The sequence below is a fragment of the Massilia niastensis DSM 21313 genome (assembly GCF_000382345.1).
In the GTDB taxonomy this organism is placed as follows: Bacteria; Pseudomonadota; Gammaproteobacteria; order Burkholderiales; family Burkholderiaceae_D; genus Telluria; species Telluria niastensis.
On the sequence record NZ_KB908115.1, the window covers coordinates 1 to 57,671 of the forward strand.

The 57,671-nt window shown below is 66.2% G+C and carries 47 protein-coding genes and 1 tRNA gene (1 of these 48 running past the window's edge); 20 read left to right on the plus strand and 28 right to left on the minus strand.

All coding sequences use genetic code 11. From position 1 onward, the window contains the following. Positions 1–228: 228 nt before the first annotated feature. The 3 genes from H162_RS34235 to H162_RS0120485 form a co-directional block, all read right to left on the minus strand. Positions 229–636 carry a hypothetical protein gene (locus H162_RS34235; protein WP_156885721.1) on the minus strand — a complete coding sequence of 136 codons (408 nt, stop codon included), beginning with the start codon at positions 634–636 and terminating at the stop codon, positions 229–231. A 31-nt stretch (positions 637–667) separates the two neighbouring features. Next, positions 668–2,881: an RIFT barrel domain-containing protein gene (locus H162_RS0120480; protein ID WP_084677073.1), complete on the minus strand. Its 2,214-nt coding sequence runs from the start codon at positions 2,879–2,881 to the stop codon at positions 668–670. 273 nt (positions 2,882–3,154) lie between these two features. Next, positions 3,155–4,060, minus strand: coding sequence for a c-type cytochrome (locus H162_RS0120485; protein WP_020655367.1), 906 nt, complete (start codon positions 4,058–4,060; stop codon positions 3,155–3,157). Between the two features lie 197 nt (positions 4,061–4,257). Here H162_RS0120485 and H162_RS0120490 point away from each other — a divergent pair. The 9 genes from H162_RS0120490 to H162_RS0120530 all read left to right on the plus strand — a co-directional run bounded on the left by H162_RS0120490 (position 4,258) and on the right by H162_RS0120530 (position 15,483). After that, a tRNA-Arg gene (locus H162_RS0120490) sits at positions 4,258–4,333 on the plus strand. Between the two features lie 249 nt (positions 4,334–4,582). Then, entirely contained in the window at positions 4,583–5,710 is a 1,128-nt protein-coding gene (locus tag H162_RS31420; RefSeq protein ID WP_211223729.1) for an RNA/DNA-binding domain-containing protein, read from the plus strand. 263 nt (positions 5,711–5,973) lie between these two features. Continuing rightward, the gene (locus tag H162_RS33370) at positions 5,974–6,348 is read left to right on the plus strand and encodes a UDP-N-acetylglucosamine 2-epimerase (protein ID WP_267872157.1); all 375 of its coding nucleotides are present in this window, start codon (positions 5,974–5,976) and stop codon (positions 6,346–6,348) included. 304 nt (positions 6,349–6,652) lie between these two features. Next, positions 6,653–7,942 carry a nucleotide sugar dehydrogenase gene (locus H162_RS0120505; protein ID WP_026354887.1) on the plus strand — a complete coding sequence of 430 codons (1,290 nt, stop codon included), beginning with the start codon at positions 6,653–6,655 and terminating at the stop codon, positions 7,940–7,942. Between the two features lie 81 nt (positions 7,943–8,023). After that, positions 8,024–9,052 carry an SDR family oxidoreductase gene (locus tag H162_RS0120510; protein WP_020655371.1) on the plus strand — a complete coding sequence of 343 codons (1,029 nt, stop codon included), beginning with the start codon at positions 8,024–8,026 and terminating at the stop codon, positions 9,050–9,052. A 51-nt stretch (positions 9,053–9,103) separates the two neighbouring features. Beyond that, complete coding sequence (locus H162_RS0120515; RefSeq protein WP_026354888.1) at positions 9,104–10,507, plus strand: TIGR03013 family XrtA/PEP-CTERM system glycosyltransferase; 1,404 nt, start codon at positions 9,104–9,106, stop codon at positions 10,505–10,507. Positions 10,508–10,604: 97 nt separating this feature from the next. After that, positions 10,605–12,689 carry an XrtA/PEP-CTERM system histidine kinase PrsK gene (gene prsK, locus H162_RS0120520; RefSeq protein ID WP_020655373.1) on the plus strand — a complete coding sequence of 695 codons (2,085 nt, stop codon included), beginning with the start codon at positions 10,605–10,607 and terminating at the stop codon, positions 12,687–12,689. An 8-nt stretch (positions 12,690–12,697) separates the two neighbouring features. Next, the gene (gene prsR, locus H162_RS0120525; protein WP_020655374.1) at positions 12,698–14,059 is read left to right on the plus strand and encodes a PEP-CTERM-box response regulator transcription factor; all 1,362 of its coding nucleotides are present in this window, start codon (positions 12,698–12,700) and stop codon (positions 14,057–14,059) included. Positions 14,060–14,061: 2 nt separating this feature from the next. Beyond that, positions 14,062–15,483 carry a right-handed parallel beta-helix repeat-containing protein gene (locus H162_RS0120530; protein ID WP_156885724.1) on the plus strand — a complete coding sequence of 474 codons (1,422 nt, stop codon included), beginning with the start codon at positions 14,062–14,064 and terminating at the stop codon, positions 15,481–15,483. A 4-nt stretch (positions 15,484–15,487) separates the two neighbouring features. Here H162_RS0120530 and H162_RS0120535 read toward each other — a convergent pair whose 3' ends face one another. Genes H162_RS0120535 through H162_RS0120555 form a run of 5 tightly spaced genes read right to left on the minus strand, consistent with a single transcriptional unit; the run spans position 15,488 to position 19,674 of the window. Continuing rightward, positions 15,488–16,363 carry a hydrolase 1, exosortase A system-associated gene (locus H162_RS0120535; protein WP_020655376.1) on the minus strand — a complete coding sequence of 292 codons (876 nt, stop codon included), beginning with the start codon at positions 16,361–16,363 and terminating at the stop codon, positions 15,488–15,490. Beyond that, positions 16,353–17,192: a hydrolase 2, exosortase A system-associated gene (locus H162_RS0120540; RefSeq protein ID WP_020655377.1), complete on the minus strand. Its 840-nt coding sequence runs from the start codon at positions 17,190–17,192 to the stop codon at positions 16,353–16,355. The genes H162_RS0120535 and H162_RS0120540 overlap by 11 nt, the downstream gene beginning before the upstream one ends. After that, a complete protein-coding gene (locus H162_RS0120545; RefSeq protein WP_020655378.1) occupies positions 17,192–17,437 on the minus strand; it encodes an acyl carrier protein in 246 nt (81 codons plus the stop codon). The genes H162_RS0120540 and H162_RS0120545 overlap by 1 nt, the downstream gene beginning before the upstream one ends. A 15-nt stretch (positions 17,438–17,452) precedes the next feature. After that, entirely contained in the window at positions 17,453–18,490 is a 1,038-nt protein-coding gene (locus tag H162_RS0120550; RefSeq protein WP_020655379.1) for a GNAT family N-acetyltransferase, read from the minus strand. Next, positions 18,487–19,674 (minus strand): DegT/DnrJ/EryC1/StrS family aminotransferase, encoded by a 1,188-nt coding sequence (locus H162_RS0120555; protein WP_020655380.1) that lies wholly within the window; start codon positions 19,672–19,674, stop codon positions 18,487–18,489. The genes H162_RS0120550 and H162_RS0120555 overlap by 4 nt, the downstream gene beginning before the upstream one ends. 139 nt (positions 19,675–19,813) lie before the next feature. Here H162_RS0120555 and H162_RS0120560 point away from each other — a divergent pair, with 139 nt between their 5' ends. Both H162_RS0120560 and H162_RS0120565 read left to right on the plus strand, forming a co-directional pair. After that, positions 19,814–21,400 carry an acyl-CoA ligase (AMP-forming), exosortase A system-associated gene (locus tag H162_RS0120560; RefSeq protein ID WP_020655381.1) on the plus strand — a complete coding sequence of 529 codons (1,587 nt, stop codon included), beginning with the start codon at positions 19,814–19,816 and terminating at the stop codon, positions 21,398–21,400. After that, a complete protein-coding gene (locus H162_RS0120565; RefSeq protein ID WP_020655382.1) occupies positions 21,397–22,632 on the plus strand; it encodes a pyridoxal-dependent decarboxylase, exosortase A system-associated in 1,236 nt (411 codons plus the stop codon). Before H162_RS0120560 ends, H162_RS0120565 begins: the two co-directional genes overlap by 4 nt. A 16-nt stretch (positions 22,633–22,648) precedes the next feature. On the opposite strand, the gene H162_RS0120570 is transcribed toward H162_RS0120565, so the two are convergent. Then, a complete protein-coding gene (locus H162_RS0120570; protein WP_020655383.1) occupies positions 22,649–23,797 on the minus strand; it encodes a pectate lyase in 1,149 nt (382 codons plus the stop codon). 150 nt (positions 23,798–23,947) lie between these two features. After that, entirely contained in the window at positions 23,948–25,114 is a 1,167-nt protein-coding gene (locus tag H162_RS31425) for a carboxylate--amine ligase (RefSeq protein WP_020655384.1), read from the minus strand. A gap of 401 nt (positions 25,115–25,515) precedes the next feature. Here H162_RS31425 and H162_RS0120580 point away from each other — a divergent pair, with 401 nt between their 5' ends. From H162_RS0120580 to H162_RS0120590, 3 genes are read left to right on the plus strand one after another with little or no spacing between them, the layout of a single operon-like run. Then, the gene (locus H162_RS0120580) at positions 25,516–26,460 is read left to right on the plus strand and encodes a hypothetical protein (RefSeq protein ID WP_156885722.1); all 945 of its coding nucleotides are present in this window, start codon (positions 25,516–25,518) and stop codon (positions 26,458–26,460) included. Next, positions 26,457–27,557 (plus strand): polysaccharide deacetylase family protein, encoded by a 1,101-nt coding sequence (locus H162_RS0120585; protein ID WP_020655386.1) that lies wholly within the window; start codon positions 26,457–26,459, stop codon positions 27,555–27,557. The genes H162_RS0120580 and H162_RS0120585 overlap by 4 nt, the downstream gene beginning before the upstream one ends. 51 nt (positions 27,558–27,608) lie before the next feature. Next, positions 27,609–28,688, plus strand: coding sequence for a sugar-transfer associated ATP-grasp domain-containing protein (locus H162_RS0120590; RefSeq protein ID WP_020655387.1), 1,080 nt, complete (start codon positions 27,609–27,611; stop codon positions 28,686–28,688). Positions 28,689–28,722: 34 nt separating this feature from the next. On the opposite strand, the gene H162_RS0120595 is transcribed toward H162_RS0120590, so the two are convergent. The 16 genes from H162_RS0120595 to H162_RS0120675 all read right to left on the minus strand — a co-directional run bounded on the left by H162_RS0120595 (position 28,723) and on the right by H162_RS0120675 (position 49,449). Next, positions 28,723–30,240 carry a lipopolysaccharide biosynthesis protein gene (locus H162_RS0120595; protein WP_020655388.1) on the minus strand — a complete coding sequence of 506 codons (1,518 nt, stop codon included), beginning with the start codon at positions 30,238–30,240 and terminating at the stop codon, positions 28,723–28,725. Next, positions 30,237–31,421: a glycosyltransferase family protein gene (locus H162_RS0120600; protein WP_020655389.1), complete on the minus strand. Its 1,185-nt coding sequence runs from the start codon at positions 31,419–31,421 to the stop codon at positions 30,237–30,239. Before H162_RS0120600 ends, H162_RS0120595 begins: the two co-directional genes overlap by 4 nt. 136 nt (positions 31,422–31,557) lie before the next feature. Continuing rightward, positions 31,558–32,547: a polysaccharide deacetylase family protein gene (locus H162_RS0120605; RefSeq protein WP_084677076.1), complete on the minus strand. Its 990-nt coding sequence runs from the start codon at positions 32,545–32,547 to the stop codon at positions 31,558–31,560. Further along, positions 32,544–33,893 carry a putative O-glycosylation ligase, exosortase A system-associated gene (locus tag H162_RS0120610; protein ID WP_020655391.1) on the minus strand — a complete coding sequence of 450 codons (1,350 nt, stop codon included), beginning with the start codon at positions 33,891–33,893 and terminating at the stop codon, positions 32,544–32,546. Before H162_RS0120610 ends, H162_RS0120605 begins: the two co-directional genes overlap by 4 nt. A gap of 151 nt (positions 33,894–34,044) precedes the next feature. Continuing rightward, complete coding sequence (locus H162_RS0120620) at positions 34,045–35,229, minus strand: glycosyltransferase family 4 protein (RefSeq protein ID WP_020655393.1); 1,185 nt, start codon at positions 35,227–35,229, stop codon at positions 34,045–34,047. Continuing rightward, a complete protein-coding gene (locus H162_RS0120625) occupies positions 35,226–36,440 on the minus strand; it encodes a TIGR04063 family PEP-CTERM/XrtA system glycosyltransferase (RefSeq protein WP_020655394.1) in 1,215 nt (404 codons plus the stop codon). Before H162_RS0120625 ends, H162_RS0120620 begins: the two co-directional genes overlap by 4 nt. Positions 36,441–36,465: 25 nt before the next feature. Beyond that, positions 36,466–38,370 carry an XrtA/PEP-CTERM system amidotransferase gene (locus tag H162_RS0120630; protein WP_026354890.1) on the minus strand — a complete coding sequence of 635 codons (1,905 nt, stop codon included), beginning with the start codon at positions 38,368–38,370 and terminating at the stop codon, positions 36,466–36,468. Further along, on the minus strand, positions 38,358–39,548 hold the full coding sequence (locus tag H162_RS0120635; protein ID WP_020655396.1) for a TIGR03088 family PEP-CTERM/XrtA system glycosyltransferase: 1,191 nt from the start codon (positions 39,546–39,548) through the stop codon (positions 38,358–38,360). Before H162_RS0120635 ends, H162_RS0120630 begins: the two co-directional genes overlap by 13 nt. A 2-nt stretch (positions 39,549–39,550) precedes the next feature. Further along, positions 39,551–41,092: an exosortase A gene (gene xrtA, locus H162_RS0120640; protein WP_020655397.1), complete on the minus strand. Its 1,542-nt coding sequence runs from the start codon at positions 41,090–41,092 to the stop codon at positions 39,551–39,553. Beyond that, the gene (locus H162_RS0120645) at positions 41,083–42,276 is read right to left on the minus strand and encodes a TIGR03087 family PEP-CTERM/XrtA system glycosyltransferase (RefSeq protein WP_020655398.1); all 1,194 of its coding nucleotides are present in this window, start codon (positions 42,274–42,276) and stop codon (positions 41,083–41,085) included. Before H162_RS0120645 ends, xrtA begins: the two co-directional genes overlap by 10 nt. Positions 42,277–42,280: 4 nt before the next feature. Then, positions 42,281–43,378, minus strand: coding sequence for a FemAB family XrtA/PEP-CTERM system-associated protein (locus tag H162_RS0120650; RefSeq protein WP_020655399.1), 1,098 nt, complete (start codon positions 43,376–43,378; stop codon positions 42,281–42,283). A 2-nt stretch (positions 43,379–43,380) separates the two neighbouring features. Continuing rightward, positions 43,381–44,259, minus strand: a complete 879-nt coding sequence (locus H162_RS0120655; RefSeq protein ID WP_020655400.1) for an XrtA system polysaccharide deacetylase — start codon at positions 44,257–44,259, stop codon at positions 43,381–43,383. After that, positions 44,256–45,287 (minus strand): XrtA/PEP-CTERM system-associated ATPase, encoded by a 1,032-nt coding sequence (locus tag H162_RS0120660; protein ID WP_020655401.1) that lies wholly within the window; start codon positions 45,285–45,287, stop codon positions 44,256–44,258. Before H162_RS0120660 ends, H162_RS0120655 begins: the two co-directional genes overlap by 4 nt. A gap of 15 nt (positions 45,288–45,302) precedes the next feature. After that, the gene (locus H162_RS0120665) at positions 45,303–46,928 is read right to left on the minus strand and encodes a TIGR03016 family PEP-CTERM system-associated outer membrane protein (RefSeq protein ID WP_020655402.1); all 1,626 of its coding nucleotides are present in this window, start codon (positions 46,926–46,928) and stop codon (positions 45,303–45,305) included. Next, positions 46,921–47,901: an XrtA-associated tyrosine autokinase gene (locus H162_RS0120670; protein ID WP_020655403.1), complete on the minus strand. Its 981-nt coding sequence runs from the start codon at positions 47,899–47,901 to the stop codon at positions 46,921–46,923. Before H162_RS0120670 ends, H162_RS0120665 begins: the two co-directional genes overlap by 8 nt. Before the next feature lie 18 nt (positions 47,902–47,919). Then, positions 47,920–49,449 carry an XrtA system polysaccharide chain length determinant gene (locus H162_RS0120675; protein ID WP_020655404.1) on the minus strand — a complete coding sequence of 510 codons (1,530 nt, stop codon included), beginning with the start codon at positions 49,447–49,449 and terminating at the stop codon, positions 47,920–47,922. 494 nt (positions 49,450–49,943) lie between these two features. Here H162_RS0120675 and H162_RS0120680 point away from each other — a divergent pair, with 494 nt between their 5' ends. The 6 genes from H162_RS0120680 (at position 49,944) to H162_RS0120705 (ending at position 55,893) form a co-directional block, all read left to right on the plus strand. After that, positions 49,944–50,663, plus strand: a complete 720-nt coding sequence (locus H162_RS0120680; RefSeq protein WP_020655405.1) for a S1 family peptidase — start codon at positions 49,944–49,946, stop codon at positions 50,661–50,663. A gap of 159 nt (positions 50,664–50,822) precedes the next feature. After that, positions 50,823–51,440 (plus strand): XrtA/PEP-CTERM system exopolysaccharide export protein, encoded by a 618-nt coding sequence (locus H162_RS0120685; RefSeq protein ID WP_229452165.1) that lies wholly within the window; start codon positions 50,823–50,825, stop codon positions 51,438–51,440. Between the two features lie 135 nt (positions 51,441–51,575). Next, entirely contained in the window at positions 51,576–52,301 is a 726-nt protein-coding gene (locus tag H162_RS31430) for a GAF domain-containing protein (RefSeq protein WP_020655407.1), read from the plus strand. A 2-nt stretch (positions 52,302–52,303) separates the two neighbouring features. Continuing rightward, positions 52,304–53,914 carry an FAD-binding oxidoreductase gene (locus H162_RS0120695; protein ID WP_020655408.1) on the plus strand — a complete coding sequence of 537 codons (1,611 nt, stop codon included), beginning with the start codon at positions 52,304–52,306 and terminating at the stop codon, positions 53,912–53,914. A 335-nt stretch (positions 53,915–54,249) separates the two neighbouring features. Continuing rightward, positions 54,250–55,092, plus strand: coding sequence for a PEP-CTERM sorting domain-containing protein (locus H162_RS0120700; RefSeq protein WP_156885723.1), 843 nt, complete (start codon positions 54,250–54,252; stop codon positions 55,090–55,092). Between the two features lie 159 nt (positions 55,093–55,251). Beyond that, entirely contained in the window at positions 55,252–55,893 is a 642-nt protein-coding gene (locus tag H162_RS0120705; RefSeq protein ID WP_020655410.1) for a DUF2878 family protein, read from the plus strand. An 18-nt stretch (positions 55,894–55,911) separates the two neighbouring features. On the opposite strand, the gene H162_RS0120710 is transcribed toward H162_RS0120705, so the two are convergent. Next, a complete protein-coding gene (locus tag H162_RS0120710) occupies positions 55,912–56,670 on the minus strand; it encodes a GNAT family N-acetyltransferase (RefSeq protein WP_229452161.1) in 759 nt (252 codons plus the stop codon). Between the two features lie 149 nt (positions 56,671–56,819). Then, positions 56,820–57,671, minus strand: the final stretch of a protein-coding gene (gene prsT / locus H162_RS0120715) for an XrtA/PEP-CTERM system TPR-repeat protein PrsT (RefSeq protein ID WP_020655412.1). The gene runs 1,923 nt beyond the window's last position; the window shows 852 of its 2,775 coding nt (coding positions 1,924–2,775); the start codon falls outside the window, past its right edge; it ends in the stop codon at positions 56,820–56,822.

The following is a 57,671-nucleotide window of genomic DNA, read 5'->3' on the forward strand; positions in this document are numbered from 1 at the left end:
ATGGTGAAAGTGTTCTGACGCATGTTTAACCCTTTTAGTAATCGTAAAAAATGTTGCCGAGGACATTTCCTCAGTTCACATTTCCAAGGTTAAAGCATGCTGATCGGAAAAGGCGTAACCAATTGTAACAGACGGGCTTTCGCTGAAGATGATGAAAGATGCGTGAGAGATGCGTGCCGATGCAGCTTTGCCTCTAAAAAGATGCTCAAAAACAAGGCAAAATGGCCCTCAAACTTGTGACTGGTGGAAAAAAGAATGGCCCGAATTTGTGACTTCTGGAAAAAAAATAGCCGGAAATCCGTGAATTTCTGAAATATGCAGGCCGGAAATCCATGACTTACGGAAAATTTGAATCGCAGCAAGAGCTACTGTCGGTCGATGCAGGATGGCTTTCTGTATGGATAGAGCTGATGCAATATCATTACGAGCCAGGAAGGATTGCGGGCCGTAAATTAATTCGTCGGAGAAGCACAAAAACGCCAATCGACGACAAATGATAGTACCTAGAGGAAAGAAAATCGTGGATATGGCGTCCTGATGTGGCAGGGCGCCTGCCAGGACAGCCCAATGAAAAACACCCTGCAAGCTTGCGCCTGCAGGGTGCTGGACCACCATCTCATCAAGGCCGGTCAACATCTACCGGCCTTCTGACGATATCGGTCAATGATTAGCGCGGAACGATCGCGAACTGCGGCGACGCAGCGTAGTTCGGCTTGACGCTGCGCGCCATGAACACCTTCCACGCATTCGCACCCGCGGTGCCGCCAGCGTTGGCGGCATACGCCAGGGCCGGCTGCATGTTCGACGGGTAGCCCGTCACATTGCTGGAGTAACCGGTCATTTCGCCAAGCTTCAGCTTCAGCGCGGTCGCCATCTGGGTGCCGCCGCACGGCATGGCCAGCAGCTCGGCGGTATGGTTGGCCTTGTATACCTGGGCCATCGTCGCATACACCGCGCTGGTCTTCGAGTCGCGAATCTTCATCGAGTACTGCGCTCCGTCGACCCAGCAGGCGCCGCTGGCGGTCATGCGCTGGATCGGGAACTTCGATTTCCAGGCGAGCAGCGACTTGGCTTCCGCGAAGCCCAGCTCGGCGGCGTGGCCCACTGCCGAGGTGAAGAAGTCATCCTGCCACGGGCCCACGCCCAGGCCATCCTGGTAGACGATCGCATAGCCGTGCGCCAGGGCGCCCAGGGGATTGGCCGCCGTGTTGTTCGTGTAGTTCGTGTTGTACCAGTCGAGGTTGCTCTTCACGATACTCGCGAAGTGGCTCTTCAGGCGATCCTTGTCCGGCGTGATATAGGCCGCCTCGCTCAGCGTGCGCAGGCTCCATGCCTGGCCGCGCACCTGGTCCGACTGCACCAGGCCCTTGGCCTGCTTGCGGTAGCCCGGATTCGACGAGAACGCGCTGTACATGGCCCAGAACTGCAGCTCTTCCAGGTAGTAGTGGTCGCCGGTCACGAGGTAGGGGAAATACGCGAACGCCGGCTGGTGCGAGGTGTCATGGGTATTCGGGGTCTTGCAGACACCGCTTGCCGGGCACTTCGGGAACGCTTCGTACTTGCCGGTCGCCGGATTCCTGGTATCGGTCGACTGGCCCAGGATGGTCATGTACGGGTAGTCCATCAGGCTGATCGGCTGGCCGGTGTTGCGGTCACGGTAGTGCGAGGACCAGCTGCCTGCCAGGTCGGCGCTGCCCAGGGTCATCGCCTTGAGGCGCTTGTCCATGGTCAGCAGATAAGTTGCAGTCCAGCCAGGCATCAGGCCGAGATCGTTGCGTCCACCGGTGCCGGGCATGTAGGGAACCGCCAGGCCGGTATTCATCGGTGCGGTCTTGGCCGCGGTCCAGCGGGTTTGCCAGCTTGCCAGGTGCGATTCCGTGAACGCGATGGTCTGGTCGTAGTTCGGGACCGCCTGGGTGCCGATCAGGTATTTCGTGTTGTGCTTGACGTGGACGGCCGGTTCGGCGCCGCCGTACCAGAACAGCTTGCGCCAGCGGGCGTGGTGGTAGTGCTGCAGGCCGGCCTGGGTGTACACGGCCTTGCCGCCGACCAGCACTTGCGCATCGTAGGTCATGGTGCCCGGCGCCTCTTCGTACGCCCAGTTGTTCTCGACGGTGACGTCGACGCGGGCCTGCTTGGTGCGGTCGTACCAGCGGATCGCAAAGCGGGCCGCCAGGTGCGGATGGGCGACGCCTGCGCTGGTGGTCAGGGGAGCCGAGACATGCCATTCGTTGGCAACCGGGCCCGACAGCCATTTGGTGAATTTGCCGCTCTTCAGCAGCGCATCGGCGCTGGCCGTATAGCGCACGCCGTTGATGGTCGCGTTCACGGAGGCAGTGAAGCCGCTGTTGATGGCGACGGAGGGGGACACTTCGGCGCCGGTGGCGGCGCTGCCCTGCACCAGGCTCAGGGTCTGGGTCGCGCTCTTCAGCGAGGGCGCGATACCCGACACGACAGCGTGACGTACGGAACCATCCGGGTGCGTTGCCTTGATGTCGAGCTGGAGCGGCACAGTGCTGCCGTCGTCCAGGCGGCCGCTCAGGGTCGTGCCAGCCGGCAGGTGGCCGGCTGCGAACACCTGGCCAAAGGTGAACGGCACATTGCTCTGGGCAACAGCCGGCGTGGTGTTTTCAAGGCGGATATCGGTAATCGTACTGGTCGAGACCACAGCTGGAGCGAGCGTCGTGGTCGGAGCCACCGTGCCCGGCGTCGTCGCCGGGGTGGTAGCGGCTGCCGCACGGCTGGAGTAAACCGAAGCCAGCAGACGGGTTCCATCGGTGGCGGTTTGCTGGCCGTCCAGAGGCGTGGAGCTGCCTCCGCAAGCAACCAGTGCCGCACCGCAGAAGGCGGCAGTAAGGGAGCGGAACAGGAGAGTGTGCATTGGGAGTTTCATAGTCTGGGTCTCTTCAGGAGTTGCCTTGAGTCAATTAGTGTCCTCAAAGGAACCTGAAGGTTACACAGATTTGTGAAAAATTCCCAGCGGAATTAAATTTCCTATGCGAATTTCGGCGAAATTTCCACACAAAGTTTCTCAGTTTTTAACGAATATTATTCACTTATAAACCGAGTTTCTTTTATTTTTGTATTTTTGGAATTCTTGTTAGAAAAAAAATAGCCGCCCAGAGGGCGGCTGCTTTTTTGGGGATTTAACAATCTATCGCAAGGCGCTTACCATGAAGTCAACCGCAGCCTTGATCTCGGCATCGGGGGCCGTCGAGCCGCCCTTGGGCGGCATGAAGCCCGTCTTGCCCTGGAAGCCCTTGAGCGCATGCTCATACAGCACGGCATTGCCCTGCTTGACGCGATCGGCCCATGCGGTCTTGTCGCCCAGCTTCGGGGCGCCGGCGAGGCCGGAACCGTGGCAGGCAACGCATGCGCTGTTATATATAGTCTTGCCGGCGTCGGCCGACACGGCGGCCGCCGCAGGAGCGGCAGCCACGGTGGCGGCAGGAGCGGCAAGCGCGGCGGCGACAGGCGCTGCTGCGGCAGTCGGCGTTGCCGCGGCCGCGGCTGCCGGGGTGGCGGCGGCAGCAGAGGCGGCAGCAGCGGGGGCGGGCGCGGCCGGTTCCTTGAAGCTCGCGCCGCTCTTGTTCGACATGAAGACGACTGCGCGCGCCACTTCGACATCGTCCAGGTCGGGGTTGCCGCCCTTGGCCGGCATGGCGCGGATGCCTTCGATCGCGTGCTTGATCAGCGTATCGTAGCCCTGGGCCAGGCGTGCACCCCAGGCGCCGTTGTCGCCGGTCTTGGGCGCGCCGGCCGCGCCGCTGTCGTGGCAGGCGGCGCAGACCGCCGCGTACACGGCATTCCCGGCCTGCAGTACTTTCGGGGCATTGGCATCGACCAGGGTGAAACCTTCTTCGGCGACCGGACGCACCCGGGCGGCGACGGCTTCGGCGTTCTGGCTGTCGGTCCCCGCACCCACGAGCGGCTCGTTGGTCACGTAAGAGACAAGCAGGATGATGCCGATGACGATGACAAGGAAGAAGCCCGTCACGGCGGCGACCAACTGCTTCGGCGTCCGGATCATCGATTGGTGTTCGTTATGTGCGTCGCTCATGATTTCCTTAATTCAATTAAAAAAACCTGCCACCTCCAGCGCTTGCCTGATTTTCATGCCTTATTGCAAACGCCGCCAAACGGCCGATTATAGTCTCAAAGCTGCCTTGCTGTAACGAAAATCCGGATGCAACACGGCAGTGGCCATGGACGCGCGGGCGGAAAGACTGTATCCTTCGGACACTCGTCTTTCCTTATGCGGCTGTAGCTCAGTGGATAGAGTATTGGCCTCCGAAGCCAAGGGTCGTGGGTTCGATCCCCGCCAGCCGCGCCATCAATTCAAGCACCTACCTCAGGTATCGATCCCTGCACTAGCATGCAGGGTTACGCTTGGGTTACTTTCTGCACAAATCCCCTCTTCAAAGACAAGCTAGTCAAGTTCTTGACTGTTGATCTCGCACGCCCTAACGAGAGGCTTCCAGCGGTGGACCTATGCCAGGTGTAATGAGCCCAGGCAAGGCATCTTCGGCTCCAACGAATTGTTCTACAATCCAAAACGCCGGGGCGCAGCTTCAGAAATGTAATGCCGCCGATGACGAAAGCGAGTTTTTTGAACAGCTCTCGAGTGTCCAAAGCTTTAGCGATTCATATGACAACACCCTCACTTCCATCCTGCGAGTCCCTCACCGTCGAGTTCAAGAGCGACCGCAAGCGCTTTCCGGATAACGACTTGGTGGAAGCGATAACGTGCCTCGCCAACGCGGAGGGTGGCGAGTTATGGCTGGGCGTGGAGGACGACGGAACGCCGACAGGCCTGCATGCTGAACACCTGAAATTGGCTGGGTTAGCCGGGTTAGTGGCGGCGCGCACGTCGCCTTCGCTGGCTGTCACGGTCATGCCGATTGCGTTAGCCGGCGTGACCGTGGCGCGCATCGTTGTCCCCAAGGCGCAGGGCGAAGTTGCGACTAGTGGCGGCGTGTATTTGCGCCGACGCTTGAGGGCCGATGGCCAGCCGGAATGCGTGGCGATGTTGCAACACCACCGTGCCAGCCACGCTACCAGCTTCGGTTTGATGGATGCTTCCGCCCGAGTGGTGGCTGGAGCCAAGCTGACTGACCTGGACCCTTTAGAGCGCGAGCGTTTGCGCCAAAGCGTGCAGCAATACGGTGGTGACCGCGTGCTGCTGGAACTGGACGACGAGGCGCTCGATGGCGCACTGGGTCTTACCGCGCGTCAGCCAGATGGTACCCGGGCGCCCACGCTGACGGGCCTTCTGCTGGTCGGACGTGAACCAGCACTCCGAGAACTGGTATCCACGCATGAATTCGCGTTTCAGGTGCTTGCGCGCGAGGCGGTGACATTCAACGAATTCCGTCATTTCCCTTTGCTTAAGGCTCTAGACTGGCTGGAGACGAATTTTCGCCCTTATAACCCTGAACGTGAAATCCAGGTAGGGTTGTTTCGCGTACCTGTGCCCAAGGTGGACATGGGAGCTTTTCGAGAGGCGGTGGCCAATGCGCTGGTACACCGTGACTACCATCGGCTAGGCGCAGTGCATGTGAGGCTGGCCGATGATGGGCTTACGATCAGCAATCCCGGCGGCTTGGTTGACGGCGTGACGTTGGCAAACCTGCTGACCACGGAGCCACGCCCGCGGAACCGAACGTTGGCTGACGCGATGAAGCGCATTGGCTTTCAGGTGAATCAATAACTTAGCGGTAGCCTGAGGAAGTTGATGGACTTGGAAATTGGATCAAGTCGAAAGGCCGCTCATCCCGATCGTTTGAGCGCCATGAATGAGTTTTGTCTGACTCTGAATACTGCCATCTAAGCAGCCATGCTGCGAGCGTATGCAGTCTTCCTTCGATGGCCGCCGGCATACATGCCCGGAATGTCTGATTTGCGTGCCCTGCGTTATCCCCGCCAGAGGCATTCAAAAAATTCTTAAGGCTGGGCCGGGTTTACGAATCCCTCCTGGTTGCCCCGTACCGGCGCGAAAACTTCGGCGACGACTTCCGCCATATCTGCGACGTGCTGGTGCTGCTGGCGCGGCGCGCGGACCTGCAGCTCTTCTATCCGGTGCCTCGCAACCCGAACGTGCAGAAATCGGTGGTCGAGCGCCTGGGCAGCCGCCATGTCCACTCGGTCAGGCCGCTGGACTACCTGGGCTTCGTGCGCCTGATGCAGGACGCGCATAGTGCGCCGCCCATGACAACGAGCTGTTCTCGGTCGACTCGCTGGCCGACGACCATGAAGCCGCAGTGCACCCGTGCCGCCCCTGAGTCAGCAGCTATTGCGACCTCGCGCACGATTGATTTTAAAACAAGCTTGTTTCTCAGAAAGTGCTAATATGGCATCACGTTATCGATGAGCCTGGAGGTACTCCATAGCCAGCGGTAATGGGTACAGTCAGGCGGCGGTTTTGCCGTGTAGCTCGCTATTTTGCTGAGTCGCACAAGTTGCTGGAAATCAGTCACATACGCGCAACGCGACAGTGACACGAGGGTTGCTTTCGTAAGAAAATAGTAACAATTTTCCTCTATTGTTGTTACTCTTCGACAAAGCGCTATTCAGGTTGAGCACGGCAGAGCCTCCATGCTATATTGATTATTAGCATAATTGCAAAATTCAATTCTTTAACGGAATCCGATAAATGAAAGCAGATGAGGTCGTCGCAGTAGTAGGACTGGGATATGTCGGCTTGCCGCTGGCAGTTGAATTCGGCAAAAAAGTGCGGACAATCGGCTTCGACCTGTCGTCCGCAAAGATCGAGAACTACAAGAAGTTCGTCGACCCCACCGGCGAGGTGTCGACCGAGCAGCTGCAGGCCTCGCGCCATCTCGAAGTCACCACCGATCCCGCGGCGCTGGCCCAGGCCGACTACATCGTGGTTGCCGTCCCGACCCCGGTCGACATCGCTCACAACCCTGATTTCACCCCGCTCGTCGGCGCCAGCAAATCGGTCGGCGCCCACATGAAGCGCGGCGCCATCGTGATCTACGAATCCACCGTCTATCCGGGCGCGACCGAGGAGGTCTGCATCCCGATCCTGGAGAAGCAGTCGGGCCTGAAGTGGAAGGAAGACTTCCACGTCGGCTTCTCGCCGGAGCGCATCAACCCGGGCGACAAGGAACACACCCTCACCACGATCCTGAAGGTCGTCTCCGGCGACGACGAGGTCTCGCTCGAACGCATCGCCCAGTTGTATGAATCGGTGGTGACCGCCGGCGTGCACCGCGCCTCCAGCATCAAGGTGGCGGAAGCGGCCAAGGTGATCGAGAACACCCAGCGCGACCTGAACATCGCCCTGATGAACGAACTGGCGATCATCTTCGACAAGATCGGCATCGACACCCTCGAGGTCCTGAAAGCCGCCGGCACCAAGTGGAACTTCCTGCCGTTCCGCCCGGGCCTGGTGGGCGGCCACTGCATCGGCGTCGACCCGTACTACCTGACCCACAAGGCCGAGATGATCGGCTACCACCCGCAGGTGATCCTGGCGGGCCGCCGCATCAACGACGGCATGGCCAAGTTCGTGGCCGAGAAAACCGTCAAGTCGATGATCTCCTCGGGCTTCCACGTCAAGGGCTCGAAGGTCAACGTGATCGGCCTGACGTTCAAGGAAAACTGCCCCGACCTGCGCAACTCGAAGGTCGCGGACATCGTGCACGAACTGGCCAGCTATGGCGTCGACGTGCATGTCTACGATCCGGTCGCCGACGGCGAGGAAGCCCAGCACGAGTACGGCATCACGCTCGAAAGCTGGGACAGCCTGCCGAAGGCCGACGCCGTGATCGTCGCAGTGCCGCACAAGGAAGTGCTGGCGCTGTCGCTGACCGACTTCCAGAGCAAGCTCAATGAAGGCGGCTGCTTCATCGACGTCAAGGCGCAATTCGATCCAAAGGCATTGCACGAAGCCGGATACTGCGTCTGGCGCCTGTAGCCGTCGTACAGCCGGCCGGCCTCCGTCAAGGCGGCCGCCGCACCGGCTTTGTCGTTTGCGTTATTCAGAAAGTGTCAGAACGTGAATAAGTTCCAGGAAGTTCAGCAGCATCTTGTCCAGAACAGCTATCACTGGGTAGTCACCGGTGCGGCCGGTTTCATCGGGTCGAACCTGGTCGAAGCCCTGCTCAAGCTGAACCAGCGTGTCACCGGCCTCGACAACTTCGCGACCGGCTACCGCCACAACCTGGACCAGGTGCGGGAATCCGTCACGCAGGCCGCCTGGGAGAAATTCAGCTTCATCGAAGGCGACATCTGCCAGCGCGGCGACTGCGCGCGCGCCTGCGAGGGCGCCGACTTCGTGCTGCACCAGGCGGCGCTCGGCTCGGTGTCGCGCTCGATCGACGATCCGATCGCGACCAACGCCACCAACGTCGACGGTTTCCTGAACATGCTGGTGGCCGCGCGCGACGCCGGCGTGAGGCGCTTCATCTATGCCGCTTCGAGCTCGACCTATGGCGACCATCCGGACCTGCCGAAGGTCGAGGACCGGATCGGCAATCCGCTCTCGCCCTACGCCGTCACCAAGTACGTCAACGAGCTGTACGCCAATGTATTCGCCCGCACCTACGGCCTGGAATCGATCGGGCTGCGCTACTTCAACGTGTTCGGTCCGCGCCAGGATCCGAACGGCGCCTACGCCGCCGTGATCCCGCAGTGGGTGGCGGCGCTGATCCGCAACGAGCCGCTGCGCATCAACGGCGACGGCGAGACGAGCCGCGATTTCTGCTACATCGGGAACGTGGTGCAGGCCAACCTGCTGGCCGCGCTGTCCGGCGAGCCGGCTGTCAACCAGGTATACAACATCGCGCTCGGTGAGCGCACCACCCTCAACCAGTTGTACCAGATGATGCGCTCCCTGCTGCAGGACCGTTTTCCGCACGTGGCAGGGCACCGGCCGCAGTACGTCGACTTCCGCCGGGGCGACGTACGCCACTCACAGGCCGACATCGCCAAGGCGGCAACCCTGCTGGGCTACCAGCCCACGCACCGGATTGGCGAAGGCATGCAGCAGGCAATGGACTGGTACGTCCGCAACCTGTCGCCGTAATCGGAACATCAATGCACAACCAGATAAGAATAAAGATACTCGGAGGCTATCGTGTTTAGGATCTCTAACCACTATGTGTCGAAGATCGTGTTTGTACTGCTGTTCGTCGAGGTGCTGGTACTGCTGGGCGCCGCCTATGTCGGCGCCGCTGTGCGCATGCTCGAGTACGGGGATGCCGTAGCCGCCGAGCACCTCGACCATTTCTTCACGTCCGCCGCCGCGTTCGCGATCGCCGTCATCTTCAGCATGAGCGCGATGGGGATGTACCAGCTCGATTACGACGAAGGCCTGCGCCATCCGTTCTTCATGAAGCTGATGCCGTCCTTCGTGATGGGCTTCATGATCCTGGCGCTGGTGTTCTACGTGGCGCCGGAACTGTACTTCGGGCGCGGCACCCTGCTGCTGGTGTTCGCGCTGGCGGGCATCGGCATCTTCCTGGCGCGCATGGCGTTCTTCAAGACCTCGGAAGCGCGCTTCCTGAAGTCGCGCATCATGTTCCTCGGCGGCGGCCCGCTGGCCAGGGAATGCTGCGACCTGGCCACCCGCAAGTCGCGCTACCACAAGTACGACATCGCCGGCTTCGTCCCGAACCCGAGCGAGGAGCTGTGCGTGCCGTCGGCGAACCTGCTCAAGATGCGCGACGGCGATTCGCTGGTCAAGCTGGTGCGCCAGTACCAGGTCGAGGAGATCGTGGTGTCGGTGCAGAACCGCCGCGGCGGCTTCCCGATCAAGGAACTGCTCGACTGCAAGCTGCAGGGCATCAAGGTCACCGACGCCGCCACCTTCTTCGAGCGCGAGACCTGCCAGATCCGGGTCGACTCGCTGCAGCCGTCCTGGCTGGTGTTCGGCGGCGGCTTCGACCAGAGCTTCGTGCGCACCTTCATGAAGCGCTCCTTCGACCTGGTGTGCAGCGTGCTGATCCTGGCGATGACCTTCCCGCTGATGCTGCTGGCGGCGCTGGCCGTGTGGATGGAAGACCGCGGTCCCGTGTTCTACTCGCAGGAGCGGGTCGGCAAGGACGGCAGGACCTTCCGTGTCCACAAGTTCCGCTCGATGCGCGCCGACGCCGAAAAGAACGGCAAGCCGCAATGGGCGGCCCAGAACGATCCGCGTGTCACGCGCGTGGGCAACTTCATGCGCAAGACCCGCATCGACGAACTGCCGCAGATCCTGAACGTGCTGCATGGCGAGATGTCCTTCGTCGGCCCGCGTCCGGAGCGCCCTTACTTCGTCGAGCAGCTGATCGAAGTGGTCCCTTATTACAACGTGCGTCACAGCGTCAAGCCGGGCATCACCGGCTGGGCCCAGGTGCGCTACGGCTACGGCTCCTCGGCCGAAGACGCGCTGCAGAAACTGCAGTACGACCTGTACTACGTGAAGAACAACAGCCTGTTCCTCGACGTCCTGATCCTGATCCAGACCCTGAAGGTCGTGCTGTTCCGCAGCGGCCGCTGAGTCTCGCTTCCGGCGGCTGGCGCCGCCGGAACCACAAGATTTTCTTCTGGCGGCAGCGCCGCCAGGCAACTGAACGTATCACCCCGAACCTGCCCAGATGGATCCGCAATCCCTGACCAGCATCGCCGTATATAGCCATGCCCTGGCGGCCGTCTGCTTCTTCGTGCTGGGCGTGCCGATGCTGGCGGGACGGCGCCGCCGTCCGCACGGCGCCGCGCTGGCCACCGCCAGCCTGCTGAGCGGCCTGTGGTCGCTGGCGCTGGCCCTGGCGGCGCATGGCGGCCAACTGTGGTCGCTGTCGTCCGACGTGCTCGAGATCCTGCGCAATGGGAGCTGGATGCTGTTCCTGGCCCTGCTGCTGGGGCGCTGGCGCGAGCCGGACAGCCGCTTGCCGTTCCGCCTGTCGTCTTCCGCCGCCGCCGGGGGGCTGGGCTATGCCGCGCTGCTGGCCCTGGCGCTGCTGGGCTACTGGGACCTGGCGCACTCGGGCCTCGGCCTGGTCCCGGTCACGGGGCGCGTCGGGCTGGCGATCACCGGCATGCTGCTGGTCGAGCAGGTCTACCGCAACCGCTCGCTGCAGGAGCGCTGGGCGGTGAAGTTCGCCTGCATCGGCATCGGCGCGATGTTCGCCTACGACTTCTACCTGTACAGCCACGCGATGCTGTTCCGCGGCGTCGATCCCGACATCTGGGCCGCGCGCGGCATCGTCAACGCGATCGGCGTGCCGCTGCTGGTGGTGGCGCTCGGCCGCAGCAAGCTGTGGGAATCGCCGCTGGCGGTGTCGCGGCGCGCGATGTTCCACTCGGCGGCGCTGTTCGGCTCGGCCATCTACCTGCTGGCGATGGGCTCGGCCGGCTACTACCTGCGCTTCTTCGGCGGCAGCTGGGGCGTGGTGATGCAGGTGGCCTTCCTGTTCGGCGCCCTGATCCTGCTGGCCGGGGTGCTGTTTTCCGGCACCTTCCGCGCACGCCTGAAGGTCTTCATCAGCAAGCACTTCTACAGCTATAACTACGACTACCGCGAGGAATGGCTGCGCTTTACGCGCACCCTGTCGGAACCGGGACCGCGCCTGGGCGAACGGGTCATCGAAGCCGTCGCCGCCCTGGTCGAGAGCCCGGGCGGGGCGCTGTGGCAGCGCCGCGAGTCGGGCCGCTACGAGCCGGTCGCGTCCTGGCAGATGCCGGCGGTCGCCGCGTCCGAGCCGGTGAACTCCCCGTTGTGCCAGTTCCTCGAATCGAGCCAGTGGGTGATCGACGTGCAGGAATACGCGCGCACGCCGGACAAGTACGACGCCCTGGAGCTGCCCGCGTGGCTGGACAGCTACCAGCGCGCCTGGCTGATCGTGCCGCTGATCCTGCATGCGAAGCTGTCCGGCTTCGTGGTGCTGCAGACCTCGCGCAGCCCGATCAAGCTGAACTGGGAAGTGATCGACCTGCTCGAGATCGCCGGCAGCCAGGCCGCCAGCCAGCTGGCGCAGCAGAGCGCCGCCAACGCGCTGATGGTGGCGCGCCAGTTCGAGTCGTTCAACCGCATGTCGACCTTCGTGGTGCACGACCTGAAGAACCTGGTCGCCCAGCTGTCGCTGCTCAATGCGAACGCCGCGCGCCACAAGGACAATCCCGAGTTCCAGGCCGACATGCTGGAAACCCTCGACCTGTCGGTGCAGAAGATGAAGCTGCTCCTGCAAAAGCTCAGCCGCACCGGCAGCCAGGAAAGGCCGCTGCCGCTGCCGGTCGACCAGGTGGTGCGCCAGGCGCTGGCGCTGAAGGCGGCGTTCGAGCCGCATCCGCAGCTGATCGTCGAAGCGTCGGACATGTGCGTGCTGGCCGAGCGCGAGCGCCTCGAGCGCGTGGTCGGTCACCTGATCCAGAACGCGATCGAGGCCACGCCGCGCAGCGGCAGCGTCAGCATCCGGGTCGGGCGCCACGAAGGCCGGGTGCTGGTCGAGATCACCGACACCGGCGAAGGCATGAGCGAGGAATTCATCCGCGAGCGCCTGTTCAAGCCGTTCGAATCGACCAAGTCGGCCGGCATGGGCATCGGCGTGTTCGAGAGCCGCGAATACATCAATGAACTGGGCGGCAGCCTGGAGGTGAGCAGCAGGCCGGGACACGGCACCACCTTCCGCGTCATACTGCCGCTCCACCGAGAAGACACCCAGGCGGCCCAGCGGGCCGCATAAGGAATACCGTGACACAGAACAAACCGAAACTCCTGATCATCGAAGACGACCCGGGCCTGCAGAAACAGCTGCGCTGGAGCCTGGACGCCTACGAAGTGGTCGTCGCGGGCGACCGCGAGGCCGCGCTGGCCCAGCTGCGCCGCCACGAGCCGGCGGTGGTGACCATGGACCTGGGCCTGCCGCCCGATCCGGACGGCTCGACCGAGGGCCTGGCGACCCTGCAGCAGATCCTGGCGCTGGCGCCGGACACGCGCGTGATCGTCCTGACCGGCAACCAGGACCATGCCAACGCGGTCAAGGCGATCGGCATGGGCGCCTACGATTTCCACCAGAAGCCCTGCGACTCCGAAGTGCTGAACCTGGTGATCGAGCGCGCCTTCTTCCTGCACAAGCTGCAGCAGGAAAACCGCCGCATGCAGCAGGCCCAGGCCGACTCGCCGATGACCGGCGTGATCTCGCGCGACCCCGGCATGCTCAAGGTCTGCCGCAACATCGAGAAGGTCGCGCCGACCTCGGCCTCGGTGATGGTGCTGGGCGAATCCGGCACCGGCAAGGAAGTGCTGGCGCGCGCGCTGCACCAGCTGTCGCCGCGCTCGAAGGAGCGCTTCATGGCGATCAACTGCGCCGCGATCCCCGAGAACCTGCTGGAAAGCGAATTGTTCGGCTACGAGAGGGGCGCCTTCACCGGCGCCGCCAAGCAGACCAAGGGCAAGGTCGAACTGGCCCACGGCGGCACCTTCTTCCTCGACGAGGTGGGCGACCTGCCGATGGCGCTGCAGGCCAAGCTGCTGCGCTTCCTGCAGGAGCGCGTGATCGAGCGCATCGGCGGCCACGAGGAGATTCCGGTGGACGTGCGCATCGTGTGCGCGACCCACCAGAAGCTCAAGGAACTGTGCGCCCAGGGCCGCTTCCGCGAAGACTTGTACTACCGCCTGTCGGAAATCGTGGTCACCATCCCGCCGCTGCGCCAGCGCGAGGGCGACGCGGCGCTGCTGGCGCACCACTTCAAGAACAAGTTCTGCGCCCAGGAATCGCGCTCCTCGCTGCACTTCGCGCCCGACGCGATCGCCGCGATCGAGGCGCATCCATGGCCGGGCAACGTGCGCGAGATGGAGAACTGCATCAAGCGCGCCGTCATCATGGCCGACGGTAACACCATCGTCGCCGACGACCTCGGGCTGCCGGGCGAAGGCGCGGTCGAGGAACCGATCAACCTGCGCCAGGTGCGCGACGAGGCCGAGTACAAGGCGATCGTCAAGGCGCTGGCGCGCGTGGACGGGAATATCGTCAAGGCTTCCGAGCTGCTGGGCATCAGCCGCCCGACCCTGTACGACCTGATGGGACGGCACGGCATCAAGGCCGCGGGTTGAGCGTGCGGCTGCTGCGCTACGGCGGCCTGCTGGCCGCGCTCGGCATTGCCGGCCTGGCCGGCGGCGTGTTCTGGCTGCAGGGGCAGGGCGTGACGCCGCGCGCGCTCGGACCCTACCTGGAACGGCGCGCCGAAGGCCACAATCCCCTGGTCACCGACACCGGCCAGTGGCTGAACCTCACCTTGCGCGGCCTCGACCGCGGCGCGGACGCCGGACCCTATCCGCTGCCGCCGCTGGCGGTCGGCGCCCAGGCCGCGCCGAGCGGCAGCGGGGCCGGCGCGCAGAAGCCGGTCGCCACGGTCGAGGAGGCCAGGGACGCGTTCGCGGCCGCGCTGTCGGGCGACGTGATCACCTTCGCGCCGGGCGTCTACCGGGTGCGCGATGCGTTCGAGGCGCGCCGTCCCGGCGTCGAGGGCGTGCCGGTCGTGGTGCGCGCCGAACAGCCCGGCAGCGTGGTCCTCGAATTCGAGGCCGGCGAGGGCTTCAAGGTGGCCGCGCCTTACTGGCGCTTCGAGAACCTCGAGATCCGCGGGGCCTGCCGCCAGCCCGAGTACTGCCACCATGCCTTCCACGTGACCGGCAAGGCGCGCGGCTTCGCCGCCGTGAACAACACCATCGTCGACTTCAACGCCCACTTCAAGATCAACGGCGACAAATCGGGCTACCCGGATGCGGGCCTGATCGAAGGCAATACGCTGACCAACACCGCGCCGCGCCGGGTCTACGGTCCTGTGACGCCGATCGACCTGGTGGCGGCCAACGACTGGACCATCCGCGCCAACCTGATCACCGATTTCATCAAGGACGGCGGCGACCGCGTCAGCTATGGGGCGTTTGCCAAGGGCGCGGCCGCGCGCACCCTGTTCGAGCGCAACGTGGTGCTGTGCGAGCACAAGCTGCGCGGGATGCCGGGCGAGCGCGTCGGCCTGTCCTTCGGCGGCGGGGCCACCGGCAAGCAGTATTGCCGCGACGGCCGCTGCATCACCGAGCATGACGCGGGCGTGATGCGCGCCAACCTGATCGCTTCCTGTTCGGACGCCGGCATCTACATCAACAGCGGCGCCGGCACCCGCATCGTCGACAACACGCTGCTCGATACCGCCGGCGTCCAGGTGCGCTTCCCGGAAAGCAGCGCCACCCTCGAGGGCAACCTGATCGACGGCGCCGCCGTCGCCCGCAACGGCGCCCGCCTCAGCATGGGCGACAACCGCAGCACCTCGATCGCGGCGCTGTATGCGGGCCTGCATGCGCAGCGCGGCCTGTTCGCCGAACCGGGCATTCTCGACCTGCACTGGAAGGATGGCGCGCCGCGCCGCGACACGGCCGCCGCCCCGGGCGTCGACCTGTGCGGCGTGAAACGACCGGCGCAGCCGGCCTACGGGGCGTTCGAGGATTTCGCGGCCTGCCTGAAGCCGCGCAACTAAGCGCCTACCAGGCGCGCAGCCATTCGGCCGTCCAGGCCGTCATCTGGTCGTGCCATTCGCGGCGCGAGCAGGTGTGGTCGGCCTTCGGCAGGCTGCGCCGCACGAAGCGCGGCGCGGCCATCAGGCGGCGCCAGTGCGGCGCCTCGGCCACCCCGGCGAATTCCTGGGCCGTCAGGTCGGCCCCGCTCAGCAGCACCAGCACCTGGCCGTCGAAGCGCGCCAGCGCGCCGTGCAGGCGTTCCGGCAGCGCCGCGCCGCAGGCCTGGGCGTCGCCCGGTCCGGCGCCGGCGGCCGCCGGACCGGCCGGCTTCAGGGCCGAGCGCAGCACGCCGACGAAGGATCTGGCCGCGCCCAGCAGGTCGAAGCGGCCGCTGGCGATCTTCTTCCACAGCCGTGCGTCGAGCAGCCGGTCGCGGTAATAATGCTTCAGGGTGGCGCGCGCCGCGCCTTCCTCGGTGCGCGCCCAGGGATTGAGCAGCGCCAGCCCGCGCACGCGCGCATCCAGCGGCGCGTACAGGGCGCTGGCGGCGGCGCCGTCGCACAGGCCCCACAGCACCACTTCGCGCAGGCCGGGCACCTCGCGCTGGAAGCAGTCGATCGCGGCGCGCAGGTCCTCGGCCACATCCTCGAAATTGCGCACCGGGCCGTCGCTGTCGCCCATGCCGCGGTAGTCGAAACGCAGCACCGGCATCCCGGCGGCGGCCAGCGCGCGCGCCAGCAGGGTGAACTGGCGGTGGCTGCCGGTGCGCACCTGCGGCCCGCCGACCACGATCACGACGCCGCGCACGCCGGGCGGCCCGGATTGCGCGGGCAGGCTCAGGATGCCGATCATGCGGGCGGCACCGCAGGCGATGACGAGGGCGCGTTCTTCAGGCTGCATCGGCAATCCTGGTGGAGAGGGCGATGGTGGCGTCGAGCAGGGCCGGAGCTTCCTCGATTTCCTGCGCCAGCCAGAACTGCGGTCCCGGCGCCGCTTCCTGGTGCACCTCGGCCCCGTGCGTGCGCCAGCCGGCGGCCACGCGCGCCGCCGCCGGCGGCAGGGGCCGGCCGGCCTCGGGGACCATTTCCAGCCACTGCACCGGGCAGCGCGGCGCCAGCTTCGCCGCGTCGATGCCGTCGATCGCCAGCGCCAGCGCCGGATGCAGCTCGTAGCCGGCGATCTCGAGGACGTCGCCGGCGCGCAGGCGTGCGCGCAGCGCTTCGGTGCCGCCGCCGGCCCCGGGCGCGGCGCCGCCCAGCATCTCGCCGGCCAGGCGCAGGCGCAGGAACTGGGTCAGGCAGGTGGCGCCGTTCGTCACCGGCTGCCACAGCAGCAGGCGTTCGGGAAGCTCGGCGCTGCCGGCCGCATAGTCGAGCGCGAGCAGGGCGCCCAGGCGCAGGCCCCACAGCCCGGGCGCCAGGCCCAGGCGCGCGCGCAGCCAGGCCATCCCGAGCGCCACGTCATCCTTCCAGCCGTCCCAGCGCGCATCGACGAATTCGCCGGCGCTGTCGCCGCAGCCATGCAGGTCGAGCTGCAGGACGCCGATGCCGCGCGCCGCCAGCGCGCGCGCGCCCAGGGCCGCCATGCGGCGCGACTTGTTCATCTCTTCGGCGAACGGATGCAGGTAGAGCAGGGCGCCGCGCGGCGCCCCATGTGGCGGATGGAACAGGCAGAAGCGCGGCCCGCCGGGCGCGTCGAGGAAGAACGGCTCGGCGGTCGGGGGCGTCATCAGCCGGCTTTTTGGGCGACGAAGTCGGCCAGGCTGCCGAGGGTGGCGAAGGTGCTGGCGCTGATGTCGTCATCGTCGATGGCGATGCCGAAATGCTCTTCCAGCGCGCCGATCAGGGTCACCACCGCCATCGAGTCGAGCTCGGGCAGGCTGCCCAGCAGCGGCGAATCGGCGGTCAGGGACTGGCCGGCGGGACCGAGGTTCAGCACGTCGGTCAGGAGGGTTCGTACTTGTTCGAGATACATGGTCGCTTCCTAGGTTCACTGCGCGGCCGAACGCGACTTCCCGCGCGACGCCAGCATCGCACGCAGGCGCCGCAATCCCGGCCAACGGTAATAATTGATATGGTACATAGTGCGTACCTCGTCCGTCCAGCGCAGGTGCCATTCCATCACCCGGCCGTAGAATTCCAGTCTCTTGAAACGTCCTTCGTCGAACAGGCGGCGGCAGGCTTCCTCGCGCATCAGGAGCGTGGGCGACAGGCTGGACGGCACGCTCTCGTCGTAGCTGGTCTTGAGCACCACGATGCTGTCCGCATCCTCGACGCACAAGTCCATCGCCACCAGCTGCTCGCCGAAGAAGTAACGGTAGACGCTGGCCGCGCCGCGCGCCGCCAGGGCTTCCAGCATGGCGCGGTAGTAGCGTCCCTGGGCATTGCCGGCGTCGACCGCGGTGCCCTCGCTGCCTTTCCAGCCCGAGCTCTCCAGCCGGCCGTAGTCCTGGATCGCCTGCGCCATGTCCTGCGGCGCGCGCAGGATGTCCAGGCGCGTGGCCACGCCTTCGCGTTCGAGGCGCGCGCGCTGTTTCTTCAGGTTGGAACGCAGGTTCTTGCCGCGCGCATTCCAGTAGTCCTCGAAGCCGCCGGCCAGCGTGACGCGCGCGGTGTCGATATAGTCGAGCGTGTGCAGGCCGGGGCTGTCGGCCGGGCGCGGCGTCAGCATCGGATCGGCCTGGGTCAGGCCGAACAGCAGCGGGAATCCGGGAAGGGCGCGCAGCAGGCCGGCCAGGAGCGGTTCGAGCGGCTCGCCCGGCAGTTGCAGCCACAGCCCGAGCGGGGCCTGGGACGGCTGGAACGTGGTCCAGGCGCCGCGTCCGTCCGGCTTCACCAGGGCCATGGCCACGGTCTCGCCGCCGCGCTCGCACCAGGCCAGCAGCTCGGACCCGGCGCCGAACTGCGCCAGCAGCGGCGCCACGAAGTCGGCGGCCAGCATCGCGGGAGCGGGACCGCGCGCGTGCAGCTGCTGCCAGCGCGCGGCGAATTCGGGGAAGCGCGCGGCGGAAACGGTATGCCAGCTCATGCGGTCAGGGCTCCACGGACGGTGTCGATCATCCAGTCCAGCTCCGCGGCGCGCAGCTCCTGGTGGCAGGGCAGGGACAGCACGCTGCGCGACAGGTGCGCGGCATTCGGGCAGACCGCCGCGTCCACGCCGGGCCACAGCGGATGGCCGAAACGCACCACCGGCACCCCGGCCGCGCCGAGGCGCGCCGCCAGCCCGTCCGCATCCTGCACCACCAGCGGGTAGACCCAGGGACAGACGCCGTCCGGCAGATGCCCGAACAGCGGGCGCACGCCCGGCAGCTTGCCCAGCGCCTGGTCCAGGCGCTGGTAGTGGTCGCGCCGCAACGCCGCGATCCGGCCGGGCGAGACCAGGCGCAGGGTCAGGCGCGCGAACAGCGAGGAACGCTTGTCGATCCAGCGCGGGTCGAAGTCGAAGCTGCTGTCCGAGGACGTGGGAGCGAGCGCCGTGGCGGCGCCATCGGCCTGGCGCGCCCTGCGCAGCTTCCAGGCCGCGCTTTTCAGCACCAGGGGCAGCCACAGCGCGGCGCGCAGCGCCGGCAGGCGGCCATAGGCGAAGCCCCGCTCCAGCGAATTCAGGGCGACCTTCGCCTCGAACCCGGCCCCGGCCGGGCGCAGCGCCACCGCGTCCAGCGGATGGCGCGCCGAGACCAGCACCCCGCCCTCGTAGATCGGGAAGAACTTCATGCTGCTGGCGATCGCATAGTCGCCGAAGCTGCCCAGCGGCTTGCCCTGGCATTCGCCGATGAAGGCATGGGCGCAGTCTTCCAGCAGCGCCAGGCCGTGCCGGTCGCACAGGGCGCGCAGCGCAGGCAGGTCCTGGTGGAAACCGAAATAATGGGTGGCCATCAGGGCGCGCGCACGCGGCGCCTTGGCGGCGATGTCCTCGAGGTCGGCGGCGCCGTCCGGCCCGATCCGGTAGAACACCGGGGTGGCGCCCAGCCACAGCACCGGCGGCACCATCGAGGCGCTGTGCCAGGCCGGCACCAGCACGCCGTCGCCGGGCCGGATGCCCATTTCGCGCAGCGCCAGGCCGATCGCGATCCGCCCGCTGGTGACGAAGCGCGTCGCGCCGGCGTCGAGCACCGAGGGCAGGCGCTGGGCGTTCGCACGCAGGAACGATGCGGCCGACAGGATCGGCGTGATCGGAACCCGGGGACGCAGGGGAGCGGTGGCGGATGGCATGGACCGAGTATAGCCGGATAAGTGCAAAATTTGCAACGAATCAGGTTTTTCGGGTCGCCGGTTCAGCAAGCGGCGCGTGCAAACTGTTAAGATTGTGCCCTGCGCTGCAGCAAGCGGCACACCCTCGAGAGAGCATGCCATGCCCGACCTGATCCACGATTTCATCTTCGATACCGCGCGCCGCGCGCCCGCCGGCGAGGCCCTGGTCCACGGCCCGCACCGGCTCGACTACGCGGCGCTGGCCGCGCATGTGGAGCGCGCCGCCGGCGCCGTGCTGGCGGCCGGCGTCCTGCGCGGCGAACGCGTCGCCGTCTACCTCGACAAGCGCGTCGAGAACGTGGCCGCGATGTTCGGCGCCAGCGCCGCCGGCGCCGTGTTCGTGCCGGTCAACCCGCTGCTCAAGGCCGACCAGGTCGCCTACATCCTGGCCGACTGCAACGTGCGCGTGCTGCTGACCTCTCCCGAACGCCTGGCCCAGCTGGGACCGGCGCTGAAGGATTGCCCGGACCTGCGCGTGGTCTACGTCACCGGCGATACCCCGGCGCAGGTGGGCGGCGTCGAGGTGCGCGCCTGGGATGCGGCGCAGCAGGCCCCGGACCCCGGCCAGCTGGCGGCGCGGCGCGCGGTCGACGCCGACATGGCGGCCATCCTGTACACCTCGGGCAGCACCGGCCGGCCGAAGGGCGTGGTGCTGTCGCACCGGAACATGGTGGCGGGGGCGCGCAGCGTCGCCAGCTACCTCGGCAACACGCCGCAGGACCGCATCCTGTCGGTGCTGCCGCTCAGCTTCGACTATGGCCTGAGCCAGCTGACCACGGCCTTCCTGACCGGCGCGACCGTCGTCCTGATGAACTACCTGTTCCCGAAGGACATCATGACGGCCGTGCTCGAGGAAGGCATCACCGGGCTGGCGGCGGTGCCGCCGCTGTGGATCCAGCTATCCGCGCTCGCGTGGCCGCGCGAATCGACCCTGCGCTATCTCACCAATTCGGGCGGGGCGATGCCGACCGCCACCGTGCACACCCTGCGCGCGGCGCTGCCTGGCGTGCAGCTGTTCCTGATGTACGGCCTGACCGAGGCCTTCCGTTCCACCTACCTGCCGCCGGCGGAGCTGGACCGGCGCCCGGATTCGATGGGACGCGCGATCCCGAACGCCGAGGTGATGGTGGTGCGTCCGGACGGCAGCCTGTGCGAACCGAACGAACCGGGCGAACTGGTGCACCGCGGCGCCCTGGTCTCGCTCGGCTACTGGAACGACCCGGCCAAGACCGCCGAGCGCTTCCGCCCGGCCCCCGGCCAGCATCCCGCGCTGCCGCTGACCGAGATGGCCGTGTGGTCGGGCGACACCGTGCGCCGCGACGAGGAGGGCTTCCTGTACTTCATCGGCCGCAGCGACGACATGATCAAGGTCTCGGGCTACCGCATCAGCCCGAGCGAGGTCGAGGAAGTCGCGCATGCGAGCGGCCTGGTGCAGGAAGCGGCCGCCTTCGGCGTGCCGCATCCGGTGCTGGGCCAGGCCATCGTGCTGCTGGCGGTGGCGCGCGAACCCGGCCTGGAGCCGGCGGCGCTGCTGAAGGAATGCCAGCGCCGCCTGCCGGCCTACATGGTGCCGGCCCACATCGCGCTGTGCACCGAACCCTTCCCGCGCAACCCGAACGGCAAGTTCGACCGCAAGCTGCTGCGCCAGTCCTATACCACCCTGTTTGAAAGCACCCCTACGCCATGAGCAGCACCAAGCCCGCGCACGCGTCCCAGACCCTGTTCGCCGTCGTCGACAACTGCTTGCAGGTCGGCGGCATTTCCCTGACGCGCCTGGCGCAGCGGGTCGGCCGCACCCCGTTCTATGCGTATGACCGCGCGCAGGTCACTGAGCGCGTGCGCCAGCTGCGCGCGCACCTGCCCAGCGGGGTGGAGCTGCATTATTCGATCAAGGCCAATCCGATGCCGGCCCTGGTCCAGCACCTGGCCGGCCAGGTCGACGGGCTGGACGTGGCCTCCGGCGGCGAGCTGAAGGTGGCGCTCGACACCGGCGTGGATCCGGCGCGCATCAGCTTTGCCGGCCCCGGCAAGTCGGACGCCGAGCTCAGGCAGGCGGTCGCCGCCGGCGTCTGCGTGCACGCCGAGTCCGAGCGCGAGATCCGGGCCATTGCACGCATTGGGGCCGAGTTGGGCATCGCGCCGCTGCTGGTGTTGCGGATCAATCCCGATTTCGAGCTGAAGGGCTCGGGCATGCGCATGGGCGGCGGCGCCAAGCAGTTCGGCATCGACGCCGAGGAGGCGCCGCGCCTGCTGAAATTGGCCGGCGCGCTCGGCCTGGACGTACTGGGCTTTCATATCTTCAGCGGCTCGCAGAGCCTGAAGGCGGAAGCGATCGTCGAGACCCAGGCGCGCACCGTCGACCTGGCCATCGAACTGGCCCGGGCCAGCCCGTCCCCGGTGCGCATGCTGAACATCGGCGGCGGCTTCGGCATCCCGTATTTCCCGGGCGAGGCGCGCCTCGACCTGGCCCCGATCGGCGCCGGCCTGGCGCTGCAGCTGGCGCGGGTGCGCGAGGCGCTGCCGCAGGCGGCGCTGTCGATCGAACTGGGACGCTACCTGGTGGGCGAGGCCGGCATCTACGTGGCGCGCGTGATCGACCGCAAGGTGTCGCGCGGCCAGGTCTTCCTGGTCACCGACGGCGGCCTGCACCACCACCTGGCGGCCTCGGGCAATTTCGGACAGGTGATCCGCAAGAACTATCCGGTGGCGATCGGCAATCGCGTCGAGGCGCACGAGCGCGAAACGGTGTCGGTGGTCGGGCCGCTGTGCACGCCGCTCGACCTGCTGGCCGAGCGCATGGAACTGCCGCGCGCCGAGGTCGGCGACCTGGTGGTGGTGTTCCAGTCGGGGGCCTACGGGCTGAGCGCCAGCCCGGGCGGCTTCCTGAGCCACCCGGATGCGGTCGAGGTGCTGGTGTAGCACCCCGTCGGCAAGGTCAGCCGATGTTGTTGACCTTGTCGAAGTGCTGTTCCAGCATCAGGCCATCCATGAAGAACTTGGTGGCCCAGTTCGGGTACTTGTAGGTCATGTACTCGCCGTTGACGGGGTGCGAACCCTTCAGCGCGCCGCGCACGTTGCAGTCCTCGGTTTCCAGATCCTGGATGCTCATGTTGAAGCGGTTGGCGCGCACGGCGTGCTGTTTCAAATCGTGCTCGCCGGTCAGCTGCGCCAGGCGCAGCCAGTTGATCGCCATCTGCGAGTTGCCGGTCACGCAGGTCCAGTCCGCCACCGTGGTCCACAGCGGCAGGTAGCGCCCCGGCAGGGCGCCGTCCTCGCGCTGGCGCTTGGCCAGGCGGCGCGCCATCAGCAGGGCGTGTTCCAGCAGGTCCTGGCGGCCGGAGGCGGCGCCGATCTCGAGCAGGCCGCGGATCGAGTACGCGAGCGTATGCGTCAGCGCGCTATTGTCCGGCATTTGCAGAAGGCAGTTGTCTGGCAGCCAGCCGTTCGCGTGTGCGCGGCTCAGCACCCAGTCGGCGTTCTTCACGGCGGCCGCCAGGTAGCGTTCGATACCGGTCGCCTCGTAGGCGCGCACCAGGCCGAAGGCCGAGCGCGTGTTGTAGCTGTTGAGCTTGGAAGTGGTGAAGGGCGAGGGGAAGCGGCGCCAGGCGCCGTCGTCGTCCTGGGCCTCGACCAGCCAGTCGGAGGCGCGCACCAGCGAGGCGCGGAAGCGCTCTTCCTTCGTTTCCACGTAAGCCTTGGCCCAGCCGAACAGCACCTGGCCGGTATTGAAGATGGTCGGGGCCACGATCTCGGCCGACATGGTGCCGGCGCGCACGCCGCCGTCCTCGAGCTGGATGTCGCTTTCCCAGTGCGTCATGCGGCGCGCCGCCTCGGCATACGCCGGCGCGTGGTACAGGCGCGCGTAGTCGTACAGGGTCGGGATCGCATAGCCGGTGGTTTCCGGATACGAGGCATTCCAGAGCTTGGTCTTGATGTCGTAGCTGTGCGCCACGCCGTCGTCCGGCGTGGCGTTCTGCGCGACCAGCAGCCATTCCGCGGCGCTTTTCAGGTGGGCCTCGATGTCCCGTGGTTCCTGGATGGTGGAGCCGAGTTTATCCTTGATGAGCTGTTTGATGTGTTTCATTGAGATCGACTTTTCTGGGACGGACGGGCCTGCGCCGCGGGTGACTCGTTAATATACTGTAAATTATCCTGGTGGCATCGTTCTGCAGTGCCTGGGAATGCGCAGGATGCAACACCTTGCGCCGCAGCGACATCCGTCGCGGCGCACGGCTCAGGCGAAGCGGCCCAGTTTCGCTCCCAGGCGCTTGGTCACCAGGTCGATCCAGGGCTGGGGATCGTGCCAGCGCCAGTAGGCGTCGCGCACCGCATGGCCGCGCGAGCGCGGGTCGTCCTGGCGGCCGCCCTCGTGGAAGGACCAGCGGTCCGACACCGGCTCGCGCCAGATCTGGGGCGTGGCGATGTGCTGGACCGGCAGCGCCGGCAGGCCCATCTCGTAGTGGTAGGCGGCGGCCGGGATGTTCACGCCATTGAGCGAGGCGACCTCTTCCTGGAAGTCGGTGCGCGCCACGGTCGGTTCGACCATGTAGAAGCGGCCGTCGCGCGCATCGCGCTTGTATTCCATGCTGCCCATGCCGACGAAGCCGACCTGGCGGAAGAAAGTGCGCGTCATGTCCGTCAGTTCGTCCGCGACTTCCCAGGCGGCGGTACAGCTGGCGGTGCCCCCGATGCGCGGCGGCCAGGCGCGGATCTTGCGGCCGCTGAACGAGCTGACCACCTGGCCGTCCGCGCCGACATACTGCAGGCAGAAATACACATCGGCATCGCTGCCTTCGATCCATTCCTGCACCACCATGTCGGCCAGCACCGGGAAGATCTCTTCGTACAGCGCGGCGACCTCGGCGGGCGAAGCCACCTTGTAGGCTTTCTTGAAGCGCGCGCCATAGCCGTAATCCTTCTTCGACGGCTTGAACACGCAGGGATAGGTGAGATCGTGGATCCGCGCCAGGTCCGCCTTGCCCTCGATGCGCACGGTGCGCGGGACCGGCGCGCCGACGGCTTCGGCCAGTTCCTGGAAGCCCTGCTTGTGCATCAGGGCCATCAGGCGCTCGTGCTCCGGCTGGCGCAGGCGGAACCAGGGCGCCAGGCTGGTGCGCCGGGCCGAGATGGTTTCCACCGTCTTTTCCTCGGTGGCGAACAGCATCAGCGGGGCCGGATACTGCTTGCCGAGATTGATCATGCGCTCGACGAAGGCGTCGCCCTCGAGGGAGTGGCAGAGCAGCTTGCGGCCATAGCGCGAGCGCATGGCCGGAGACTTCGGCGAGGTGTCGACGACGATCACCGGGATGCCCGCCGCGCCCAGGCTGCGTACGACCCCGAGTGCATTCAGGCCGCCGCCGACGACGACAGCGGGCAGGGATGTGTTCTGTGGACTGTTCATGGTTTCACTTCAGTATCGGAATGGTCTGCGCGCTTGAGTGGACAGCGGAAATCGCTGGCCGGAAAAACCGGGACGGGTGCGCTCGGCACCCCGGATGCATGGCGTGGAGGAGTATAGCTGGGTAAGTGCAAAATTTGCAACAAAACACGGATTTGTACTGGACGTGGCGGCAAGTGGCGTATGCGAACTGTTAAGATTTCTTCATGCGCGCAGGGCGGGCGGAGCCCAGCGCTTTCGTGCTTTTCAGCCCGCTTCGGAGCCTGGATCTGCGGCCAGCTTGCTTGCGCACGAGACAATTGACGAAACGCATCTTTGATAATAACTCGTCTATAATTCCCCGGGTCCGCGTACGATGTAGCCTTGCACACTGGGCGCGATGACATTCGCTTGAGGAACAAACGATGTCTGCAGTGAAAAGCTCCGAATTAATTGCCCACCTGCGTTCCACCTTGTTCGCCATGCTGTCGGAGACGAGGGCGCGTTTCGAGGACGGGGACGCCGCTGCCATGGAGCGCTTTCTCGACAGTTTCGGCTCGCCGCCGTCCGGCGCCGGCTACAAATACATTCCGCCGGCGGCGCGCGCGGCCTGTTCGTCCGTCCTGCAGCGGGATCCGGAAGCGGGCAGGCGCTTCCTGTTCGCCGCCGTCCTCGAGGCCATGGACCGCAGCCTCGCTGCGCCGCGCTTCCAGCAATTGCCGGCGCGCGTGCTGGCCCACCAGCTCAGGCACTACGAGCGCATCCTGGTGCAGTCCGAACAGACCATTGCGGTATGCCAGCTCGAGAACGACCTGTTCCTCAAGGAATTCGGCTTGGCAGCCTTGCGGCTTTATGCGGGAGGTTCCAACCTGATCGATGCCAACGCCGGCATTGGTCGTTCCATTGTATGGAGTAATGGCCTGAGCGACATTCCACGGCGGCTGGCGCTGTTCATTCGCCTGGGCGGGTTCCGGCCCTACTTCGACATCCATGCGCACAAGTTCTATATGGAAGAATTCAACGAGGAAGGGCGCAACGAGTGTTACCGCTGCTGCGCCGAACTCTATGCGTTTCATCCGGAAGTGCTCGGGATGTTTGCCGGCAGCTGGTTCTATGACCCGGCGCTCGCCGCCATCAGTCCGCGCCTGGCCTACCTGCGCGAGGTGCCGGAACGGGGCGGCGCCCACGTCCTGTTCGGTTGCTACGATGAAGGGGCCACCCGCAACGCGCTGGCCAAGTCTGCCACGCGCAGGCAACTGTATGAAGCGGGCAAGTACAAGCCGGCCGCCTACACCCTGGTATGGCCGCGCGCGCGCCAGCTCGCCTGGGCGGACCGCCACGCCGGCAAGGCCGGGAAAGGACAGCCATGAAACTCAAGTCTGCCGTGCTGCAGGTCGCGAAGGCGGCCGGCGTATTCGCCCTGTTCCGCCTGCTGACCAGGAAGCAGGGCCGCATCCTGTGCTATCACGGCGGTTCGCTGGGCGACGAGCACCTCTTCAACGGCAAGCTGTTTTGCCATCCGGCGATGCTGCGCCAGCGGCTCGACTGGTTGAAGTCGAAGGGCTTCGTGCCGGCCGGCCTCGACCAGGTCGCGACCCCGGGCGCCGCGCCGCGCCAGGGCATCGCGCTGGCGATCACGCTCGACGACGGCTGGTATTCGAGCGAAGCCTGCCTGTTGCCGCTGCTGGCCGAGTACGGCCACGAACCGGTGCTCTACCTGCATACGGGACTCGCCGACGGCGACGCCCCGGTGTCCAACGTGGCACTGCGCTACCTCGTCTGGAAGGCGCGGCGCGCGACCCTGGAACTGTCCGGTTTTTGCAAGGAACTCGACGGCAGCTACCAGCTCGACAGTGCCGACGAGCGCGAGCGCCTGAGCGACAATGCCGACCTCTGGTTCGATGGGATGCCGCGCGATGCCGCCACGGTGACGGCCGCGCTGGAACGGTTCGCCGCCGCGCTGGGGATCGCGCCGGCAACGCTGGCCCTCGATTCGCGCCGCTTCAGCTACATGCGGCGCGAGGAACTGCACACCGCCGCGGCGCGCGGCTGCAAGATCGAGCTGCACGGGCATTTCCACCGTTATTTCCTCGGTGACCATGAGCGCAACCAGGCCAATATCGAGGCCTGCCGCCGCTATATCGTCGACGCCGGCCTGCCGCGCCCGCATCATTACTGCTATCCGAGCGGCTCCTACGATGCCGCCGCCGCGCGCACCCTGGCCGGGATCGACGTGCGTACCGGCACCACCTGTATTCCGGGCCTGGTGCGCGGCGCCGGCGGCGACGAGCGCTATTTCCTGCCGCGCTTCCTCGATGGCGGCAATGTCACGATGATCGAGTTCGAGGCGGAAATGAGCGGCGTGCTCGAGTTCGCGCGCAAGCTCGTGCAGGCGCTGCGGCGCGGCGCCGCGCTGGCGACCCGCCCGGCGCTGCTGTTGCGCCAGCCTTCCGCAGGCCGCGAATGAGGTCCTGACCTTCCAGTAACCTGTTCCAGCAACCACTCAGTCAAGCTCAGCATGCAAGCCATCAAAGACATACGACGCGCCTGGACCCATCTGGGCCAGCGCAACGACAACCTGGCCTATCTGCCGTTCTGGCGCCAGGTGCTGGAAATGGGCGCACTCTACCTGGTGCGGGGTATCGGCCCGGGCTATTACCTGCAGGCGCGCTGGTGGCGGCCCTCGATTCCGTTCGCGGACAAGTGGGAGCACCTCAACAAGAAAGAATACAACGCCTTCATCGACCGCTGGAACGCGCCCGGCTACCAGAAAAGCTCGCAGCACAAGATCATTGAAAAGGCCGTGCTGCAACTGCTGGGCGTGCCGACGCCGGAGTTCATCGGCTTCCTGCACCGGCAGCGCGGCGCCTGCGCGGATGGCGCCCCCCTGCGCCTGCCGGCCGACCTCGAGCGCCTGTGCCATGGACTGGTGGGCAGGAAAATCTGCTTCAAGCTGGTGGAGGGGTATGGCGGCGCCGGCTTCGCCGCGTTCCGGGTCGAGGAGGCCGACGGACGGCCCGTGTTCGTCCACCCCGTGACCGGCGAGGCGACCGGCATCAGCGACTGGTGGGCGCTGGCGCAGCAAAAGAACGATGGCGGCTACATCGTCGAGCATTACCTGACCCAGCACCCGGTCCTGTCGGATATCCATGCGAACTCGGTCAACACGCTGCGCATCTGGCTGTACCAGGCGCGCGGCGAAGTAAAGGTGGCCGGCGCCTTCCTGCGCGTGGGACGCAAGGGCAGCCTGGTCGACAATACCAGCAGCGGCGGGCTGTATTGCCCGGTCGACCTGGAAACCGGCGTGCTGGCCTACGCGGCGAACGCCGCCAATCCGCTGCAGACCATGAACAGCCATCCGGATACCGGCGGACGAATCAGCGGCGTGCAGCTGCCGTTCTGGCGAGAATGCAAGGACATCGCCGGCCGCGCCCTGCAGGCATTCCCGAAGGTGAATATCGCCGGTGTCGACGTCGCCATCGGCGTCGACGGCCCGCGCATGATCGAGCTGAACGTCCGCCCGGACCAGATCGGCTGCGCCCGCATCAACCTGCCGCTCAAGCGCGTCGACCGCTGGATGCGCGCCAGCCGGGCCTGACAGGGGGGGGCCGGCAAGGCCGGCCCGCGCTTCGTCAGCCCAGCAGGTTGACCCGGATCCCCGCCCTGCCGAGCAGGGCCTGGATCTTGAGGAAGACATGCCGTTCCAGCCCGTCGTCGCGGCGCGGCGACAGTCGCCACAGCGCATAGATCGCGACCGTGTAGACCAGGGCGCCGACGGCCGAGCACAGCAGCAGCGCCAGCACGTAGTCGAGGGTCTCGTTGCGCAGCACCAGCTGGCTCTTGACGGCGAGGACGACCATCGCCATCGCGCTCGATGCGAGCAGCGGCCGCACCAGCTCGCGGCAGAAGGTGGTGGCGTTCAGGTCCAGGCACTTGGCCACCAGGGACTGGTTCATCGGGATCATCAGGACGGCGGTGGCCAGGTAGGACCAGGCCGCGCCCATGACGCCCCATTCGATCGACGCCGGAATCAGGACCACCAGCATGATCGCGATCTGGACGCACCAGACCAGGGTGATGCGCTTGACCTGTCCCAGCGCCAGGTAGATGTAGGAGATGTTGGTCTGCACCGCCTTGATCACGCCATACACGGCCAGGATCTGGATCAGCGGGATCGCGGCGAGCCACTTCCAGCCGAGGGCGGCCGGCACCAGCAGGTCGGCCACCACCACGATGCCGACCCCGCTCGGGATCGAGATCAGCGCGATCGAAGCAATCACTTTCAGGAAGCTGTTGCGCAGTTCCGGCAGGTTGTGCGCCACCCGGGAATAGCCCGGGAAGGCGGCGCGGTTGATCGGCGCGACCAGTTCGTTCGAGGGCAGGTTGGCGATCTCGGAGGCGATCGAGTACACGCCCACCCACTGGGCCCCGGCCACGCGTGCGATGGTGAACGAGGCCGCGCGGTTGTGGATGAACTGGAAGAAGCTGTTCACCACCAGCCATTTCGAGGTGTGGAACATCTCCAGCTTGGTCTTGAGCGAAAAGCGCGGGCGATAGCTGCTGACGACATAGGACAGCACCAGCGACAGCACGATGCCGGCCAGCTGGCCGATCACCAGGGCCCAGTAGTTGCGCAGGTAGATCGCCAGCGGGATGGTGACCAGCAGGCTGGCGAAGCGCTTGCTGAGCAAGAACTTGAATTCGCGGTCGAAGCGCATCTCGCGCCGGAAGGCGACGGTGCCGATGTTGGAGAAGCCCTCCAGCGCGAAGCCCAGCGCCAGCACGTAGACCACCGCTTCGAGCCGGGGTTCGCGGTAGAACTGGGACGCCGGATAGGCCAGCGCGGCCAGGACCAGGCCGCAGCCGACCGAGAAGATCACGCTGAAAGTCCAGGCGGTATCGAAATGGTCGCGTCCCGCCTTGGCGTTCTGGACCAGCTGGGTGTCGAAGCCGAACGAGACCAGCAGGCTCAGGGCCGAGATCAGGATCATCGCGATCCCGACCAGGCCGAAATCTTCCGGCGACAGCATGCGCGCAAGGATGACCGTGCTGATCAGCCCGATGCTGCGGTCGAGCATCCTGAACGCGACCATCCACGCCGCGCCCTTGGCGATCTGCCTGTTGATATTGCCTGGCGGGCTATCTGTCATCGTACCGCCTCATCGAACAGGTCGGCCAGTTGCCCGGCCTTGTGCGTGCGTGCGGCGCGCGCGATGACTTCGTCGCTGGCGAAATAGGCCTGCCCGTCGCGCACCGCGGGGATGAAGCGTTCGAGCGTGTCGAGGATGGTGTCCTTCTGGTCCGGCGCGGCGATGTTCGCGAAGCCGGCATTGCGCAGCACCGTGGCGGTTTCGCCGACCGGGTCGACCAGGCCCAGGATGGGTTTCCGGGCCCGGAAGTATTCGTACACCTTGGCCGGGATCTGGTTGTTGAACGGGGTGCCCTGGAACACCAGCAGCCCGTCGGCGGCCAGCATTTCGTTGAGGGCCTCGCGGTAGGGTACCGGCGGCAGGACGTCGACGATATCGTCGAGGCCATGGCGCGCCACCATGGCGGTGATCCCGGCGATGTTGCCGGGCGCGCGCAAGCTCACGCGCAGCGAGGCGGCGTCGATGCTGCCGGCCTCCTTCAGGCTGGCGAGCGCCGCCATGAACGGTTCCGGGTCGCGCCCGTCGCTGTACAGGACGCCGCTGTGCAGCAGGGTCACGCGCTGGTCCGGCGCTGGCGCCAGCGCCGGCGCATCCACGGTGGCGTCGGCCAGCCGCGCGAACTCGTCCTCGTCGTAGCCGTTCTCGATCAGGCGGAACTTGTTCGCATTGATCTTCGGGTAGCGCGCCTTGCAGGAATTGAGCGCGCTCTGGGTGGTGAATACCGCGTAGGTGCAGTTGCGCAGGGTCTGCTTTTCGAGCCAGCCGTAGATGCCGCGCTGGCGCGGCGATTCGGGATGGGTCGGCTGGAGCATCGGGTCGCGGAAGTCGGCGATCCAGGGCAGGCCGCTCAGGCGGTGCAGGGTCAGTCCGATCAGGTGGGCAGTGGCGATCGGGAAGGTCGACCAGATCACCCGCGGCTTGTGCTGGCGGATCAGGCGCAGGCCGGCCACCACGCCATGGCCCCACCAGCTGATCCAGCGGTCGGGCAGCGCCATCAGTTCGGAATAGCGTCCGCCGAAACCCAGGTGACGCTTGGTGTCGAGCGCGAAGGCGCGGCGCACCACCAGGTTGGCCGGGACACTGGACAGCTGCGACGGATTCTGGCGGGTGTAGGCGCGCGGATGGGCCGACAGGACCAGCGGCTCCCAGTCATGTCGCGGCAGGTGCTTCGAGAAACTCAAGGTACGCTGGATTCCGCTGCTTTCGGCTTGTGGCGGAAAGTGAAATGCTACCAGTAATGCACGTTTGTTCATTCTTTTTCAATATCCACTTGATCAGGGCGCGAGGCGCCCCGGTTTTGCAATTCACCAGCAGGTGTTACGGGTTTTTCTGTGCAAGCCAGCTCAGCAGGCGCAAACCGAACATCAGCGGGCGTTCGTCCCAGGGACGGCCGCGCGGCAGCTGGTAGCGGTCCTGCCCGGACGCCAGCGCGCCGATCGCGGTCGTGAAGGCGGCGCTGAAGCCTTCCTCGCGCACCATCGCGACGTGGCGCTCGTCGAAATCCTTGCCGACCTTGCCGTTGGGGTAGGCAAACAGCCGCACCGGCTTGCCGAGGATGGACTCCAGTTGCGCCTTGCCCTCCGCGATTTCGTGGCGCGCGCTGTCGTCGTCGAGACTGGTGAGGATGGGATGGGAGACGGTGTGGGCGCCGATCTCGATGCCCTGGCGGTCGAGGCCCAGGAGCATGTCGCGGGTCATCATCGGTTTCTGCTCCGGGTCGATGCCGGCCAGCGCCTCCAGCCGCTCGATGGCTTGCTCGCGGGCGGCCGGCGGCAGGTACTTGGAGCGTTCGACCAGCAGTTCGACCGCCTGCAGGCGGTCCTCGACGCCGCCCAGCGTATACGTGCCCAGGTCCATCCCGCTGAGATCGAGCTGTCCCGCCGGGAGGGCGCGCACCGCTTCGATGATGCGGTCGTTCCACATGCTGCCCCGGTCGATGTAGCCGCTGGCGACGAACACCGTGGCGGGCAGGCCGAATTCGCGCAGGATCGGCGCCGCCAGGTCGTGGACCGAGCGGTAGCCGTCGTCGAAGGTGATGCAGACGGCGCGGCCCGGCACCTTGCCGGCTTCGACCGCCCGCAAGGCATCGTGCAGGGGCATCACGCGAAAGCAGCGCGCCAGCAGCTCCATTTGCCAGCGGAACTTGACGATGTCGGGTTCCGACGCCAGCAGCGGTTCCGGCGTGGGCAGCACGCGGTGGTAGGTGATCACGCACACGCGGTTCTTGCCTATCGTGCGCCCGACGGCGCCGCCGAGACTGCGCAGCACTTGCCCGGTCAGGAGGGAATGTGTCGTCTTTGCTGTCATGATGTTTGAAGGCGGATCTGGTTGGAGCGCGGGACGGCCGGTGCGGAAGCCGGTGTCAGCGCCGGGAGGATGCGCTTGTCGAGCACGAGCACGACCCCGATCAGCGCGAAGATGAGGTCGAAATAAGCGAAACTGAGCGCCGCCGCGCCGAGGGCGAAGGTGAAGATGCTGAGCTGGAGCATGGTCGCCATCGAGCGCACCCAGTCCGGGGCGCCGACCCGGCGCGCGCGCCTGGCCACGCTGCCGGCCTTGAAGAATGCGCTGGACAGGATCGCCAGGTAGAGCGCGAGGCCGACGAAGCCATGCTCGCCGAGCACCTGGAAGTAGACGCTGTGCGCGGCGCGGGCGATCTCGGGATTGGGCAGCGCGTCGCCGGTGTAGAACCACGGATACGAGAAGAAGTGGTTCGACAGCGCGATCCAGTTCGGGGAATATTCGAGCGACTTGAAGCCGCCGCCCAGCAGCGGATTGTCCATCGCCAGGATGAAGCTGAGCTTCCAGGCGACCACGCGGCCCATGAACGAGGCGTCCTCGGAAGCGGTCTCGATGGTGTTGATGCGGCCGGTCCATTCATCCGACGCCAGGTGCGCGACGACGGCGATCAGCGCGATGCCGAGGATGCCCATCAGGATCTTGCGTTCGCTCTTGAGGAACAAATAGCCGGCGAGGGCCAGCAGGGCGATGAAGCCGCCGCGCGACTGGGTGCCGACGACGCCGAGCACCAGCAGCGCGATGGTGCCGAGCAGCCCGAGGCGCACCAGGGTCGAACGCTTGCCGTAGTCTCCCAGCAGGTAATAGCAGATCGGCAGGGTCATGCAGAATGCGATCGACAGCTCGTTGCGGTCGCCCAGCACGTGGCCGCTCATGCCGGCGATCTTGTGGCCGCCGCCGGAGAGGATGAACTTCGACGCCTCGAGGTTGGCGTAGAAGCCGACCGACAGCACCACGCACCACAGCAGGAAGTCGACGTGCAGCTTCTTCTCGACGATCAGGAGGACGAAGATGAATAGCAGGACGATTTTCGCGAAGCGGCTCCAGATCTCCCACATCACGTCCGGAGGGCCGATGCCCGTGACGGTGCTGGCGGTGGTCCAGAGGAAGAAGGCGACCACGAACATGCCCAGGGCGCCCGGCTGGAACTTCGGCTTGTGCTTCATGATCAGGTAGCCCAGGATCGTCACCAGGCTGAACAGCAGGTTGTAGCGCAGGCTCGATGCGGGGCCGTAGACCCAGCCGTTCGGGAAGAACAGCGCAGTCCAGACCCACATGCCGAGCGCGATGAAGGGCCGTTTGGCCATCGCATACAGCATGAGCGGCAAGAGGCCGAGCAGGATAAGGTCGCGCATCGTCTAGTCCTTGTTCTTCCTCTTGGCGTTGGTACGCTTGTTGTCGCTGTCTTCCCGCAAAGCCCAGAAGCACAGTCCGGTGACCAGGATCAGGTCGAGGGCATACAGAATCGAGTCCATCTTATCCTTACTTCCAAAAAACTTGGTCGCTTTAACACGACAATACGCGCGCCGCTTGCGCGTGGCGTTGTGCCAGCACGTCGCCGAAGATGCGCAACTGGCCGGCGGTGGTGTCGTCCCAGCTGAAGCGTTCCGCATAGCGGCGCGTGGCCGCGCGGTCCGGATAGGCGGCGCGCAGGGCGTTCACGGCGTCGGCCACGCCCTGCGGGCTGCGCTCGGCCATCAATACGCCCGCTTCCGGCGCCGCCACCACTTCCGGCGTGCCGTACACGCGGCTGGCCACCACCGGGGTGCCGCAGGCCATGGCTTCAAGCAATACGTTGGCCCAGCCTTCGCGGCTGGAGGCCAGCACCAGGGCGTCGGCGCGGCCGTAGTGCTCGCGCAGCTGCGCCTGGGGCACGGCGCCGAGGAAGGTGACGCGCTGCGCCACCTGCAGGTCGCGCGCCAGGTTTTCCAGCATCGCGCGGTTGGGGCCGTCGCCGGCCAGCACCAGGCGCACGCCCGGCAGCAGCGGCAGCGCGCCGATGATCAGCTCCTGGGCCTTGACCGCCACCAGGTGGCCGACGCTCAGCAGGGTGAATTCCGGGTTCGGCTGGCGCTCGACCGGCTGGAACAGCTTGAGGTCGACGCCGTTGCGCAGCGAAGTCACGCGCTGCGCGTCCACGCCCAGCGCCACCACTTCGTCGCGCAGCGCATTGCAGACCGTGATCACGGCGTCGGCGCGGCGCGCCGCCCACTGGATCATGCGGCGCGGCAGCGGGTACTGCGGCAGCAGGGTGATGTCCGAGCCGCGCGCGGTGATCACCAGCGGCTTGTTGAAGCGGCGCGCCAGCATGGCGGCGGCCACGCCGTCGGGGTAGAAATAATGCGCGTCGATCAGGTCGAAGTCGTAACCCTCGTCGATGATGCGCGCGATCGCCGGCTTGACCGCCTGGGCCAGCAGCAGCGGGGCCAGGTTCATGCCGACCTTGGGCAGCACCGGGTAGCGCGGATGCGCCACCTGCAGGCCGTGGCGCACTTCATGGCGCGGCACCCTGGCCATCTTCGCGTAGTCGCCGAAACGCGGGTTCGACGACGGAAACCAGGGCACCGGCGCGACCACGCGCGCCTCGACCTGCCCGCCGGCGGCCAGGTGGCGCAGGCGGGTCTCGACGAAGATCCCGTGGCCCGGCTTTTCCAGGTTCGGGAACAGGGTGCTGAAGGTCAGGATCTTCATGCGGGCTGGAACCCCGTCAGGCGGCCGTAGATCTTCTTGTAGCGCGCCACCGTGCCCGGCCAGTTGCGCTCGTTCTCCACGTACCGGCGGCCGGCCGCGCGCAGCGCAGGCCACTGGCTTTGCTCCTCGAGCAGGGCGCCGACCTTGTCGGCCAGCGAATCCGGATCGTCGGCCCTGAACAGCACGCCGGTCTTGCCGTCGGCGATCAGCTCCAGGTGGCCGCCGACGTCGGAGGCGGCCAGGATCCGGCCCTGGGCCATCGCCTCGAGCGGCTTGAGCGGGGTCACCAGGTCGGTCAGGCGCATCGACAGGCGCGGATACACCAGCACGTCGAGCAGGTCGTAGTATTTCTGCACCTGGTCGTGCGGCACGCGGCCGGTGAACACCACCTTGTCGGTGATGCCCAGGTCCTTCGCCAGCTGGCGCAGCTGGGCGTCCTGCGGGCCGCCGCCGACCAGCAGCACGCGCAGGTCGGGCAGGCGCGCCACCAGCTTCGGCACCGCGCGCAGCAGGATGTCCAGGCCCTCGTAGGCGTAGAACGAGCCGATGAAGCCGATCAGGCGCGAGCCCTGCAGGCCCAGCTTGCCCTTCAGCTCCTGGTCGGCGCTGCCGCCGACCGCGAACTTGTCGAGGTCGACCGAGTTCGGGATCACCGTGACCTTGTCCTCCGGGATGCCGCGCGCGACGATGTCCTTGCGCAGGCCTTCGCAGATGGTGGTGACGGCGTCGGCGCGGCGCAGCGCATAGGTCTCGAGCGCGCGCGTGGCGCGGTAGCGCAGGCCGTTCTCGGTGCTGGTCCCGTGGTCGACGGCGGCGTCCTCCCAGAACGCGCGCACCTCATACACCACGGGGATGCCGAACTTTTTTCCGGCACGCAGCGCCGCGATCGCGTTCAGGCTGGGGGAGTGGGCGTGCAGCACGTCCGGCTTGATCTGCGGGATGATCTCGTCCAGCCGGCGGCCGAGGCCATCGATGACCTCCTTGTGGTTCAGCAGGGGCAGCTTCGCCAGCGCGCTGTTCGACAGCGGCGTGCGGTAGAAGTGCAGGCCGTCGACGGTTTCGTCGCGCTGGTCGCCGGAATTCTGCTTGGAGCTGGTGATGTGGAAGGTTTCCCAGCCGAGCGCGCGCTGTTCGCGCAGGATCGAGCGGGTGCGGAAGGTGTAGCCGCTGTGCAGCGGGATCGAATGATCGAGGACGTGAAGGACTCGCATGGCGTTGTATAACTCCTATACTCCATTAGGCGGCGGCGGCCGCGCCGTTCTTGCGCAGGAAAGCGTCGAACATCAGGACCGACCACAGCGCCGTGCTGTGATCCTTGGTACGGGCCTGGTGTTCGTCGACCATCTGTTTCAGGTAGCCGGCGTTGAAGATGCCGGTGTCGAGCAGGGCCGGATTCAGCACGGCGCGCCGCATCGATTCGAGCAGCGGTCCGCGCAGCCAGGCGGCCAGCGGGATCGAGAAGCCCTGCTTCTTGCGGTACAGGATGTCGTCCGACAGGTAGGGCTGCAGGGCCTTCTTGAAAATGTGCTTGCCTTCGCCGTTGCGCAGCTTCGAGGTCGATGGCAGGCCCGACACCCATTCCACGAACTGGTGGTCGAGCAGCGGCACCCGCACTTCGAGCGCGTGCGCCATGCTGGCGCGGTCGACCTTGGTCAGGATGTCGCCCGGCAGGTAGGTCTTCATGTCGAGGTACTGGATCAGGGACAGCGGATCGTCGGTCGGGGACTGGGCGGCGTAGCCGCGCATCACCTCGACCGCGCGGTAGCCCTGCAGGCGCTGGCGGAAGCTCTCCGAGAACAGCTGGCTGCGCACCCGGTCGTTGTTGATCGACACGCCGTGGAAGTAGCCCTCGGTCAGGTCGCGCGCCAGCGCCTCGAAGGTGGTCTTGGCGCGGAACACGCGCGGCGCCCAGTCGGCCTTCGGGTAGGCCTTGCCCAGCAGGCCGAACACGGGCTTGCGCACCGCCAGCGGCAGCATCGAGCGCACCCTTTCCTCGCCCATCGCCATGCGGTGGCGGCGATAGCCGGCGAAGTTCTCGTCGCCGCCGTCGCCCGACAGGGCCACCGTGACGCGCTTCCTGGCCAGCTGGCAGACGCGGTAGGTCGGGATCGCCGAGCTGTCGGCATAGGGCTCGTCGTACAGCGCGGCCAGGGTGTCGAGCAGGCCGTAGTCGTCCTTGTCGACGGTCTCGCACTGGTGATTCGTCCGGTAGCGCTCGGCCACCTGGCGCGCGTAGTCGGATTCGTCGAAGGCCGGGTCGTTGAAGGCGATCGAGCAGGTGTTGACCGGCTCGCTGCCGATCCCGGCCATCATCGCCACGATCGCGCTCGAGTCGACGCCGCCCGACAGGAAGGCGCCCAGCGGCACGTCGGCGATCAGGTGGCTCTCGACCGCCTCGCGCAGGCGCACGACCAGTTCGCCCTCGATGTCGCGGTCGGTCATGCCCAGGTGCGGCTTGAACGGCACGTCCCAGAACTGCTTCGACTTCGGCAGCGGCTGGCCGACGCGCAGGGTCAGGGTGTGGCCGGGCAGCAGCTTGTGGGCGCTGGTGAAGATGGTGCGCGGCTCCGGCACGTAGCCGTAGGCGAAATACTCCTCGACCGCCAGCGGGTCGATCTCGCGCTTCAGGTTCGGCAGCGACAGCAGCGACTTGAGCTCGGAGCCGAAGGCGAACATCCCGTCCGGCAGCACGGCGTAATGCATCGGCTTGATGCCGATGCGGTCGCGCGCCAGGAACAGCGTCCGGCGCGGGCGGTCCCAGATCGCGAACGCGAACATGCCGCGCAGGTGGGTGACGCAGTCCTCGCCCCATTGCTCCCAGGCGTGGACGATGGTCTCGCTGTCGGACGGGGTGCGGAATGTGTGTCCCAGCCCCTGCAGCTCGGTGCGCAGCTCGCGGAAGTTGTAGATCTCGCCGTTGAACACCAGGGCGATGCTGTCGTCCTCGTTGAACAGCGGCTGCAGGCCCGCTTCCAGGGCGATGATCGACAGGCGGCGGTGGCCGAAGGCCAGTCCCGGCTCCAGGTGCAGGTCGCCTTCGACCGGCCCGCGGTGGAACTGGCTTTCGTTCATCCGGTGCAGCAGGTCGCGGTCGATCGTGCGACCGCCCTGCATGTCAAAAATTCCAACTATTCCGCACATGGTGTGATCGCCTTTTTTGTCTTGGTCTTGGTTTGGCACAGCCCGTCGTACAAGGCGACGTAGGCCGCCAGCATGGCCTGCATGCTGTACTGCTGTTCGATGCGCGCGCGTCCGGCCGCGCCGTGGAGGCGCGCGCGCTTGCGGTCCCGCACATAGCCGGCCAGCGCCGCCGCCAGCCGCTCCGGATCGCCCGCCGGCACCAGGGCGCCGGTGGCGCCGTCGGCCACCAGGTCGGGGATGCCGCCGACCGCGGTCGCGACCACCGGCAGGCCGCTTGCCATCGCTTCCAGCAGGGTCACCGGCGTGCCCTCGGCGATCGAGGACAGGGCGAACAGCGAAAAGCTGCGCATGGCCGGAGCGACGTCGCTGCGCGGCCCGGCCAGCCACACGCTGTCCTGCAGGCCGAGCTGCGCCACCTGGGCGCCGAGGCGCTCGCGCAGCGGGCCGTCGCCGACCAGCACCAGGCGCAGCTTCTGGCCCGGCAGCAGGGCGCGCAGGCGGGCGAAGGCGGCGACCAGGGTGGCCTGGTCCTTCACGTCCTGCAGGCGGCCGACGGTGCCGATCACGAAGGCCTGCGGATCGTCCTGCCAGGGCTCTTGGGCCGGCGCGCCGGGCGTTGCTGGACGGAAGCGCCCGGTGTCGACCCCGTTGTCGATCAGCAGCAGCTTGTCCTGCGGGATCCCGACCACGTCGCGCAGCCAGGTGCGCAGGTCGCGCGACACCGGGACGATGCGGTCGATCAGGGGCGCGACGGCGCGGCGCAGCAGGTTGTGCTTGCGGTTCAGTCCCTGCGGATCGCGCGCATCGCGTCCATGCTCGGCGTGCACCCGCACCGGCACGCCGGCGACGAAGGCGGTCGCCGCGTATTCGATCGTGCCCAGGTTGTAGGTGTGCAGGATCGCCGGGCGCAGGCGGCGCAGCAGCCGGTACAGGTCGGCGTGGGTGCCGAGGCCCGCTCCCGGCGGCTTGTGCAGCGCGAACAGCTCGACGCCGGGACGGACGATGCGCTGGGCGAAGTCGGTGTAGTCGGTCAGGCAGACCACCGCGTGCCGGTAATGGTGGGCCGGCATGCGGTTGATGGTGTCGACCAGCAGCGTCTCCAGCCCGCCGATGTCGAGGCGGTAGATCAGGTGCACGATCAGCGGCGGCTGGGGCGTGGAAACGGTGACGGCAGCCATGTTCAGCGTCCCCGGGTTGCCGCCAGCGCCGTGTCGAGCGCTCCGAAGTTGTCGGCCACGAAGGCGCGCAGCGCGGCGCGCGCCTGGTCCTTGCTGTCGCTGAACGGCGCGGCCAGCGCGATCATGGCGCCGTCGTCGCCGCGCAAGCGCAGCCGGGCGCCGGCCTGGCGCAGCTTGCCGTCCACGTTGCTGGCGGTGTACTGGCCGTCGATCCACATCACCTGCCAGACCAGGATGTTCCCGTCCGGTCCCTGCAGCACGGTTTCGCGCAGCGGCAGGACGCGGTCCCCCGCCTGTTCGCTTACCACGCGGCTCGACAGCGGGTGGAAGGCGTCGCGTTCGGCGGTCAGGCGGTTTACCGAGCTGATCAGGCCTTTCTCCTTGGTCTGGTTGCGGTAGTACAGCAGCTGCAGGCGCACCTTGCGATCGAGGCCGGCGCGCTCGTAGGTGCGCGCCAGCTGCGCATCCGGCTCCATGTAGCGCACTTCCCAGTCCGGGAAGCCGGCCGCCACCTGCCAGGACAGGGCCGGCTCGGCCAGCCGGACCTGCGCCGGATTGTGGTTGGCGCGGTCGCTGAAGGCGGCGAAGGCCGGCCACAGCGCGGCCAGGGCGACCACCGCCGCCGCCATCGGCGCCAAGCGGCCGGGCGCATCCGGGAACGAACCGGCGGCCACGGCGCGTTCGGCGGCCGGCTGTTCGTCCTGGCGCCAGTAGCTGCCGATCCAGAACATGAGGAACATGATCAGGCCGAAGAACAGCCAGCCGTAGATGATGTGGTCGACGCCGGTGGCCAGTTCCATGCCGCTGCTGTGGCCGATCATCACGATCATGTAGGCGCGCAGGCCGTTGGCGACGATCGGCACCACCACCGACAGGGCGATGAACACGGTGCGGCGCAGGTTCGAGCGGTAGGTCAGGTAGGCGTACAGGGAGCCCAGCGTGATCGACGAGATCAGGTAGCGGATGCCGCTGCAGGCCTCGACCACCGACCAGCTGCCGGTCGGCAGTTCGAAGCGGGTGCCGTTGCGCAGCACCGGGATGCCGGTCGCCTGCACCGCCCAGATGGTGAAGTCGGCGGTGAAGTGGATCAGCGGTTCGACGAAGATCTCGCCGAACGGCACCGCGAACAGCAGGAACAGCAGCGGGAAGGCGAGCGAACCGGCCAGGCGCGGGCCGAACAGGGCCAGCGCCGCGGCCGGGAGCATGGCCACGAAGGCGTACTGCATCACCACCTGCACGTCGCCCATGCGCCCCGCCATCCAGGCGGCGCCGGCAAGCAGCAGCAGCAGCAGCGCCGGCGCATACGGACGCGCCGGGATCAGGCTGAAGTTCTCGCGGCGGCGCCAGATCAGCCACAGGCTGATCGGCAGGATCACGTAGCCGTGGGCGAAGGTCTCGGAACTGTTCCAGATCGAGACCATCGAGCCGGCGGTCTGGAAGTACAGCACGAACGGGGCCAGCATGGCCAGCGCCAGCAGCGCGATGCCGGTGCGCGACAGGGGGGCGGGGGCATGCACCACGCCCGGCGGCGGTTTCAGATACATTCGAGACGCTCCCCAATGCAGGCCAGGTTGCTGGACCAGCTATACTTGCATTCGACCCGGGCGCGCGCGGCCAGGCCGATCTCGTTGTCCTGGCGTTCCAGCAGGGCGGCGACGGCGTCGGCGAAGCCGGCGCCGTCTTCGGCCAGCACCAGTTCGCGGCCCGGCTCGGCGTCGATGCCTTCCAGCGCCTGCGGCGACACCACCACCGGAGTGGCCATCGCCATCGCCTCGAGCACCTTGTTCTGGATGCCGCGCGCGATGCGCAGCGGCGCCACCGCCGCCCTGGCGTGGGCGATGTAGGGGCGCACGTCCGGCACCGTGCCGGTCACCTTGACGCCGGGCAGGCGCGCCAGTTCCTGCACCGCCGCCGTGGGACGGGCGCCGACGATGTAGAACCGCAGGTCGGGATGGCGCGCGCGCAGGATCGGCATGGCTTCGGCCGCGAACCACTGCACCGCGTCCACGTTCGGCCAGTAGTCCATCGCGCCGGTGAACACGACGGCGCACTCGCCCGGCGCAAACGGGCTGGCGTAGCTGCCGGCGGGCGTGAAGTAGTCGGTGTCGACGCCGTTGGTGAAGAAGCCGATCTTGGCGTCGCTTTCCGGGGCCAGCTTGCGGAACAGGTCGGCCTCGGGGCCCGACACGAACAGCGAGGCGTCGTACTCGCGCGCCACCTGGCGCTCGTAGTGGAGCAGCTGGCGCGCCTCGTGGCGGTACAGCCAGCTCATCGGCCAGGATTTCTTGTCGGCGTACTGGCGCCACTTGTCGGAATCGACATCGCAGAAGTCGACCACGCGGCGCGCGCCGGGGAAGCGGTCGGCGTACTGCGCCATCGCCGACGAGAACACCAGCACCCGCTCGATCTTGTGGGCGGCCACGGTCTGGTCGACCCAGCGCTGCATTTCGCCGTCGCGGTAGTAGTCCAGCGAGAGCGAGCGTCCCTTGACCAGCGCGCCCAGGCTGCGCACCCGCGCAAGAAGCGGATTCAGGGTCGCGAAATGGCTGCTCGCGCACAAGGCTTCCACCTTCGGCACGTGCTGCCAGTCGTCGGCGTCGTCGACAAAAGTAGCCAGGTGCACCTTGTAGTCGCGCGCCAGGTGCTTCAGCAGGTGGTAGGACCGGATCTTGTCACCCTTGTTCGGCGGGTAGGGGATCCGGTGTATCAGCAGCAGCAGGTCTTCCACGGCATTACCCCAGGTTGCGGACGATGTACGGGCCGAGGAAGTTCGCCACCGGCAGCGGCAGCTTCTTCCACATCTTGATGAACAGCTGGTATTTCGGATTCAGCGGATTGTTGTCCGGCAGCTGGTTCGCGGCATACAGCTTGTATTCGTAGGGCAGCGGCGTGGCGGTGAAGCCCCAGTTCTTCTTGAAGTCGTAGGCGCCGGTGCCGATCTTGCTGCGTCCGTAGTCGAAGACGCGGCAGCCGCGGGCGGCGGCCGCCTGCATCAGGTTCCAGTACAGGAAGTCGTTGCCGGCCGTGTGGCGCGCCAGCTCGGTGCCGCCGCCGTAGTACGGAACCACCTCGTCGCGCCAGTAGAACGACAGCACCGAGCCCACCAGCTGGCCGTCGGCGGTGGTGACGGTGCGCACCTCGCATTCGTCGCCGAACACGTCCAGCAGCATGGCGAAGTACTTCTTCGGGAACACCGGGGTGCCCAGGCGCAGCACGCTGTGGGCATAGGCGTCGAACATGCGGTCGACGTTGTCGTCGATCTCGCCGATGAGGCCATGCTTGATCCCCTTGCGCACCATCGCGCGCTGCTTGCGCGGGATGGCGGTCATGTTGGTCTCGTCGTCGCCGGTGATCTCCTTGCGGAAGGTGACGTACAGCTCCCTGGTGTGCCAGCTCGGGTCGTCCGGATGGGCGCGCTGCATGCCGCGGTATTCCAGGTGGCCGACGCCCAGCCTGAGCGCCAGTTCGTGCGCGGCCAGGTCGAGCAGGGGACGCGCGGCGTCGTCGATCGCGGCCACGCCGCCGTACACGCAGAACGGCATCGCGCCCAGCGAATGGCCGAACAGGCGGCTCTTGATCTCGGCCAGCGGCAGCACGCCCTGGATCTGGCCGTCCTGCTCGACGTAGTAGAACCAGGTGCGGATGCCGAACGACTGTTCCAGCACTTTCTGCCAGCCGGACAGGTGGAAGAAGGTCGCTTCCGGGCAGGCGCGCACGAAGGCGTCCCAGCGGGCGCGATCGCGCGGTTGCATCAGGTGCAGGGTGCGCGGGCCGGTCGCGGTGACCGGGGCCGCGCGCTTGGCTTGTGCGGCTTCAGTAATCAGGTTCATGCTCAGCTCAGGAAGATGCGGTCCATGCGGTCCCACGCGAAGTCGCGGGCGAGAAGCTCGAGGCGTTTCTCCATGCGCTCGATGTTGACGTAGTGGCGGAAGCGCGCCTTGGCGCCCAGGCCTTGCGGGCGTGGCTGTCCGGGATCGATCTCCCATGGGTGAAAGTAGAACAGGGCGGGTTCGCGGTCGTCGCGGTTGACCTTCTCCATCATCCAGCGCGACAGCAGGTAGGGCAGCAGGCGGAAGTAGCCGCCGCCGCCGGCCGGCAGGTTGCGGCCCGCCAGCTTGACCGTCGTGATCGGCACTTCGAGCAGGCCGTCCGGTCCGTTCGGGTAGAACGCGAAGCGCGGCGCGTCCGGCATGCCGTAGTGGTCGTGCGCGATCGGGTAGATGCTGGAGCTGTAGCGGTAGCCCGCCTCGACCAGGGCGTCGAGCGCCCACAGGTTGCCGTGGCCGATCGAGAAGCTGGGCGCGCGGTAGCCGAGCACCGCCTGGCCGCCGATGTCTTCCAGCAGCGCCTTGCTGGAACGGATGTCGTTGTCGAACTCGGCGCGGCTCTGGTCCGAGGCGCGCAGGTGGCCATAGCCGTGGCTGGCCAGTTCGTGGCCGCCGGCGACGATGCGCCGCACCATGGCCGGATAGCGCTCGGCGATCCAGCCGAGGGTGAAGAAGGTGGCGCGCACCCCGTGGCGCTCGAACAGCGCCAGGATGCGCTCGACGTTGGCTTCGACCCGGCATTCGCGCGCCGGCCAGCTGTCGCGCGGGATGTACGGTGCAAAGGCGGAGACCTGGAAGTAATCCTCGACGTCGCAGGTCATGGCGTTGCGCAGGCGCTGGCCGGGACCGGGCGCCGGCCGGGCTGCGGGGGCTTGCATCTTCATTCCTGGTTATCCATCTGCTGGGCCGCCGCGCCCTGCGGCGTGGCGACGATTTTCTTCAGGATCGACAGTACCGAGACGATCGATTTCTCGAGGCGCATCATGCGTTCGTCGAGCAGCTCGACGCTGGCGCCGGTGCGCGGCGGCTCTTCCGCGAGGGCGGTGGCGGCGTTCGCCGCCGGCAGGCCGGCGCCCGGCAGCTCGCCTTCGTCCGGCAGCTGGAATTCCTGGTCGATGTCGCGCACCACCTCGCCGATGTCGGCCTCGGTGAAGGCGTGCATCTCTTCCAGGTAGCCCATCAGGAGCACGCGGTCCATCAGGGTGTTGGTCTTGCGCGGGATGCCGCCGCTGTAGGCGTACACCGCCGCGTGCGCGCCTTCGTCCAGGCTGGGGTCGCCATTCCAGCCGACGGTGGCCATGCGGTGCTCGACGTAGGCGCGGGTTTCCTGCGCATCCATCGGGCCCAGGTGGTAGCTGGCGATCACGCGCTGGCGCAGCTGCTGCATGGTGGGGCTGTGCAGGGTGGCGCGGAACTCCGGCTGGCCGAGCAGGAAGGTCTGCAGCAGCGAGCGGTCGTCGGTCTGGAAGTTCGACAGCATGCGCAGTTCCTCGACCGTGCGCGCGTTCAGGTTCTGGGCTTCGTCGATCACCAGCAGGGCGCGCTGGCCCTGGCGGTCGACGGTGCGCAGGAACAGTTCGAGGCGGTTGAGCAGCTCGGCCTTGCTGGCGCCCTCGTAGGGCAGGCCGAAGGCCGACACCACCATGCGCAGCGTATCCTCGGGATCGAGGCTGGTGTTGACGATGTGGGCCGCGACGATCTGGTCGGACGGCAGCCGGTTGAACAGGTTGCGCACCAGGGTGGTCTTGCCGGCGCCGACTTCGCCGGTGATGACGATGAAGCCCTCGCCCTGGGACAGGCCGTACTCGAGGTAGGCCATGGCGCGCTTGTGGCCCTTGGATCCGAAGAAGAAGTGGGGGTCCGGCCGGAGCTGGAACGGCTTGGCGGACAATCCGTAGTAGGTTTCGTACATCGCTGACTCTTCCGCTTAAAGCTGCATGGACAGGCTCGCCGAAATGGCGTGCTCCTCATACTTGCTGCTGTTGGTGGTGCCGACGTTGCCGGTACGCCGGCGGAATTCGACCTTGCCCAGCAATTGCTGGCCGAGACGGCGCGTCATCCCCACGCGCAGCACGCGCTGCCGGTCGAGGATGTCGGTGGTGAGCGAATGGCTGCGGCTGATGTTCCAGCTGGCGATCAGGTTCGAGCGCGAATTCATCTGGTAGGTGTAGCTGGCGCGCAGGCCGCGCTGGCGCACGTTGTCGTTCAGCGTGGTCAGCAGGCTGCCGAGCAGTTCGCTGTCGCTCTGCTGGTCGGACAGGGCGTTGCGGTGGTTGGAATACAGGCTGAGCACCGCGTTGGTGCGCGCGCGCCGGAACGCGGCCGTCGCCTGCAGCGCCTTCTGGCGCATGTAGCGGTTGCTCAGGTAGTTCACGTTGTCGGCCAGGCTGGGCGGCAGGCCGGTCGCCTCGATGTAGGCCGCCACCACGCGCTCGCGCTCGAGCGGGTCGGGGTAGGCGGTGCTGAACAGGCGGTCGAGCAGGGCGGTGGTGTCGAGCGCCGACGGCAGCAGGAACTGCTGGCGCGAGGTCGTGATCGCGTCGCTGTAGCTGATGTTCCACACCGTGTAGCGGCTGCGGTGGCTGGCCAGCACCGAACCGGTCTGCCCGTAGTAGTGGCGCCCGAGCGCGGCCTGCAGGCTGGTGCGCGCCGACGGGTTCCAGATCACGCCGCCCGACCAGTTGCGGCCTTCGTTCCTGCCGCCCGGGCCGGCGAATTCGTAGCGGTCGTAGCCGGCGTTGGCGGTCAGCGCCAGGCGCGCGGTGAGGCGGTAGCTCAGGTTCGCCGCCAGGTTCTCGGTCGAGGTCTCGCCGAGGCGGTCGCTGTCGAGGTCCTGGCGGTAGTAGTTCAGGCCCCAGCCGAGGGTGCTGAAGGCGGCGCCACTCGCCAGGCTGGCGCTGACGTTGTCGCTGTCGGACTTGCCGAAGCCCTGGTTCAGGTTGCTGTCGACCGAATCGCGCGAATAGCGCAGCTGCATGTTGGCGATATTGCCGAAGCGCTGTACCAGGTAGGGGCTGAAACTCCAGGTCTTGACCTCGGTACGGTTGCCGAGGATGTACAGGTCGTTGGTCAGCTGCGGACCGAAGGCCGAGACGCTGCGCTGGCCGCGCGAGGCCGAGGCGTCGAGGTACAGCAGGTCCTGGACCAGGACGCTCTGCAGCGCGCCGCTGTAGCTGCGCTGGCTGTCGCGGGTGTTGTTGGCGATGCCGTGCAGGTAGGCGAACTGGTGCCACTGGGCCGAGGCCGAGACGTTCAGGCGCGGACTGCGGTTGACGACCGTGATGCCGGGCGTGACCTGGCTGACCAGGTCGCTGTGCTTCAGGGCGCTGTCGCTCTGCAGGGTGACGTTGTCGGTCCAGGTTTCGGTGATGCCGATGGTGGGGATGATGCGCCAGCCGGCCTTCGCCAGCACGGGCGCCTGCGCCGGGGTTTCCGCCTGGGCCAGCGCCGGGGTCTCGGTCTGCGCCAGCGCCTGCGCCTGCACCGCCAGCAGCATTGCCGCCGCGGCCAGCGGCGCCAGGCGCAGCGGCGCCCGGCCCTGCCGTTTAGCCATAGTGATAATCATACGTCTCTTCGATGCCGGGGATGTCCCTGGTCTTGTTATAGATGAGGTTGACGTTGCCCATGCCATCCAGCTGCCGCAGCGCTTCCTGGACCGCGTGCTGGGTCGTGGTCTGCGCTTCCACGACGACCACGATCTGGCCCATGTGGCTGGCGAGCACGCGCGATTCGCTGGTCAGCAGCAGCGGCGGCGAATCGAAGATGATGACGCGGTCCGGATAGCGGTTCGCCAGCTCGGTGACCATGGCGTTCATGGTCGAGCTGGCCAGCAGCTCGGTGGCGCGCGGCGTGCTGGTGCCGGCCGGCAGGATCGACAGGGTGTCGACATTGGTGCGCAGCATGACGTCCGACAGGTCGAGCTTGTCGTCCAGCAGGATGTCCATCAGGCCGCGCTGGGCCGGCAGGCCGAGCGTGCGCAGCACCGACGGGCGCGCCACGTCGGCGTCCACCAGCAGCACCGTGTGGTCGAGTTCCATGGCGATGCTCATGGCCAGGTTGATCGCGCAATAGGTCTTGCCTTCGCCGGGCAGCGAGCTGGTCACCATGATCAGGTTGGAGGGATTCTCGTGCGGCTTGTGCTCGGCGAACGCGCGCTTGAGCAGCGGACGCTTGATGATGCGGAATTCCTCGAGCAGGTTGGTACGCCCGCCGGCGGCGGTGACCAGGCCCAGGTCGCGCATGCGTCCCAGGTCCAGGTCGACCTTGCGGGTGCTCTGGCGGCCAGGCGTGGCGGCGCCTGGCGCGGCCACTCTCGGGGCGGCGCCACCGCGGGCGGCTTGCGGATGGGCTGCGGGCGGTGGCGAGGCGGGCGCCGCGGCTGCGGCGGCCACGGGTTGGGCCGTCACGGCATCGGCGGCGGCGGAGTCGGCAACGGGCGCCTGGTCCGCGGACTTGGCCGCCGGAACCGGGGCAGCGGCTTGGCGCTGCTGGTCGATGCGGCTGGCTGCTTTTTCGATAATGCTCACATTCGCTCCTTGACTACCTTACATCGTGGGACGGACCAGCATGGCGGCGACGCCGGCGCCATACGTGCCGAACAGCAGCAGCACCGCGCCGGCCAGCGCGACCAGGCGGCGCTTGCGGCGGACGGTCTGCTCGGCAGTCCAGTTCATGCTGATCGAACCGAGGACCGGCACCTCGGTGACCTCGCGCAGGGTCGCCTGGCTGAGGAAGGTCGGACGCACCTGGCTCAACAGGAAGGCGCCGGCCAGGCCGGCCAACAGCGCGCCGATGAACACCAGGGAGAACAGCTGCAGGCGGTGCGGGCCGCTCGGGAGCGCCGGGGCGGTCGGCGGGTCGATCACGCGGAAGGTCAGCATGTCGGTGGCCGAGGACAGGTCACCCGACAGCTTGGCCGATTCGCGGCGCTGCAACAGCTTCTGGTAATTCTCGTGGTTCACCTGGTAGTCGCGGTTCAGCTGGGCCAGCTGGGCCTCGATCTCGGTCACTTCGGTGCTCTGGGTACGCAGGCGCGCCGCACGCGTGCTGTACTCGGCGACGCGGGCCTGCAGCGAGGCGACGCGGGCTTCGGCTTCCGACAGCGCCACGGTGAGCTGCTGCAGCATCGGACTGTAGCTGGCGCCCGGGTCCATGCTCGGCTTGCGGTTCTTCGAGTCCTCGAGCTTGCGCGCCTGCAGCTGCTCGAGCAGGCGGCGCTGGGCGACGATGTCCGGGTGCTGCTCGGTGTACTGGGTGCGCAGGGCGTCGAGGGTCTTGACGGTGGTGGCGATGCGCTCTTCCAGCGCCGGGTCGGCCATGGACGGGTCGATGCGGTCGCCGGGAGCGCCTTCGCCCGAGATCTTGCGGCGGATCGCGTTGCGGGCCTGCTCGGCCTCGGCCAGTTCCAGGCGCGCCGAGTTCAGCGCATCGGTGGCCGCGATCATGCGTGAACCGAAGTCCGCGCCCTGGCTCGGCAGCATGCCGACGTTCCTGATCTTGAATTCCTTCAGCCTGTTCTCGGCCGTGGCCAGGCGTTCCTCGTAACTCTTGATCTGGTCATCGATGAACTGCACCGCCTTTTCCGAATCCTGCTTCTTGCCGCCGAAACTGCCCTCGACGAAGATGGTCAGGAAGGCCTGCACCACGTCCTTGCCTTCCTTGGCGGTGGGCGCGGTAAAGCTGATCGTGTAGATGTTTTCGCGCTCGGTGCCGGCGATCTTGATGCGGGACATCACGTCCTCGATCAGGTCTTCCTGCTCCTTGGGCGTGCGCGCCTTGACGTCCATGTCGACCATCCGCATCACGCGCTCGACGTTCGGGCGGCTGATCAGGGTGCGGCGCATGAACAGGACCTGCTGGTCCAGGTTCGGCAAGGAAGTCATGCCCGCCAGCAAAGGCTTGAGGATGCTCTGGGTATCGACATACACCCGGGCCGAAGCCTCGTACTGGTTGGGCAGCTTGAACACGACCGCCCAGCCGGCGAGTGCGACTACCCAGGTGATGACGACGGCATGCCAGCGGTATTTACCAATGGCTTTGAGGAAAGTAAGGATCAGGGCTGTAATTTCGGCCATCTTGTCAGTCTCGCGTGTCAGGTTCCGGGCGGAGCGCCGGGCTCAACAAAATAAACATTCTTGCATCATCGCTTGTACACCCATCAATTGCAATTAGGGCTTTCTAAATTGCGCATTTGCGACGCGACAGTGCAAACTGTTTGCAACAAAAATACCTCTATGCAACGAACATATCGTTACCGCCAGCCTGCCCTACGCGCCATATTGTTGCATTATCGCAAACATTCAATAAAACGGGTTGTTGTATTTAACTAAATTTTTTTGCGGGGCACGACAGTGGACAATGCGACTATGAGAAGATAGCAATTAGTTGCTGAAAATAAAACTTCGTTATTGTAATGTTTAAATTTGGAAAGCCCCTGCACGATTGAAACGCGCGCTCGTGCCCCGGGCGGTTCGGCCCTTGCAGAAGAGGTGTAGCTGATGAATGTGATGTGCGTATGACAATATCCTTAATGACGTTCCGTTTGCCCGCCCTGTTGTTTGCAAGCCTCATGCTGTCCGCTCCGGTTGCCGCCGAGACCCTGGCCCAGACCGTCGCGGCGGTGAAGAAATCCGTGCTCGGGATCGGCACCCACCTGAAGACGCGCAGTCCCGCGGTCACTTTCGTGGGCACCGGCTTCGTGGTGGGCGACGGGCTGAGCGTGGTGACCAATGCCCACGTGGTGCCCGACACCCTGAACGCCGCGCGCATGGAGGAACTGGGCGTGGTGGTCGGCGATGGCGCCAACGTGGCCTTCCGTCCCGCCAGGCTGGTCGCGCTCGACCGCGAGCATGACCTGGCCCACCTGCGCCTGACCGGCACGCCGTTGCCGGCCTTGCGGCTGGGCGACTCCGACAGCGTGGCGGAAGGGCAGGAGCTGGCGTTCACCGGTTTCCCGCTCGGCATGCTGCTGGGCCTGTATCCCGCCACCCACCGGGCCTCGGTGGCGGCGATCACGCCGATCGTGCGGCCTTCGCTCGATGCGCGCCGGCTCGACGCGCGCGCCATCGCCCAGCTGCAACGCTCCTCCTTCTCGATTTTCCAGCTCGACGGCACCGCCTATCCGGGCAACAGCGGCAGCCCAGTCTACGATCCCGCGACCGGGTCGGTGCTGGGCGTCATCAATGCCGTGTTTGTCAAAGGACTGAAGGAGACGGCGATTACCGCGCCCAGCGGCATCACCTATGCGGTTCCGGCACGTCATGTGCACGAACTGTTGCAGCGCAAGTGACAATCATGAAACTATTTCAACCGTATACAGCAATTCGGCCGGGACTATGTTATACAATACACCACGCCTGTTGATGGCTAAATTACAATTTTTGGATGTCGAGGATGCTGCGCGGGTAAGCCGCGTTGGCGCTGCGGAAGGGGAAGCGACGTGAGCAAGATGATGCACCTGATGAAACATGCTGCGGTGGCGGGCGCCGCCGGTTGCCTGCTGCTGCTTGGCGGCTGCGCCAGCACCGTACCGCCGACCCAGGCGGCCCTGGCGCCGGTGAATCCGGACTATCTGATCGGTCCGGGCGACAGCGTCAATATCATCGTCTGGCGTAATCCGGAAGTCTCGATGGCGGTCCCGGTGCGCCCGGACGGCAAGATCACCACGCCGCTGGTCGAAGACCTGCCGGCAGCCGGCAAGACCTCGACCCAGCTGGCGCGCGACATCGAACAGGCGCTGGCGAAGTTCATCCAGCAGCCGGTGGTCACCGTGATCGTGACCAACTTCGTCGGCAATTTCAACGAGCAGATCCGCGTGATCGGCCAGGCGGCCCGTCCGCAGGCGCTGCCTTACCGCCGCGACATGTCGGTGATGGATGTGCTGATCGCGGTCGGCGGCATCACCGAATTCGCGGCCGGCGACAAGGCGACCATCGTCCGCAACGTCGACGGCAAGCAGGAAAAAATCCCTGTGCGCCTCGACGCCCTGCTGAAGGACGGCGACGTGTCGGCCAACATGATGGTGCGCCCGGGCGACATCCTGGTGATCCCGGAAAGCTTCTTTTAAGCTTTTTGATCTGGCTCAAGCTGTGAACCGTGGTGTGAACAGGGCTGGTGCGTCGGTGAAGAATGGCATATTCTTAACAAAATATAATTGTTAAGCTAGTTTTTTTTGCCACTTTTTACCTGACGGGTAGCACACATGGAAACAGCGGACAAGCTGGTACGCCTGCACGACCTGCAACAGTTCCTCGCCAGCGGCAGCCTGGAGGATAACCTCCAGCGCCAGAGCGAACAGGCGGCGCGGCTGGTCGGCGCCGAGTACTGCTCGATCATGCTGCTCAACAGCGGCACCGGCCAGGACTACCGGATGAGCATGTACGCCAGCCATGGCGACTTGCCGGACACGGCCCTGCACGCCTCGATCGGCAAGGGCGAGGGCATCTCGGGCCACGTCCTCGTCAGCGGCCAGGCGCTGTTCGTCGAAGACATCGGCAATTCGCAGTTCGCGCTGCTGGCGCGCCGGCCCGAGGCGGCCGGGCGCGCCCTGATGTCGGCCCCGGTGCGGATCGGCGAGAAGATCATCGGCGTGGTCAATGTCTCGGGCGCCCGCTTCGACCCCAACGACCTGGCCCTGCTCGACATCATCGCTTCGCTGATCGGCAAGTCGATCCAGGTGGCCCAGCTGCAGCGCGTGCTCGACTCGCGTTTCGCCCAGCTGGCGCTGGCGCAGGAAGCCCAGCAGAAAGTGGGCGAGCAGGTCCGCACCGCCTACCAGAATCCCGAGGATGTGGCGCGCATCCTGGCGCGCGCCTTCTTCCGCGAGATGACCAAGGCCGGTTTCGCCTCCGGCCAGATCGTCAGCGCCGCCACCGAACTCATCGAACAGCTGAACCACCAACTCCAGGCGAGCGGAAGACACGCCTGACCATGCAGATCGTCCATCTTCCGCTCGAGGCGGCCGTCGCCGAGTGGCGGGCCCTGCTCGGCCCGCAACAAGTTCTTTCCTCTGAACAAGCCAGCGCCGCCTACGGGCGCGACACCACCGGCATCGAGCGGGTCGTCCCGGCCGCGCTGCGCATCCTCGACAGCGCCCTGCTGCCGGAGGTGATGCGCATCGCCCAGCGCCACCGGACGCCGGTGCATCCGATCAGCACCGGCCGCAACTGGGGCTACGGCAGCGCGCTGGCGGTATCCGAACACTGCGTGATCCTCGACCTTTCCGGCCTGGCGCAGATCCTCCATTTCGATCCCGAGATGGGGGTGGTGACCCTGGAGCCGGGGGTGACCCAGGGCATGCTGGCCGAGTTCCTGGACCGTCACGATTATCCCTTCATGGTGCCGACCACCGGCGCCGGCCCGGAGTGCAGCCTGCTGGGCAATGCGCTCGAGCGCGGCTATGGGGTGACGCCCCATACCGACCACTTCGCCGCCGTGACCGACCTCGAGGCGGTGCTGGCCGACGGCAGCCGCTACCGCACCGCGATGCGCGAGGCCGGCGGCGAAGAGCTGGCGCGCCTGTTCAAGTGGGGCATCGGCGCCTACTCGGCCGGGCTGTTCACCCAGAGCGGCCTGGGCATCGTCACGCGCATGAGCATCCTGCTGGCGCGGCGTCCGGAAGCGGTCAAGGTCTGCCTGTTCAGCCTGAAGGATGATGCGCTGCTCGAACCGGCGATCGAGCGCATCCGCGCCATCCTGGGCAGGCTGCCCGGCACGGTGGCCGGCCTGAACCTGATGAACCGGCACCGGGTGCTGGCGATGTCGGCGCCATATCCGGCCGACCGCCTGGGACCCGACGGCCTGATGCCGCCCGCGCTGGTGGAAGAGCTGGGCCGCCAGTACCAGATCTTTCCCTGGACCGGCTTCGGCACCCTGTACGGAACGCGGCGCATGGTGGCCGCGGCGCAGAAGGAAATCCGGGCCGCCCTGAAGGGCGTCGCCAGCCGCCTGGTGTTCCTGAGCCAGGACAATGCGAATACCCTGTTGCGCCTGGCCCGCTGGCTGCCGGGCGCGGCCGGGCAGCGCCTGGCCAGCACGGCGGGCACCCTGGCGCGTTCGCTGGAACTGGTGGAGGGCCGGCCGAACGAGACGGCGCTGCCGCTGGCCTACTGGCGCAACCCGGCCGGCAGCAGCGGGGCGCCGCGCAACCCGGCCCGCGACGGCTGCGGCCTGATCTGGTACGCGCCGCTGGTGCCGATGCGCGCCAAGGGCGCGCGCGCCTATGTCGACATGGTCGGCGCGGTCACGCGCGCGCACGGCATGGAGCCGCTGCTGACCTTCACTTCCCTGAGTGACAAACTGTTCGACAGTACCGTCCCGCTGCTGTTCGACCGCGATTCGCCCGCCGCGGTCGAGGCGGCGCATGCCTGCTACCGCGAACTGATCGTGCGCGGCCGCGAGCAGGGCTGGTTCCCGTACCGGGTGGCGATCGGCGCCATGGCCGGGCTGGCGGAGCTGACGCCGGACTCCCGGCAACTGCACGAACGCCTGCGGCGCGAACTCGATCCGCACGACCTGCTGGCGCCCGGCCGGTATCGCTAGACCCCGCCGTCACCTCTCCCTCAAGCAGTTCCCGGCCGCCGCCCGCAGCGGCCGGCCGGCATGGCTGCCTCCATTTCCCGTATTTACGTGCGATATCGATGGTTCAGGGGTGTCAATACGTGGTGATGCCGTCCACCGTTAACTGCTTGTCGGGAATTTTTACAATTGTCGAGCAAGCCCTTTTTAATGTTGTAAGAGAAATCTTACAATCTTATAAAAAAGTTCATTTTCTTCAATGACTTGCGGAATTCTTCCTAGCGCCTGGCACGGCAATTGCTAAATAGTTGTCGTCGGTGTCGCTAATCAATTAACAGAATTCACATCTTGGAGAAAGCATGAAAAAGATTCTCGCTCTCGCATTTGGCGCTGCAATGAGCTTCGGCGCGTACGCTGCACCTGCAACTGAACTGCCGCCGGGCCCGATCTACCTGAAGTTCTCTGGTCAGGAGCAGATCGCCGTCAATGGCGCGAGCACCTGGAAAGATGGCAAGGAAATCAACTGGGGCGTGTTCACCATCTCGACCATGGAAAAAGGTTCGGTCAACACTCCGAACGACCAGATCGATCCGACCGGCGACATTTTCTTCGTGAACGGCCTGGGCGGCGGTCAGGTGACCGGCATGTTCTACGGCATCGAGCAGGGCCAGGCCTCGGCCACCAATCCGTTCCCGGCTGCCAAAGGCTACATGGACCTGTATTGGCGCGACCTGTCGAGCATGTCGAAGACCACGCTCGACGTCATCAACCCGGGCATTCGTTGCGGCTATGACTGCGCGAACGGCTTCACCGAGGGCACCTTCCTGGCCCGCCTGTTCTTCGATACCGGCATGGACAACAGCAACAATATCAACACCATCGTCGGCAGCACCGTACCGAGCAGCAATGGCTTCTCGGGCCAGGCAGACTCCTACGCTTCGGTGGACACCAGCAAGGTCGGCCTGTGGACCGACCAGCTGAACTCGGACTACTTCGCGAACCGCCTGGGCCTGCGTGACCTGCGCTTCAAGAACAGCTACAACTACAACGCCAATTGGAACGGCGGCGAAAACATCCTGGGCGCACGCATCGACGATCCGGGCCAGGCATATGCCCTGCCGGAACCAGGCGCCCTGTCGCTGATGGGCCTGGCAATGGTCGGCATGGGCGTCTCCCTGCGCCGCCGCCAGAAGAAGAACTGATCGTTCTCCTTCTTCACGGACAAGGCCTCTTCGGAGGCCTTTTTTGCGCCTCCGAGGAGGCGCTTTTTATTTTCGCAGCATTGACAAGCTTGACCCGGCCGATGTTTACTTGAAGATATGAAAATTCCATTCCGTTTGTTATTACAAGTGCCACTGGTAATGGCGGTACTGGCCTTCGTACCCACCAACCCGGGCAAGCTGGCGGCCCTGGTGGCGGTCTGGGCGCTGACCTTCGGCTCCCTGGGCAGGGTGGAAGCCGTCTTCTTCGCCGTGGCATGCGTGTTCTTCACGGGCATGAACGCCGCGTCGCTGGCCCAGGGCATCTTCGCCTTCACCGAACCGGACGTGCTCAGGATGCCGGTATGGGAATTGTTCATGTGGGGCTTTTATCTGCTGCACACGCGCCGCGTGCTGGGCGGGAAGGCGGCCCACGACCGCCGCGGCGCGGTCTGGGCCCTGGCGCTGGGCTATTCGGCGGCCTTCGCCACCATCCATGACGGCACCACCCTGCTGGCCGTGACGGGCACGCTGCTGGCCCTCGGGCTCATCCTGTTCCACGAGCGCGAAGACCTGGCCTATACCGGCTACATGGTCGTGCTGGGCGCCCTGATCGAATACTCGGGCGTGCTCAGCGGGAATTGGACGTATCCGGGCAATCCGCCAGGCGGGGTGCCGCTGTGGTTCGTGACCCTGTGGGGCGGGGTGGGCTTGTTCATGCGCCGGCTGGTGCTGCCGATCCTGGAGCGCTTCGAAGGGCGGCCGCCTGCCCGCGGCCTGCTGGCCGCGGCGCCGCAGGCCTGAGGCGCAGGCCTGCGGGCGTCAGCCGAGCGACATCAGGCGTCGCGCGATGCCTTCTTCTTCTTTTTGAGAAAAGAAATACGGGAACAGCGAACGCTCGTTGCCCGGGTGGTTGCTGGTGCCGCCGAAACGCTCGATCTGTTCCTGCACGTGGTCCAGGCTGCTCCACAGCAGCCAGGCAGGCGCGTTCACGCGCGGGTTGGTGCGCAGTTCGCCCAGGCGGGTGAAGCCGAGCATGGTTTCATAGAAGCGGCGGTGGCGCGGATTGACCTCGATGAACACATCGGTGCAGTTGTGGATGCGGCGGCCGTAGATGAACAGGATGTGGAACAGCGAGGCCAGCGCCATCTTCGAGCGCACCTTGGGGTCGAAGGCCAGCTTGGTGATCTCGCAGACCTTGCCGCCATTGTTGCGGAAATGGTCGATGTGGTCCTTGAAGATCTCGTCGGCCAGCAAGCCGACGCCGGAATCGATGCCGAGCGTGACCGTGCCGACCACTTCACCGTGGTCGGAGGCAGACAGGGTAATGCGGTTGGGGTCGTCGTCGAGCCGGTGGGTTCCTGCATAGCCGCGCCACGCATACATTTTATTGATCAGCAGACTGGCTTTACTGCGCCCATTATCCGTATCGGCGACCCGAATCCCGAAAGATTTTTCGTTGATGGCCACATCGGTGATCCTATCACAGGGGGAATTTTCGCCTTCCGGAGCTGAGCCGTATCGTGCATCCCCCGTTTCCGAGATCAAATCTTTTAATTCTGTTGAATTTAGCGTTGTCATATTCTCTTTCCGCAAAGGGTAGGCGCGGTGCACCCGGGAAGGCGGCTCCTGTATGCTAGCACCGAAGACACAAAGATGCCATTAAGACATTGCAGAAATATAACATACGATGCTAAAACGCCACCTTTCGGTGGCGTCGTTCTTGCTGCTTACAGGGTTTTCAACAGTTCCTTCGCCTGGTTGACGCCGGGGCCCACTCCCTTCGTCGCCAGCACCTCCAGTTCCTTCCTCGCGCCGGCCTTGTCGCCCGACTTGATCAGGGCCTGGGCCAGGTGCAGGCGCAGGTCGCCGCTGCCCGGCGCCAGGCTCAGTCCTTTCTGCAGCAGCGGCACGGCGCGCTTGAGGTCGCCGTTCTCGACCAGGATCGCGCCCAGGGTATCCATCACCGCCGGATTGTCGCCGCTGAGACGGTAGGCGGCTTCGGCGGTTTCAAGCGCCTTCGGATTCTTCAGCTGCTGGTAGGCCCAGGCCAGGTTGTTCAGCGCGATGGGGTTGTTCGGCGTGCTCTTGAGGATCGTTTCGAACTGGGCCGCCGCCTGCTTCAGGTCGCCCTTGACCAGGCTGCGTTCGGCCAGATAGCTGGACACCAGCAGGTCGTCCGGCTGCTTCTTCATCCACTCGTTGAGGCGGGCGTCGGCCTGGGCTTCCTTGCCGCTGGCGGACAGCGAGCGGTGGATGCTCAGCAGCACTTTCGAGTTCGGCTGCAGTGCGAACGCCTTTTCATACAGTGGCAGCGCTTGCGCCTGCTTGTTGTCGCGCGCCAGCAGGTCGGCTTCCAGCACATAGCCGATCGGGGCATTCCGCGGCTGCTTCTGCAGGGCGCGTGCGCTTTCCAGCGCCAGCGCCGGCTTGTTGCTGCGCATCGCCAGTTCGACCTGGGCCAGGTGGGCCGGCAGGAAGTCCGGCTGCAGCGCCAGTGCGCGCTTGAGGTCGTCGGCAGCGGCGCCTTCGTTCTTCAGCGCCATATGGGCGTTGGCCAGGCGGTACTGGGCCATTGCCGA

Bases quoted from the DNA above. Each gene is read 5' to 3' on its own strand.
- H162_RS0120610 (WP_020655391.1), bottom strand. From the start codon at position 33,893: ATGCGCGACCTTATCCTGCTCGGCCTCTTGCCGCTCATGCTGTATGCG.
- H162_RS0120545 (WP_020655378.1), bottom strand. From the start codon at position 17,437: ATGTATCTCGAACAAGTACGAACCCTCCTGACCGACGTGCTGAACCTC.
- H162_RS0120565 (WP_020655382.1), top strand. From the start codon at position 21,397: ATGAGCAGCACCAAGCCCGCGCACGCGTCCCAGACCCTGTTCGCCGTC.
- H162_RS0120485 (WP_020655367.1), bottom strand. From the start codon at position 4,060: ATGAGCGACGCACATAACGAACACCAATCGATGATCCGGACGCCGAAG.
- H162_RS0120705 (WP_020655410.1), top strand. From the start codon at position 55,252: ATGGCGGTACTGGCCTTCGTACCCACCAACCCGGGCAAGCTGGCGGCC.
- H162_RS0120505 (WP_026354887.1), top strand. From the start codon at position 6,653: ATGAAAGCAGATGAGGTCGTCGCAGTAGTAGGACTGGGATATGTCGGC.
- H162_RS0120540 (WP_020655377.1), bottom strand. From the start codon at position 17,192: ATGACGCCCCCGACCGCCGAGCCGTTCTTCCTCGACGCGCCCGGCGGG.
- H162_RS0120710 (WP_229452161.1), bottom strand. From the start codon at position 56,670: ATGACAACGCTAAATTCAACAGAATTAAAAGATTTGATCTCGGAAACG.
- H162_RS0120685 (WP_229452165.1), top strand. From the start codon at position 50,823: ATGATGCACCTGATGAAACATGCTGCGGTGGCGGGCGCCGCCGGTTGC.
- H162_RS0120590 (WP_020655387.1), top strand. From the start codon at position 27,609: ATGCAAGCCATCAAAGACATACGACGCGCCTGGACCCATCTGGGCCAG.
- H162_RS0120660 (WP_020655401.1), bottom strand. From the start codon at position 45,287: ATGTACGAAACCTACTACGGATTGTCCGCCAAGCCGTTCCAGCTCCGG.
- H162_RS31420 (WP_211223729.1), top strand. From the start codon at position 4,583: ATGCCGCCGATGACGAAAGCGAGTTTTTTGAACAGCTCTCGAGTGTCC.
- H162_RS0120635 (WP_020655396.1), bottom strand. From the start codon at position 39,548: ATGGCTGCCGTCACCGTTTCCACGCCCCAGCCGCCGCTGATCGTGCAC.
- H162_RS34235 (WP_156885721.1), bottom strand. From the start codon at position 636: ATGTTGACCGGCCTTGATGAGATGGTGGTCCAGCACCCTGCAGGCGCA.
- H162_RS0120625 (WP_020655394.1), bottom strand. From the start codon at position 36,440: ATGCGAGTCCTTCACGTCCTCGATCATTCGATCCCGCTGCACAGCGGC.
- H162_RS0120560 (WP_020655381.1), top strand. From the start codon at position 19,814: ATGCCCGACCTGATCCACGATTTCATCTTCGATACCGCGCGCCGCGCG.
- H162_RS0120550 (WP_020655379.1), bottom strand. From the start codon at position 18,490: ATGAGCTGGCATACCGTTTCCGCCGCGCGCTTCCCCGAATTCGCCGCG.
- H162_RS31425 (WP_020655384.1), bottom strand. From the start codon at position 25,114: ATGAACAGTCCACAGAACACATCCCTGCCCGCTGTCGTCGTCGGCGGC.
- H162_RS0120650 (WP_020655399.1), bottom strand. From the start codon at position 43,378: ATGAACCTGATTACTGAAGCCGCACAAGCCAAGCGCGCGGCCCCGGTC.
- H162_RS0120535 (WP_020655376.1), bottom strand. From the start codon at position 16,363: ATGCAGCCTGAAGAACGCGCCCTCGTCATCGCCTGCGGTGCCGCCCGC.
- xrtA (WP_020655397.1), bottom strand. From the start codon at position 41,092: ATGTATCTGAAACCGCCGCCGGGCGTGGTGCATGCCCCCGCCCCCCTG.
- H162_RS0120555 (WP_020655380.1), bottom strand. From the start codon at position 19,674: ATGCCATCCGCCACCGCTCCCCTGCGTCCCCGGGTTCCGATCACGCCG.
- H162_RS0120580 (WP_156885722.1), top strand. From the start codon at position 25,516: ATGTCTGCAGTGAAAAGCTCCGAATTAATTGCCCACCTGCGTTCCACC.
- H162_RS31430 (WP_020655407.1), top strand. From the start codon at position 51,576: ATGGAAACAGCGGACAAGCTGGTACGCCTGCACGACCTGCAACAGTTC.
- H162_RS0120620 (WP_020655393.1), bottom strand. From the start codon at position 35,229: ATGAAGATCCTGACCTTCAGCACCCTGTTCCCGAACCTGGAAAAGCCG.
- H162_RS0120630 (WP_026354890.1), bottom strand. From the start codon at position 38,370: ATGTGCGGAATAGTTGGAATTTTTGACATGCAGGGCGGTCGCACGATC.
- H162_RS0120655 (WP_020655400.1), bottom strand. From the start codon at position 44,259: ATGAAGATGCAAGCCCCCGCAGCCCGGCCGGCGCCCGGTCCCGGCCAG.
- H162_RS0120605 (WP_084677076.1), bottom strand. From the start codon at position 32,547: ATGACAGCAAAGACGACACATTCCCTCCTGACCGGGCAAGTGCTGCGC.
- H162_RS0120700 (WP_156885723.1), top strand. From the start codon at position 54,250: ATGAAAAAGATTCTCGCTCTCGCATTTGGCGCTGCAATGAGCTTCGGC.
- H162_RS0120665 (WP_020655402.1), bottom strand. From the start codon at position 46,928: ATGGCTAAACGGCAGGGCCGGGCGCCGCTGCGCCTGGCGCCGCTGGCC.
- H162_RS0120585 (WP_020655386.1), top strand. From the start codon at position 26,457: ATGAAACTCAAGTCTGCCGTGCTGCAGGTCGCGAAGGCGGCCGGCGTA.
- H162_RS0120695 (WP_020655408.1), top strand. From the start codon at position 52,304: ATGCAGATCGTCCATCTTCCGCTCGAGGCGGCCGTCGCCGAGTGGCGG.
- H162_RS0120680 (WP_020655405.1), top strand. From the start codon at position 49,944: ATGCTGTCCGCTCCGGTTGCCGCCGAGACCCTGGCCCAGACCGTCGCG.
- H162_RS0120595 (WP_020655388.1), bottom strand. From the start codon at position 30,240: ATGACAGATAGCCCGCCAGGCAATATCAACAGGCAGATCGCCAAGGGC.
- H162_RS0120675 (WP_020655404.1), bottom strand. From the start codon at position 49,449: ATGGCCGAAATTACAGCCCTGATCCTTACTTTCCTCAAAGCCATTGGT.
- prsK (WP_020655373.1), top strand. From the start codon at position 10,605: ATGGATCCGCAATCCCTGACCAGCATCGCCGTATATAGCCATGCCCTG.
- H162_RS0120570 (WP_020655383.1), bottom strand. From the start codon at position 23,797: ATGAAACACATCAAACAGCTCATCAAGGATAAACTCGGCTCCACCATC.
- H162_RS0120480 (WP_084677073.1), bottom strand. From the start codon at position 2,881: ATGCACACTCTCCTGTTCCGCTCCCTTACTGCCGCCTTCTGCGGTGCG.